Annotated in this window: 50 protein-coding genes, 1 tRNA gene and 1 pseudogene (1 of these 52 only partly in view); 21 read left to right on the forward strand and 31 right to left on the reverse strand. The window is 72.0% G+C overall.

The genetic code is table 11. The features are described from left to right. Positions 1–130: 130 nt before the first annotated feature. The 4 genes from ACFW01_RS29075 to ACFW01_RS29090 form a co-directional block, all read right to left on the reverse strand. Positions 131–203: transfer RNA gene (locus ACFW01_RS29075), tRNA-His, on the reverse strand. A 122-nt stretch (positions 204–325) separates the two neighbouring features. Then, a complete protein-coding gene (orn, locus tag ACFW01_RS29080; RefSeq protein ID WP_234959765.1) occupies positions 326–928 on the reverse strand; it encodes an oligoribonuclease in 603 nt (200 codons plus the stop codon). Between the two features lie 182 nt (positions 929–1,110). After that, the gene (locus ACFW01_RS29085; protein ID WP_234959766.1) at positions 1,111–2,301 is read right to left on the reverse strand and encodes a helix-turn-helix domain-containing protein; all 1,191 of its coding nucleotides are present in this window, start codon (positions 2,299–2,301) and stop codon (positions 1,111–1,113) included. 386 nt (positions 2,302–2,687) lie between these two features. Next, entirely contained in the window at positions 2,688–3,020 is a 333-nt protein-coding gene (locus tag ACFW01_RS29090; RefSeq protein ID WP_384508439.1) for a hypothetical protein, read from the reverse strand. A 294-nt stretch (positions 3,021–3,314) separates the two neighbouring features. On the opposite strand from ACFW01_RS29090, the gene ACFW01_RS29095 reads away from it, so the two are divergent. Beyond that, positions 3,315–3,842, forward strand: coding sequence for a universal stress protein (locus tag ACFW01_RS29095; protein WP_064728013.1), 528 nt, complete (start codon positions 3,315–3,317; stop codon positions 3,840–3,842). A 159-nt stretch (positions 3,843–4,001) separates the two neighbouring features. Continuing rightward, positions 4,002–4,559: a GPR1/FUN34/YaaH family transporter gene (locus tag ACFW01_RS29100; RefSeq protein WP_234961353.1), complete on the forward strand. Its 558-nt coding sequence runs from the start codon at positions 4,002–4,004 to the stop codon at positions 4,557–4,559. 149 nt (positions 4,560–4,708) lie between these two features. On the opposite strand, the gene glmS is transcribed toward ACFW01_RS29100, so the two are convergent. The 3 genes from glmS to ACFW01_RS29115 form a co-directional block, all read right to left on the reverse strand. Continuing rightward, a complete protein-coding gene (gene glmS, locus ACFW01_RS29105) occupies positions 4,709–6,526 on the reverse strand; it encodes a glutamine--fructose-6-phosphate transaminase (isomerizing) (protein ID WP_161325910.1) in 1,818 nt (605 codons plus the stop codon). Between the two features lie 33 nt (positions 6,527–6,559). Further along, the gene (locus ACFW01_RS29110) at positions 6,560–6,817 is read right to left on the reverse strand and encodes a hypothetical protein (RefSeq protein ID WP_122619966.1); all 258 of its coding nucleotides are present in this window, start codon (positions 6,815–6,817) and stop codon (positions 6,560–6,562) included. Between the two features lie 76 nt (positions 6,818–6,893). Then, positions 6,894–7,775 carry a DUF4429 domain-containing protein gene (locus tag ACFW01_RS29115; protein WP_234961352.1) on the reverse strand — a complete coding sequence of 294 codons (882 nt, stop codon included), beginning with the start codon at positions 7,773–7,775 and terminating at the stop codon, positions 6,894–6,896. A 102-nt stretch (positions 7,776–7,877) separates the two neighbouring features. On the opposite strand from ACFW01_RS29115, the gene ACFW01_RS29120 reads away from it, so the two are divergent. Beyond that, positions 7,878–9,479, forward strand: a complete 1,602-nt coding sequence (locus ACFW01_RS29120; RefSeq protein ID WP_234961351.1) for a beta-N-acetylhexosaminidase — start codon at positions 7,878–7,880, stop codon at positions 9,477–9,479. Between the two features lie 88 nt (positions 9,480–9,567). Here the strand turns inward: ACFW01_RS29120 and ACFW01_RS29125 are convergent, their stop codons facing one another. The 10 genes from ACFW01_RS29125 to ACFW01_RS29170 form a co-directional block, all read right to left on the reverse strand. Then, positions 9,568–11,337 (reverse strand): IucA/IucC family protein, encoded by a 1,770-nt coding sequence (locus tag ACFW01_RS29125; protein WP_384508444.1) that lies wholly within the window; start codon positions 11,335–11,337, stop codon positions 9,568–9,570. After that, positions 11,334–11,894 (reverse strand): GNAT family N-acetyltransferase, encoded by a 561-nt coding sequence (locus ACFW01_RS29130; protein ID WP_234961349.1) that lies wholly within the window; start codon positions 11,892–11,894, stop codon positions 11,334–11,336. Before ACFW01_RS29130 ends, ACFW01_RS29125 begins: the two co-directional genes overlap by 4 nt. Beyond that, a complete protein-coding gene (locus ACFW01_RS29135; protein ID WP_234961348.1) occupies positions 11,891–13,171 on the reverse strand; it encodes a lysine N(6)-hydroxylase/L-ornithine N(5)-oxygenase family protein in 1,281 nt (426 codons plus the stop codon). The genes ACFW01_RS29130 and ACFW01_RS29135 overlap by 4 nt, the downstream gene beginning before the upstream one ends. Then, entirely contained in the window at positions 13,155–14,597 is a 1,443-nt protein-coding gene (gene desA / locus ACFW01_RS29140; RefSeq protein WP_384508449.1) for a lysine decarboxylase DesA, read from the reverse strand. Before desA ends, ACFW01_RS29135 begins: the two co-directional genes overlap by 17 nt. A gap of 183 nt (positions 14,598–14,780) precedes the next feature. Next, complete coding sequence (locus tag ACFW01_RS29145) at positions 14,781–15,641, reverse strand: siderophore-interacting protein (RefSeq protein WP_384508452.1); 861 nt, start codon at positions 15,639–15,641, stop codon at positions 14,781–14,783. Positions 15,642–15,666: 25 nt separating this feature from the next. Next, positions 15,667–16,713: a siderophore-binding protein DesE gene (desE, locus tag ACFW01_RS29150; protein WP_234961345.1), complete on the reverse strand. Its 1,047-nt coding sequence runs from the start codon at positions 16,711–16,713 to the stop codon at positions 15,667–15,669. 121 nt (positions 16,714–16,834) lie between these two features. Beyond that, a complete protein-coding gene (locus tag ACFW01_RS29155) occupies positions 16,835–17,995 on the reverse strand; it encodes an acyl-CoA dehydrogenase family protein (RefSeq protein WP_234961344.1) in 1,161 nt (386 codons plus the stop codon). A 6-nt stretch (positions 17,996–18,001) separates the two neighbouring features. Continuing rightward, complete coding sequence (locus ACFW01_RS29160; protein ID WP_384508456.1) at positions 18,002–18,967, reverse strand: hydroxymethylglutaryl-CoA lyase; 966 nt, start codon at positions 18,965–18,967, stop codon at positions 18,002–18,004. Then, complete coding sequence (locus ACFW01_RS29165) at positions 18,964–20,919, reverse strand: acetyl-CoA carboxylase biotin carboxylase subunit (RefSeq protein ID WP_384508543.1); 1,956 nt, start codon at positions 20,917–20,919, stop codon at positions 18,964–18,966. The genes ACFW01_RS29160 and ACFW01_RS29165 overlap by 4 nt, the downstream gene beginning before the upstream one ends. Before the next feature lie 36 nt (positions 20,920–20,955). After that, complete coding sequence (locus ACFW01_RS29170; RefSeq protein WP_384508459.1) at positions 20,956–22,572, reverse strand: carboxyl transferase domain-containing protein; 1,617 nt, start codon at positions 22,570–22,572, stop codon at positions 20,956–20,958. 97 nt (positions 22,573–22,669) lie between these two features. Here ACFW01_RS29170 and ACFW01_RS29175 point away from each other — a divergent pair, with 97 nt between their 5' ends. The 3 genes from ACFW01_RS29175 (at position 22,670) to ACFW01_RS29185 (ending at position 25,448) form a co-directional block, all read left to right on the forward strand. Continuing rightward, positions 22,670–23,290 carry a TetR/AcrR family transcriptional regulator gene (locus ACFW01_RS29175; protein ID WP_234961341.1) on the forward strand — a complete coding sequence of 207 codons (621 nt, stop codon included), beginning with the start codon at positions 22,670–22,672 and terminating at the stop codon, positions 23,288–23,290. 97 nt (positions 23,291–23,387) lie between these two features. Next, on the forward strand, positions 23,388–24,545 hold the full coding sequence (locus ACFW01_RS29180; RefSeq protein ID WP_234961340.1) for an acyl-CoA dehydrogenase family protein: 1,158 nt from the start codon (positions 23,388–23,390) through the stop codon (positions 24,543–24,545). A 30-nt stretch (positions 24,546–24,575) separates the two neighbouring features. Beyond that, positions 24,576–25,448: an acyl-CoA thioesterase gene (locus ACFW01_RS29185; RefSeq protein ID WP_384508463.1), complete on the forward strand. Its 873-nt coding sequence runs from the start codon at positions 24,576–24,578 to the stop codon at positions 25,446–25,448. Between the two features lie 16 nt (positions 25,449–25,464). Here ACFW01_RS29185 and ACFW01_RS29190 read toward each other — a convergent pair whose 3' ends face one another. Both ACFW01_RS29190 and ACFW01_RS29195 read right to left on the reverse strand, forming a co-directional pair. Then, complete coding sequence (locus ACFW01_RS29190) at positions 25,465–26,253, reverse strand: phosphatase (protein ID WP_384508466.1); 789 nt, start codon at positions 26,251–26,253, stop codon at positions 25,465–25,467. A 62-nt stretch (positions 26,254–26,315) separates the two neighbouring features. Then, positions 26,316–28,169 (reverse strand): PucR family transcriptional regulator ligand-binding domain-containing protein, encoded by a 1,854-nt coding sequence (locus ACFW01_RS29195; RefSeq protein ID WP_234961337.1) that lies wholly within the window; start codon positions 28,167–28,169, stop codon positions 26,316–26,318. A 193-nt stretch (positions 28,170–28,362) separates the two neighbouring features. Between ACFW01_RS29195 and ACFW01_RS29200 the strand changes: the two genes are divergently transcribed. Genes ACFW01_RS29200 through ACFW01_RS29210 form a run of 3 tightly spaced genes read left to right on the forward strand, consistent with a single transcriptional unit; the run spans position 28,363 to position 32,550 of the window. Further along, on the forward strand, positions 28,363–29,826 hold the full coding sequence (locus tag ACFW01_RS29200) for a sodium:solute symporter (RefSeq protein ID WP_234961336.1): 1,464 nt from the start codon (positions 28,363–28,365) through the stop codon (positions 29,824–29,826). A 52-nt stretch (positions 29,827–29,878) separates the two neighbouring features. After that, positions 29,879–30,868: an agmatinase gene (speB, locus tag ACFW01_RS29205; RefSeq protein WP_234961335.1), complete on the forward strand. Its 990-nt coding sequence runs from the start codon at positions 29,879–29,881 to the stop codon at positions 30,866–30,868. Then, a complete protein-coding gene (locus ACFW01_RS29210) occupies positions 30,865–32,550 on the forward strand; it encodes a thiamine pyrophosphate-binding protein (protein WP_234961334.1) in 1,686 nt (561 codons plus the stop codon). The genes speB and ACFW01_RS29210 overlap by 4 nt, the downstream gene beginning before the upstream one ends. 13 nt (positions 32,551–32,563) lie before the next feature. Here the strand turns inward: ACFW01_RS29210 and ACFW01_RS29215 are convergent, their stop codons facing one another. The 4 genes and pseudogenes from ACFW01_RS29215 to ACFW01_RS29230 form a co-directional block, all read right to left on the reverse strand. Further along, positions 32,564–33,385: an endonuclease I family protein gene (locus tag ACFW01_RS29215; protein WP_384508471.1), complete on the reverse strand. Its 822-nt coding sequence runs from the start codon at positions 33,383–33,385 to the stop codon at positions 32,564–32,566. A 237-nt stretch (positions 33,386–33,622) separates the two neighbouring features. Continuing rightward, positions 33,623–34,231 carry a TetR/AcrR family transcriptional regulator gene (locus tag ACFW01_RS29220; RefSeq protein ID WP_384508474.1) on the reverse strand — a complete coding sequence of 203 codons (609 nt, stop codon included), beginning with the start codon at positions 34,229–34,231 and terminating at the stop codon, positions 33,623–33,625. 93 nt (positions 34,232–34,324) lie between these two features. Then, positions 34,325–34,453: a DUF397 domain-containing protein gene (locus tag ACFW01_RS29225; RefSeq protein ID WP_384508477.1), complete on the reverse strand. Its 129-nt coding sequence runs from the start codon at positions 34,451–34,453 to the stop codon at positions 34,325–34,327. A gap of 26 nt (positions 34,454–34,479) precedes the next feature. Next, positions 34,480–34,703: pseudogene (locus tag ACFW01_RS29230) on the reverse strand (transcriptional regulator); the annotation flags it as partial. Positions 34,704–35,131: 428 nt separating this feature from the next. Here ACFW01_RS29230 and ACFW01_RS29235 point away from each other — a divergent pair. Next, positions 35,132–35,281 (forward strand): hypothetical protein, encoded by a 150-nt coding sequence (locus ACFW01_RS29235; protein ID WP_384508480.1) that lies wholly within the window; start codon positions 35,132–35,134, stop codon positions 35,279–35,281. 10 nt (positions 35,282–35,291) lie between these two features. Here the strand turns inward: ACFW01_RS29235 and ACFW01_RS29240 are convergent, their stop codons facing one another. After that, entirely contained in the window at positions 35,292–35,663 is a 372-nt protein-coding gene (locus tag ACFW01_RS29240; protein WP_384508483.1) for a hypothetical protein, read from the reverse strand. A 90-nt stretch (positions 35,664–35,753) separates the two neighbouring features. Between ACFW01_RS29240 and ACFW01_RS29245 the strand changes: the two genes are divergently transcribed. The 4 genes from ACFW01_RS29245 (at position 35,754) to ACFW01_RS29260 (ending at position 42,569) form a co-directional block, all read left to right on the forward strand. Next, the gene (locus ACFW01_RS29245) at positions 35,754–36,749 is read left to right on the forward strand and encodes an esterase-like activity of phytase family protein (RefSeq protein ID WP_384508485.1); all 996 of its coding nucleotides are present in this window, start codon (positions 35,754–35,756) and stop codon (positions 36,747–36,749) included. Between the two features lie 88 nt (positions 36,750–36,837). After that, positions 36,838–40,566 carry an ABC transporter ATP-binding protein gene (locus ACFW01_RS29250; RefSeq protein WP_384508488.1) on the forward strand — a complete coding sequence of 1,243 codons (3,729 nt, stop codon included), beginning with the start codon at positions 36,838–36,840 and terminating at the stop codon, positions 40,564–40,566. Between the two features lie 122 nt (positions 40,567–40,688). Further along, positions 40,689–41,036 carry a hypothetical protein gene (locus tag ACFW01_RS29255; protein WP_384508491.1) on the forward strand — a complete coding sequence of 116 codons (348 nt, stop codon included), beginning with the start codon at positions 40,689–40,691 and terminating at the stop codon, positions 41,034–41,036. 108 nt (positions 41,037–41,144) lie between these two features. Next, positions 41,145–42,569 (forward strand): S28 family serine protease, encoded by a 1,425-nt coding sequence (locus ACFW01_RS29260; protein ID WP_384508494.1) that lies wholly within the window; start codon positions 41,145–41,147, stop codon positions 42,567–42,569. Positions 42,570–42,609: 40 nt separating this feature from the next. Here the strand turns inward: ACFW01_RS29260 and ACFW01_RS29265 are convergent, their stop codons facing one another. Together ACFW01_RS29265 and ACFW01_RS29270 are read right to left on the reverse strand one after the other, a co-directional pair. Next, on the reverse strand, positions 42,610–43,281 hold the full coding sequence (locus ACFW01_RS29265; protein ID WP_234961325.1) for a hypothetical protein: 672 nt from the start codon (positions 43,279–43,281) through the stop codon (positions 42,610–42,612). Positions 43,282–43,405: 124 nt separating this feature from the next. After that, complete coding sequence (locus tag ACFW01_RS29270; RefSeq protein WP_384508498.1) at positions 43,406–45,253, reverse strand: glycoside hydrolase family 3 protein; 1,848 nt, start codon at positions 45,251–45,253, stop codon at positions 43,406–43,408. Between the two features lie 434 nt (positions 45,254–45,687). Here ACFW01_RS29270 and ACFW01_RS29275 point away from each other — a divergent pair, with 434 nt between their 5' ends. Next, positions 45,688–46,206 carry a toxin-antitoxin system HicB family antitoxin gene (locus ACFW01_RS29275; protein ID WP_234961323.1) on the forward strand — a complete coding sequence of 173 codons (519 nt, stop codon included), beginning with the start codon at positions 45,688–45,690 and terminating at the stop codon, positions 46,204–46,206. Between the two features lie 92 nt (positions 46,207–46,298). Beyond that, the gene (locus ACFW01_RS29280; RefSeq protein WP_234961322.1) at positions 46,299–47,141 is read left to right on the forward strand and encodes a DUF4097 family beta strand repeat-containing protein; all 843 of its coding nucleotides are present in this window, start codon (positions 46,299–46,301) and stop codon (positions 47,139–47,141) included. A 10-nt stretch (positions 47,142–47,151) separates the two neighbouring features. Here the strand turns inward: ACFW01_RS29280 and ACFW01_RS29285 are convergent, their stop codons facing one another. Continuing rightward, entirely contained in the window at positions 47,152–48,069 is a 918-nt protein-coding gene (locus ACFW01_RS29285; RefSeq protein ID WP_384508503.1) for a LysR family transcriptional regulator, read from the reverse strand. Positions 48,070–48,197: 128 nt separating this feature from the next. Here ACFW01_RS29285 and ACFW01_RS29290 point away from each other — a divergent pair, with 128 nt between their 5' ends. Both ACFW01_RS29290 and ACFW01_RS29295 read left to right on the forward strand, forming a co-directional pair. Further along, positions 48,198–49,142 (forward strand): EamA family transporter, encoded by a 945-nt coding sequence (locus ACFW01_RS29290; protein ID WP_234961320.1) that lies wholly within the window; start codon positions 48,198–48,200, stop codon positions 49,140–49,142. After that, the gene (locus ACFW01_RS29295; RefSeq protein ID WP_384508507.1) at positions 49,139–49,780 is read left to right on the forward strand and encodes a GNAT family N-acetyltransferase; all 642 of its coding nucleotides are present in this window, start codon (positions 49,139–49,141) and stop codon (positions 49,778–49,780) included. Before ACFW01_RS29290 ends, ACFW01_RS29295 begins: the two co-directional genes overlap by 4 nt. Here ACFW01_RS29295 and ACFW01_RS29300 read toward each other — a convergent pair. Next, positions 49,764–50,564 (reverse strand): sugar phosphate isomerase/epimerase family protein, encoded by an 801-nt coding sequence (locus ACFW01_RS29300; protein ID WP_384508510.1) that lies wholly within the window; start codon positions 50,562–50,564, stop codon positions 49,764–49,766. The genes ACFW01_RS29295 and ACFW01_RS29300 overlap by 17 nt on opposite strands. A gap of 297 nt (positions 50,565–50,861) precedes the next feature. After that, positions 50,862–51,908: a LacI family DNA-binding transcriptional regulator gene (locus tag ACFW01_RS29305; RefSeq protein WP_234961317.1), complete on the reverse strand. Its 1,047-nt coding sequence runs from the start codon at positions 51,906–51,908 to the stop codon at positions 50,862–50,864. 191 nt (positions 51,909–52,099) lie between these two features. On the opposite strand from ACFW01_RS29305, the gene ACFW01_RS29310 reads away from it, so the two are divergent. Genes ACFW01_RS29310 through ACFW01_RS29320 form a run of 3 tightly spaced genes read left to right on the forward strand, consistent with a single transcriptional unit; the run spans position 52,100 to position 55,277 of the window. Further along, positions 52,100–53,251 carry a Gfo/Idh/MocA family protein gene (locus ACFW01_RS29310; protein ID WP_234961316.1) on the forward strand — a complete coding sequence of 384 codons (1,152 nt, stop codon included), beginning with the start codon at positions 52,100–52,102 and terminating at the stop codon, positions 53,249–53,251. Continuing rightward, positions 53,248–54,414: a dihydrodipicolinate synthase family protein gene (locus tag ACFW01_RS29315; RefSeq protein ID WP_384508515.1), complete on the forward strand. Its 1,167-nt coding sequence runs from the start codon at positions 53,248–53,250 to the stop codon at positions 54,412–54,414. The genes ACFW01_RS29310 and ACFW01_RS29315 overlap by 4 nt, the downstream gene beginning before the upstream one ends. Positions 54,415–54,461: 47 nt before the next feature. Then, on the forward strand, positions 54,462–55,277 hold the full coding sequence (locus ACFW01_RS29320) for a sugar phosphate isomerase/epimerase family protein (protein WP_384508546.1): 816 nt from the start codon (positions 54,462–54,464) through the stop codon (positions 55,275–55,277). 194 nt (positions 55,278–55,471) lie between these two features. Here the strand turns inward: ACFW01_RS29320 and rbsD are convergent, their stop codons facing one another. Continuing rightward, positions 55,472–55,861, reverse strand: coding sequence for a D-ribose pyranase (rbsD, locus tag ACFW01_RS29325; protein WP_125492416.1), 390 nt, complete (start codon positions 55,859–55,861; stop codon positions 55,472–55,474). After that, a protein-coding gene (locus ACFW01_RS29330; protein WP_234961314.1) for a ribokinase crosses the window boundary here: on the reverse strand, positions 55,858–56,112 show its 3' portion. It continues 648 nt past the right edge of the window; 255 of the gene's 903 nt are visible here — the last part of the coding sequence; the start codon falls outside the window, past its right edge; the stop codon is at positions 55,858–55,860. Before ACFW01_RS29330 ends, rbsD begins: the two co-directional genes overlap by 4 nt.

Raw genomic sequence — 56,112 nt, forward strand, 5'->3', positions numbered from 1 at the left:
GGGTGCATTTTGTGTTGTTTTGGTTGGTTGGGTTTGGCGGGGTGTTTTTTTGGGTTGTGGGTGTGGGGGGGGTTCACCGGCACCCCGGCGGGGGGTTCACATCCCTTTTGTACACGGGCCGACGGATCAGGGTGAGTGACGGGACTTGAACCCGCGGCCACCTGGACCACAACCAGGTGCTCTACCAACTGAGCTACACCCACCAAGGCCGGTGCTCGAATCCCGCATGGCGGGGTTTCCCGACCGGCTGAGAAAAAGTGTACAGGGTCCGAAGGGGTGCTCGCGCCCGGCTTTCCGGGCGCCGCTCCCCGGCGTACCGGGGGCCCTACCCGGCCGGTACGACGTGCTTCGCGGCGATCGCCTTGGCGGTGTCGGAGTCCGGTCCGGGCTGCGGGACGAAGACCGCCTCCCGGTAGTAGCGCAGTTCGGCGATGGACTCGCGGATGTCGGCGAGCGCGCGGTGGTTGCCGTTCTTCTCGGGGCTGTTGAAGTACGCCCGCGGGTACCAGCGGCGGGCCAGCTCCTTGATCGACGAGACGTCGACGATCCGGTAGTGGAGGTAGTCCTCGAGCGTGGGCATGTCCCGCAGCAGGAAGCCGCGGTCGGTGCCGACCGAGTTGCCGCACAGGGGGGCCTTGCCGGGCTCCTTCACGTGCTCCCGTACATACGCGAGGACCTGCGCCTCGGCGTCCGCGAGCGTCGTGCCGCCGTCCAGCTCCGCGAGCAGGCCGGACGCGGTGTGCATCTCGCGCACCACGTCGGGCATCGTCTCCAGGGCCCGCTCCGGCGGGCGGACGACGATGTCGACGCCCTCGCCGAGGATGTTCAGCTCGGAGTCGGTGACGAGGGCGGCAACCTCGATGAGCGCGTCGTCGGACAGCGAGAGGCCGGTCATCTCGCAGTCGATCCACACCATGCGATCGTTCATGCGGCCACTGTACGGCGGGCGCCTGTTTCCCGGGCCCCCGGCGTCGGTGTGGGCCTCGCTGGGGGCTGCCGCCCCCAGACCCCCGCTTTCGGCCTGGACGGCCTCGTCCTCAAACGCCGGACGGGCTGGATCGGCGAACGCCGGACGGGCCGAGAGGCCCGTCCGGCGTTCCGCGCGTCAGGTCACGGTGCGCTGCGCTGGCCCGGGACGCCGGCCGCCGCCGGGACCGGTGCCGCCGTGCGGCGGGTCTGGAACGGGACCGAACCCTCCGGTGTCAGGGCGGCCGGTTCGGCCGGGGCGGGTGGCCGTGGGGCTCCCGCGCCGCCCGGATCCGGGTCCACCGGGCGCTCGCCCTGGGGGCGCCGTGCCCGGTAGGCGGCCCGGTAGGCGGCAGGCGAGGATCCCAGCTGGCGGCGGAAGTGACCGCGCAGGGCCACCGGCGAGCGGAAGCCGCAGCGGCCCGCGACCTCGTCCACCGAGTAGTCCGACGTCTCCAGCAGGCGCTGGGCCTGCAGCACCCGCTGGGTGATCAGCCACTGGAGCGGCGCACTGCCGGTCAGCGACCGGAAACGGCGGTCGAAGGTGCGGCGGCTCATGTAGGCGCGCGCGGCCAGCGTCTCCACGTCGAACTGCTCGTGGAGGTGTTCCAGCGCCCAGGCGACGACCTCGGCGAGCGGGTCGGCGCCGATCTCCTCCGGTAAAGACCTGTCCAGGTAGCGCTCCTGGCCTCCGCTCCGGCGCGGCGGCACCACGAGGCGGCGGGCCAGCGCGCCGGCCGCCTCGTTGCCGTGGTCGGTGCGCACGATGTGCAGGCACAGGTCGATCCCGGCGGCGGTGCCCGCGGACGTCAGCACGTCGCCGTCGTCCACGAACAGCTCGCGCGGGTCCACGTGCACCGACGGATAGCGCTTGGCCAGCGTCGGCGCGTACATCCAGTGCGTGGTCGCGGGGCGGCTGTCCAGCAGGCCGGCCGCCGCCAGCACGAAGGCGCCGGTGCACAGGCCGACGATGCGGGCGCCCTCCTCGTGCGCCCGGCGCAGTGCGTCGAGCGCCTCCTCCGGTGGCGGTGAGGTGATCGACCGCCAGGCCGGCACGACGACGGTGCCCGCGCGTGAGATCGCCTCCAGGCCCTGCGGCGCGGTCAGTTCGAGGCCCCCTGTGGTCCGCAGCGGGCCGTCCTCACCGGCGCACACCAGAAGTCGGTAGCGCGGCACGCCGGCGTCCTGGCGGTCGATCCCGAACACCGACAGCGGTATGGAACTCTCGAAGATGGGACCACCGCTGAACAGCAGCACCGCGACGATCTCCTTGCGGCGTCGCCCGGAGAGCTTCCGCGCGGCGCTTTCCGGCGCGGCGGTGGAGTCGTGGCTCATACTGCTAAGCCCCCCTCGGTGGTCGCGGCACCCTCTACCCTTCGGGTCTGTCGCTCCAACACGTTTCCCCTCGGTCCTGCACGAGTCCCCCGCCGTAGACAGTCAAGATCGAATCTACTGTGTCCCGTCGCGCCGGGATGGCCGGTTCGGCACTTGGGACATTGTCGACATGGCAACTTGGCGTGAACCAGTCGATCACGAAGCGTTGCACTCTGGGGCGCCCCAGGGAAGTGCGCCTTGTGTCAGTGGCCAATCCCCATAGGGTGCGCGGGGTCCCCGAGACCCTTTCCGTGCAGGTGGAACGGGGGTTTGGGGGTGGTGAGGGGGGCAGATGAGCCACCCCTGGAAGTTGGCTGAAAAGAAGCGGAACTGTGCGCGGAAACCGGTCAGTCGACCGGTGTGTTTTCCCCAGCGTGCCGTCCGCCCCCGCGCGCCCGCGCCGCGGGCCTGCGCCGGCGGCCGCGGCCGCCCCGCCCCGCGCGCTCCCCGCCGCACGGGTGCGCGGCGAGGCGCTCGGACCGCCGCAGCAGCAGACGGCACACGCCGGTGACGGCGGCCAGGCCGAGGGCCGTGCCGGCCGTGCCGGCGAAGGACGCGCCGTACCAGAGGAGCGCGACCGGGACCAGGAAGCAGCTGAACGCCGCCCAGCGGACGAGGTCGGTCACGCCGTCCCGGGAGGGCGCGGACGTCGGCTCGGCGGTGCGGTGCGGTCCGGACACGGGTGCTCCCTGAGGCTGATGGCATGGAGATCAACGCCCGCGTGGCGCGTCGGTCACGACCGATCACCGAACGTTGAATCCTGTGCAAACCGCCTGTACAGGGCAGCAACCATTGCGTTGCGGGCGCCCCTCGGGCATGCTCCGGTGAACCCTGCGGCGGACCTTCCGCGGGATCTGGGCGAAGGAGGCGTGCCGCCGTACCCTTGGGGGTATGGGGTTGGGAAGACCATTCCCGGACACAGCTCAGCCGCCCACTGTTGGCCCCCCATAGAGGATAAAAACGCCGAGACAGCCATGGCCGGTCACGAATTCTTCGAACCCGCGGACCGCAAGCGGCCCGTCGCCGAACCTACGGCGGCCGAGCCCCTGGCGGCCGAAGAGCCACGCCAGTCGTGCGACCCCGCCTTCAAGCACGGGGTCGTGGTCGGCTTCGACGGCTCCACATCCAGTGAGCGTGCCCTCGCGTACGCCATCGGCATGGCATCCCGACTGAGCTCCGGCCTGGTCATCGTGCATGTCGCCAACCGACTGCCCACCACGGTGTGGGCCGGCTGCGAGCCTCCCGTCTTCGTGGACGTGCCGGACCACCGCACCGAGGTGCTGGGTCTGGAGCTGGCGTGCGCCGACTATCTCGCCGACGTCCCCTGGATCCTGGTCGAGCGCGGCGGCGACATCTGCCACGAACTCGAAGAGGTGGGCCGGGAGTACGAGGCGGACGCCATCGTCGTCGGCTCCAGTCACGGCCTCGTGGGCCGGCTCTTCGGCTCCGTCGCCGGGCGGCTCGCCAAGCGGGCGAAGCGGCCCGTGGTGATCATCCCGTAGCGTTCCGCGGGTGACTCGGCCGTCCCCGCCGTCCCTGCCGTCCCAGGCGGCTCCCCTGGTCATGCAGCGTGAAGCTACCGACGCGTAGAGGTGTTTGTGCCTTTGTGAAGGGCATATACGTGTCACCGCACCACCGCACATGCATGAAGGGAGCCCGCCGTGGACAACGACGTCTCCGCGGGAAGCACCACCACCATCGCCGGCCGACTCGCGCTCGGCATCACCCTGCTGGCCTTCGGCCTCGGTCACACCGCCGTGATCGACCAGGTGACGGCGGCGGACGCCGTGACCGTCGCCCAGTACGTCGGCGGCGTCGCGCTCTTCGTCGCCGGTCTGCTCGCACTGCGTGAGAGCGACACCGCCTCCGGCACGGCCTTCACCGTCCTCGGCGCGCTCTGGTTCACCTGGGCCGTCTCCGCCGGCAACCAGGTCTCCGCCAACGCCGCGGGACTCTTCCTGCTCCTGTTCGCCCTCGTCGCCCTCACCCTCACGTTCGCCGGCGGCGACGCACTCGGGCAGGGGATGTACGGGCTGCTCTGCGTGTCCCTGCTGCTGCTCGCCGTCGGCTCGTTCGCGGACAGTACGGCGCTGGGCAAGGCGGGCGGGTGGTTCGCCGTCGGGGCGGGGGTGGTCGCCTGGTACGCGGCGACCGCGGTCCTGGCCCACTGGCCCACGGGTGTCTCGCGACGCGCTGCGGGCCGGGGAGTGACGGTGTAGCTGCCGCCGGCCGGGGGGTGTGGCGGCTCCCCGGCGACGGAACGGCCCCCCGCGTGTGGGGGGCCCCCGGGGGGGGGCTTTGGGGTGGGGGCGCGGGGGGGGGTGTGGGGGGGTTGCGCGCCCTGGCCCCCGCGCCCGTGGGGGGCCCGCTACTCCACCGTGACCGACTTCGCCAGGTTCCGCGGCTTGTCGATGTCCCTGCCCAGGGCCAGGGCCGTGTGGTAGGCGAGGAGTTGGAGGGGGATGCCCATCAGGATGGGGTCCAGCTCGTCCTCGTTCTTCGGGACCACGATGGTGTGGTCGGCCTTCTCCTGCTCCTGGTGGGCGACGGCGAGGATCTGGCCGCTGCGGGCCTTGATCTCCTCCATGGCCGCGCGGTTCTTCTCCAGCAGGTCGTCGTCCGGCACGATCGCGACCGTCGGCAGGGCGGGCTCGATCAGGGCGAGCGGGCCGTGCTTCAGCTCGGAGGCCGGGTAGGCCTCGGCGTGGATGTACGAGACCTCCTTGAGCTTCAGGGAGGCCTCACGGGCGACCGGGTAGCCGCGGACGCGGCCGATGAAGAGCATCGAGCGGGCGTCGGCGTACTGCGCGGCCAGCTTCTTGACGTCCTCCTCCTGCTTCAGCATCTCCTCGATCTGCGCGGGCAGCTTGCGCAGCCCCTCGATGATCCGCTTGCCGTCGCGGACCGAGAGGTCGCGGGTGCGGCCCAGGTGCAGGGCGAGCAGCGCGAAGGCGACGCAGGTGTTGGTGAAGCACTTGGTGGAGACGACGCAGACCTCGGGCCCGGCGTGCACGTACATGCCGCCGTCGGCCTCGCGGGCGATCGCCGAGCCGACCACGTTGACGATGCCGAGGACGCGGGCGCCCTTGCGCTTCAGCTCCTGCACGGCGGCCAGCACGTCGTACGTCTCACCGGACTGGGAGACGGCGATGTACAGGGTGTCGGGGTCGACGACCGCGTTGCGGTACCGGAACTCGGAGGCGGGCTCGGCGTCCGCGGGGATGCGGGCCAGCTCCTCGATCATCTGGGCGCCGATCTGGCCCGCGTGGTACGAGGTGCCGCAGCCGAGGATCTTCACGCGGCGCACGGCGCGCGCGTCGCGGGCGTCCAGGTTGAGGCCGCCGAGGTGCACGGTGGAGAAGCGGTCGTCGATCCGGCCGCGCAGCACGCGGTCCACGGCCTCGGCCTGCTCGTGGATCTCCTTGTGCATGTAGGTGTCGTGGCCGCCCATGTCGTAGGAGGCGGCCTCCCACTCCACGGTGGTCGGCTCGGCGGTGGTGCGGGTGCCCTCGGTGGTGTACGTGCGGAAGTCGTCCGCCTTGAGGGTGGCCATCTCGCCGTCGTCGAGCGTGACTATCTGGCGGGTGTGGGCGACCAGCGCGGCGATGTCCGAGGCGACGAACATCTCCTTCTCGCCGATGCCGAGGACGACCGGCGAGCCGTTGCGGGCGACGACGATGCGCTCGGGGAAGTCGGCGTGCATCACGGCGATGCCGTACGTGCCCTCGATGACCCGCAGGGTCTCGCGGACCTTGTCCTCCAGCTTCTCGGCCTCGGAGCGCGCGATGAGGTGGACGAGGACCTCGGTGTCGGTCTCGGAGAGGAACTCGACGCCGTCCGCCTCCAGCTTGCGGCGCAGGTCGGCGGCGTTGTCGATGATGCCGTTGTGGACGACGGCGACCTTCTGGTCGGCCGACATGTGCGGGTGGGCGTTCGCGTCGGACGGGGCGCCGTGGGTGGCCCAGCGGGTGTGGGCGATGCCGGTGGTGCCCTTGAAGCGCGCCGGGACCTTGGCCTCCAGGTCGCGGACCCGGCCCTTGGCCTTGACCATCTTCAGGCCGGCCGCCTTCGGGGACGTGACGACGATGCCCGCCGAGTCGTAGCCGCGGTACTCCAGGCGCTGGAGGCCCTCCAGGAGCAGGGGCGCGACGTCACGCTTGCCGATGTATCCGACGATTCCGCACATGTATACGTCAACCTCGTGTTCCTCTTCGGCTTCTCAGCCGTAGACGATGCGGCGCAGCTGACGGAGCGAAAGCTCCGCCGGTGCCACCGCCCGGTATTTCAGCTCCGCCCCGATCCGTTCGAAGATCGTCGCGTTCACCAGGCCCTGGGTCTGGAGTTCGCGGTGGCGGCGACGGACGAACTCCTCGGTCGTCTCGTCGAAGTAGGCGAGCACGTCCTGGATCACGCGCAGCGCCTCGCCCCGGTTCAGAGGGGTGGACCGCGTCAGATGATCAACGAGTTCGTCGTGCACCCGGTAGATCCTGGAGTACGGGACACGGTTATGCAAGAATCCTGCCCGATTTCGGGCAGGGGTCGGCGGGGGCCGGTCAGAATCGCCTCAGTACCGCCTGCTTGGCCAGGTTGAACTCCTCCTCCGTCAGGACCCCGGAGCGGTGCAGCTCACCCAGCTCCCGCAGCCGGCGCAGCAGCGCGTCGTGGTCGTCCTCGGCCGCGGGGGCCGGCGCGGGCGCGTCCCCGGGCGGGAGGGTCTTCTCCGGGGCGGCGGGGGCGGCCGGGTGCGGGAGGCGGGCCTGCACGGCCGCGGCGACCAGGGCCATCAGCGGGTCCTTCTTGAAGCCCCACAGCTCCACCGCGTTCGGGTCGTACTTGGGCGGCACCTTGCTCGGCGCGCCCCGCACGGTGAACCGGAGGTGGCCGTTCTCCATGCCCACCTCCGGCTGCCACTCCACCGAGAGGATGTCGCCGAGGGGGAGGGTGCGCGGACCCCCGGCCGACTTGGCGTCCTCCGCCTGCCACTTCCACTCCAGGCGCACCCGCTCGCCGTCGAAGCTCGCGATGCCGTCCCCGGCCGACACGGACAGCGGGACGGCGGGGCCCGGCAGCAGGTACGCGTCCACCGGGCCGGACGGAACCTGGTCCAGGAGCAGCGCGTTGCGCACCTCGTCCACGAAGTACTCGGCCACGCCGTACCGGTCGGACTCCACGAGGAGCTGGTACGGGTCGTGCGGCTCGGTCAGCCGGCCGCCCGTCGCGTGCAGCAGCGGGTCGGCGCCGTCCCGCAGGCGCAGCCGCAGCCGGCCGGACTTGCGGCCCTGCTCGAACGATATGCCCGCCAACGCGGAGAGCGGGACGAGCAGTTCACCCAACTCCCGGCGCAGCAGGGCGACACTCTTGTCGCGTCCAGGAGTCAGCCGCAGCGAGTCGCCGTCGAAGACCCACGTTCCGTCCTTCTGGATGATTTCCGCCATGCGCGGATTGTTTCACCGCTTCTGCGGGCGGCGATGGTGCGGGAGAGTGGTCTACACCCGTCCCCAACCCCCGTACCGCACAACCGTGAAGGGAGCGCGCACGTGAGAGCTCGTCGACGGCACCACCGAACGACTCCCCGCACCAGCCGGCTGCTGGGATCGCTGCTTCTGGTGGTGACGGCCTGCGCCATCACCACGGGCGCGGCACCCGCGCACAAGACGGCCGCGACCCCCCTGGACCAGGTGATCCCGGCCCCCGCCTCGGTCGACCCGGGCGGCGCCCCGTACCGCATCACCCGCTCCACCCACATCCGCGTCGGCGACTCGCGCGAGGCCCGCCGCGTCGGCGACTACCTGGCCGGCGTCCTGCGGCCGTCCACCGGCTACCGGCTGCCCGTGACCTCCCACGGCCACGGCGGCATCCAGCTGCGCCTGGCCAAGGGCTCCTACGGCGACGAGGGCTACCGCCTCGACAGCGGCCGCTCCGGCGTCACCATCACCGCCCGCGCGGCGTCCGGCCTCTTCCACGGCGTCCAGACCCTCCGTCAGCTCCTGCCCGCCGCCGTCGAGAAGGACTCCGTGCAGCCCGGCCCCTGGCTGGTGGCCGGCGGCACCGTCGAGGACACCCCCCGCTACGGCTGGCGGGCCGCCATGCTGGACGTCTCCCGGCACTTCTTCACCGTCGACGAGGTGAAGCAGTACATCGACCGCGTCGCCCTCTACAAGTACAACAAGCTCCACCTGCACCTCAGCGACGACCAGGGCTGGCGCATCGCCATCGACTCCTGGCCGCGGCTGGCGACGTACGGCGGCTCCACCGAGGTCGGCGGCGGCCCCGGCGGCTACTACACCAAGGACGACTACAAGGAGATCCTGCGCTACGCCGCCTCCCGCCACCTGGAGGTCGTCCCCGAGATCGACATGCCGGGCCACACCAACGCGGCCCTCGCCTCCTACGCCGAGCTGAACTGCGACGGTGTCGCGCCGCCGCTGTACACCGGCACCGAGGTCGGCTTCAGCTCCCTGTGCGTCGGCAAGGAGGTCACGTACGACTTCGTGGACGACGTCGTGCGCGAGCTGGCCGCCCTCACCCCGGGCCGTTATTTCCACATCGGGGGCGACGAGGCGCACTCCACGCCGCACGAGGACTTCGTGACGTTCATGAAGCGGGTGCAGCCGATCGTCGCTAAGTACGGCAAGACGGTCGTCGGCTGGCACCAGCTGGCGAGCGCCGAACCGGCCGAGGGCGCGCTGGTCCAGTACTGGGGCCTGGACCGTACCAGTGACGCGGAGAAGGCCCAGGTCGCCGAGGCCGCGCGGAACGGGACCGGGCTGATCCTGTCCCCGGCCGACCGGACATACCTGGACATGAAGTACACCAAGGACACCCCGCTGGGTCTGTCCTGGGCGGGCTATGTCGAGGTGCAGCGGTCCTACGACTGGGACCCGGCCGCCTATCTGCCGGGCGCCCCGGCCTCCGCGGTGCGCGGTGTCGAGGCGCCGCTGTGGACGGAGACCCTCTCCGACCCGGAGCAGCTGGAGTTCATGGCCTTCCCGAGGCTGCCCGGCGTCGCCGAACTGGGCTGGTCCCCGGCGTCGACGCACGACTGGGACACCTACAAGGTGCGGCTGGCCGCCCAGGCGCCGCGCTGGGAGGCGATGGGGATCGACTACTACCGCTCGCCGCAGGTTCCCTGGTCGTGAAACGGACGTGAACCCGGCCTGACCGGAACGCGGTGACGGGCGCCCCGGAGGACCGTCTCCGGGGCGCCCGCCTGTCCGCCTGGCCGGTCTACCGGCCCGCGAGCGGGTTCTCCAGCCGGCCGATCAGCTGGAGCGCGCCGGACGGGTCGGCGAGGTCCACCATCTGCCGGTTGTCGCGCAGCTGGAGCCGGTTGAGGCAGGACAGCGCGAAGTCGGGCGCGAACATGTCGTACCGGTCGAACTTCTCGGCCAGTTCCGGCACCGACTCCTGGTACTCGCGGGTGACCTCCGCGACCGTCCGCCAGAAGTCGTCCTCCTCCACGATGCCCTCGCCCGCCAGGTTCGCGGCGAGGAAGCGGAAGAAGCAGTCGAAGACGTCCGTGAAGATGGACAGGAGCTTCTTGTCCTCGGGCACGTCCACGGCGATCCGGGCGACCTCCGGCGGCAGCACCGCGTCCGGGTCCATCACCGCGATCTCCTCGGCGATGTCCTTGTAGATCGCGCGCCGCACCACCCCGTCCTCCAGGACCAGGATCACGTTCTCGCCGTGCGGCATGTACACCAGGTCGTAGGCGTAGAAGCTGTGCAGCAGCGGGACGTAGTAGGCGCGCAGGTACTGCCGCAGCCACTCGGCGGGCGCGAGGCCGGACCGCTCGATCAGCGCGCCCGCGAAGGAGACGCCCTCGTGGTCGACGTGGACGAGGGAGGCCATGGTGGCGAGCGTCTCGCCCTCCTGGAGGGACGGAACCGGGCTCTCCCGCCAGAGCGCGGCCAGCATCTTGCGGTACGGCGAGTAGCGGTCGGTGGCCTGCTCGTACTCCAGGTGCCGGTAGCCGACGGCGGCCCGCTCCCGGATGATGCTCAGGCCCGTCGACCTGAGCACCGGGTCGCCCTCGATGAGCTGGGCGAGCCAGTCGTTGATGGCCGGGGTGGCCTCCATGTAGGCCGCCGACAGGCCCCGCATGAAGCCCATGTTGAGGACGGACAGGGCCGTCTTCACGTAGTGCTTCCCGGGGTGCGAGGCGTTGAAGAAGGTGCGGATGGACTGCTGGGCCAGGTACTCGTCGTCGCCCTCGCCGAGGCAGACCAGGTGCCCGCGGGCGACCTCGGCGGCGAAGGTGACGGTGAGCTTGTTCCACCACTGCCAGGGGTGGACCGGGATGAACAGGTAGTCGGCCGGGTCCAGGCCCCGCTCGCGCAGGACGCCGTGGAAGCGGTCGACGGTCCCCTCGCCCAGCTCGTCGCGGACGAAGGACTCGTACTCGATCCCGACGCCGGCCGTGAACGCGGCGCGCGAGCGGTGCGCGGCCAGCCACACCAGCCGGACCGGGCTCGCGGTCTCGGGGGCGTACGCCAGGTACTCGTGGATGCCGAAGCCGAGCCGCCCGTTGTTGGCGACGAAGCACGGGTGGCCCTCGGTCATGCCGGTCTCGACGGCCTGGAAGTCGCCGCGGGCCAGCTCGGCGGAGGTGACCTTCGGCTTGGTGAGCTTGTAGCAGGTGCCGGAGAGAGTGGAGGAGATCTCCTCCAGGTAGACCGGCAGGATCTCCTCGCTCAGGCCCAGCGTTTTCTGCAGCTCGATGAAGAAGTCGAGCGCGGCGAGCGGGAGTTCGGTCCCGTCGCGGTGGCGGGTGATGGAGGCGGCGTCCACCTGCCAGTGGTCCAGGGCGCGGACGGTCGCCGTGAAGCGGTAGCGGGTCTGGCCGTCGTCGCTGAGGACGACGTACTCCTCACCGTCCCGTTCGGGGGAGAGCAGCCGCTCGTGCGTGAACTCGGCCAGAGCCTTGCGGATCAGGAGGCCGTTGGCCTGCTCCCAGCGCTCGGGGGAGAGGTGGGCGACGGCGTCGGCGAGGCTCATCGGGACACCGCCTTCTCGAACTGGTCGCGGGTGCAGAAGCTCAGCAACGCCTTCTTCTCCGGCTTCTGGATCTCGCGCTCGGGCACGAATCCGACGGCTTCGTTCAGGGCGTGGACGGCCTTGTTGTCGACGTCCGGCTCGACCACGACGCGGGCGGTGGCCGGGTCGGCGAACAGCTCGGTCATGACGGCGGTGATCACGGCGCGGGTGAAGCCGTGCACCGGCCGGTCGGTGGGGGCGACCAGGAAGTGCATGCCGACGTCGCCGGGCTCCGGCTCGTACAGGCCGGTCAGCTCGCGGTGGACCGGGTCGTACCGCTCCATCAGGAAGGCGGGGACGCCGTCGTGCAGGCCGATGAAGGCGTCCTGGTACGGGTCGGCGGCCAGGTCCATGTACGCCCGCTCGACGTCGACCAGCTTCGCCTCCTGCATCATCCAGTACGCGGACTTGGGGTGGGTGAGCCAGCCGTGCAGCAGCTCGGCGTCCCTGAGCGGGTCGAGGGGGCGCAGGGTGAGGGCACCGATCCTCGTGGTGGCGGATTTCGTGGGGGTGGTCATGCGCTGAACTCCTGGAACGCGATCGACTTCTCGACCGGGTAGTACTCGGTGCCGAGCAGCTCTCGGACGATGTAGCTGTTGCGGTAGGCGCCCATGCCCAGGTCGGGGCTGGTCACGCTGTGCGTGTGGACGCCCGCGTTCTGCAGGAACACGCCGCTGCCCGTGACGTCCACGGCGTAGTTGCGGGCCACGTCGAAGTTGCCGCGGGAGTCGTAGCACAGCCGGTCGCGGACGGGCTTGAGGAACTCCGGCTCGGTGTACCGGTACCCGGTGGCCAGGATCAGACCCTGGGTGTCGATCTCGAAGTCCGTGCCCTGCTCCTCCTGGCGGAAGCCCAGGGTGTACGTGCCGTCCGCGTACCGGGCGCTGGTCAGGGCCGAGTTGGTGAGCAGGCGGGTGGGGACCGGTCCGCCCAGTCTCTTCTGGTAGAGCAGGTCGAAGATGTCGTTGATCAGGTCGCCGTCGATGCCCTTGAACAGGCCCTTCTGCTCCGCCGTGAGGCGGTAGCGGGTGGGCTCCGGCAGCGCGTGGTAGTAGTCCACGTACTCCGGGGAGGTCATCTCCAGCGTGAGCTTGGTGTACTCCAGCGGGAAGAAGCGCGGGGAGCGCGTGACCCAGTTCAGCCGGTAGCCGTGGACGTCGATCTCGCCGAGCAGGTCCTGGTAGATCTCGGCGGCGGACTGGCCGCTGCCGACCAGCGTGATCGACTCCTTCTTCACCAGCTCCGCCCGGTGCCGGACGTACTGGGAGTTGTGGAGGAAGTCGCCGGCCAGGCCCCGGCAGGCGTCGGGGATGTGCGGCGGGGTGCCGGTGCCGAGGACGAGGCGGCGGGCGCGGTAGGTGTCGCCGCCCGTGGTGGCGACGGCGTACAGCTCCTCGCGCTCGTCGTACGTCACCTCGGTGACCGTCGTGGAGAAGCGGACGCTGCTCAGTTGGTTCGCGGCCCAGCGGCAGTAGTCGTCGTACTCGACACGCAGCGGGTAGAAGTTCTCCCGGATGTAGAACGAGTACAGTCGGCCCTTCTCCTTCAGGTAGTTGAGGAAGGAGTACGGGGAGGTCGGGTCGGCGAGCGTGACCAGGTCCGACATGAACGGGGTCTGGAGGTGGGCGCCGTCCAGGAACATGCCGGCGTGCCACTCGAAGTCCGGCTTGGACTCCAGGAAGACGCCGTTCAGCGCCTCGATGGGCTCGGTGAGGCAGGCGAGGCCGAGGTTGAAGGGGCCGAGGCCGATCCCCACGAAGTCGTACGTGGCACTGGCTTCAGGAAGCGCGGTCAAGGGACTCTCCCAGGTACTGCTCGGCGTGGCCGGCGATCAGGTCGAGGACGGCGGCGATGTCGGCCGTGGTCGTCTCGGGGTTGAGCAGGGTGAACTTCAGGTAGTGGCGTCCGGCCACCTTGGTGCCCGCGACCACGGCGTCCCCGGAGGCGAACAGGGCGCGGCGGGCGTACAGGTTGGCGCGGTCGATCTCGGCGGGGTCGGTGACGGCCGCCGGGATGTAGCGGAAGACCAGGGTGGACAGGCTCGGCTCCACCACGACGTGGAAGCGCGGGTCCGCGGCGAGCAGCCGCCAGCCGTCGGCGGCCAGGTCGCACACCTCGTCGAAGAGCTGCCCGATGCCGTCGGCGCCCATCACGCGCAGCGTCATCCACAGCTTGAGCGCGTCGAAGCGGCGGGTGGTCTGGAGCGACTTGTCCACCTGGTTGGGGATACGTTCCTGCACCATGCGGCGCGGGTTGAGGTACTCCGCGTGGTAGGTGGCGTGGCGCAGGGTGGCGGCGTCCCGCACCAGCACGGCGGAGGAACTCACCGGCTGGAAGAAGGACTTGTGGTAGTCGACGGTGACCGAGTCGGCCCGCTCGATGCCGGCCAGCCGGTCCCGGTACTTCAGCGAGGTGAGCAGCCCGCAGCCGTAGGCCGCGTCCACGTGCATCCACACGCCGTACTGCTCGCAGAGCGCGGCGATCTCCGGCAGCGGGTCGATGGAGCCAAAGTCGGTGGTGCCGCTCGTGGCGACGACGGCCATGGGGACGAGACCGTCCCGCGCGCAGCGCTCCAGCTCACGGGCGAGGACGACGGTGTGCAGGCGCTTGTCGTGGTCGACGGGGATCGGGACGACGGCGTCGGGGCCGAGGCCGAGCAGCTTCGCCGACTTCTGCACGCTGAAGTGGCTGACCTCGGAGGCGAAGATCCGCAGCTTGGCCGAGGAGTCGGTCTTGGCCTCCTCCCGCGCCAGCAGCAGCGCCTGGAGGTTGGACTGGGTGCCTCCGGAGGTGAACACGCCGTCGGCGGCGGGGCCGAGGCCGATCCGGGCGGTGGTCCAGTCGATCAGCTTCCGCTCGATGAGCGTGCCGCCGGCCGACTGGTCCCAGGTGTCCAGGGAGGAGTTGACGGCGGACAGCACCGCCTCGCCGAGCACCGCCGGTATGACGACCGGGCAGTTGAGGTGGGCGAGGTAGCGGGGGTGGTGGAAGTAGACGGCGTCGCGGAGGTAGACGTCCTCCAGCTCGTCGAGGACCGCGGCCGTGTCGTGCAGCGGCCGGTCGAGGTCGATCTCGTCGATGCGGGGGGAGAGGGCGTCGGCCGTGACACCCGTGAACGGGCGGTCGGTGGTGGCGATTCTGGCGGCCACCCGCTCGACTCCTTCGGTCACGGAGCGGCGGTACTGCTCCGCGGTGGTGTCGTTGAGCAGGTGCGAGCGCATGGGGAGGTCCTCCGGTGGGGACGGTCCGAGAGGGAGGGGAAGGACGGGGAAGGGCGGGGCAGGTCTGCAAGGCGGAACCCTTGCTTCAACTTAGGTCAGCCTAACCTAACTCGATTGGATCACACGCATGCCTGTGCGTGACTGCCGTCACTCAGGTGTGCGGCGGTCCAGGAGCCCCCGCTCTCAGCCCTGTTCGCGGAGCTGTTCCTCCGTCAGCCCCTGGCGCCAGTAGCCGACGAAGGTGACGCGCCGCCGGTCGATGCCGCGCTCGCCCACGAAGTGCCGCCGCAGCGACTTGACGCAGCCGGACTCGCCCGCGATCCAGACGTAGGGGTGCTCGGCGTCCGGCAGTTCCGCTTCCCGCAGGGTGGTCAGGGTCGCCTCGGGGCCGCCGGTGACGTCCCGGACCAGCCAGGTGATCTCGGCGTCCGCCGCTGTGTGGAGGTCCTGCACGTCCTCGGCGTGCGGCACTTCCAGCCAGACCCGGGCGCGGGTGCCGGCCGGCAGCGACTCGACGATCGCGCAGGCGGCCGGTACGGCGGTCTCGTCGCCCCAGATCACCACCAGGTCGGTGTCCTCGGGCGGCCGGAAGCGGATCGCCCGGTTGTCGGCGATCGCCGGGCCGAGCAGCAGGACGCGGTCCCCGGCGGTGGCGGCGGCGGCCCAGCGGGCGGCGGGACCGGCCTCGAAGGCGGCGCCGGGTTCGACGCCGTGCAGCACGAAGTCGATGTCGATCTCGACGGTGTCGCCGGCGCCGTCGCGCCGGAGCGCGCGCAGCGTGTACGAGCGCATCACCGCCCGTACGTCGTCCGGAAGTTCACGCCAGGCCTGCCACCACCCGTCGCCCCGCTCCACCGGCACCGCGGGCTCGGACTGGCCCGGGTGCGGCAGGAACAGCGACAGGGACTGGTCGAGGCCGTCCGAGTGGAAGGCGCGCAGGTCGTCCCCGGCGAAGGTGACACGGGCCAGAGACGGACCGAGCCGCCTCGTCCGTACGACCTGGAGGGCGAAAAAACGGAACGGGGCGGCTACGGCCGTCGTCATGGCGTGCTCCGGGAGACGGAGAAGGTCAGCCGACCTTCTTGGCGTTCTCGATGGCCTCGGCGAGGTTGTTCAGCAGCGGCGTGCACTTGTCGTAGGACAGGATCGGCTCGGGGGAACGGGCGATGACCTGGCCGGCCTTGACCGCGGGGAGCTGCTTCCAGGTGCCCTCGGTGATGTCCGCGGGCTGGATGGTGGAGGCGCGGTCGTCCATGATGATCACGTCGGCCGGGTACTTGTCGACGTTCTCCCAGCTCAGGCTCTCGAACCAGCCGCCGGTCGCCTTCTTCGCCTCCTCCGAGGGCTCGACGAAGTTCACGCCGAGGGCCTTGAAGTACTCCAGGTCCACGGACAGGTTGGTGCCGGAGACGTAGAAGAGGTCGGGGCTCGCCGAGCCGGCCAGGACCCTGATCTCGGGCTTGGCCTTGGCGGCGGCGCGCAGCCGGGCGGCGGCCTTCTCGAAGGCGGCCTTGGCGTCGGTGACCTTCTTGGCCTTCATGTCGGCGCCCAGCGACTCGGCCAGCTCCCACATGCGCTGGAGCGGCTGGGTGAGCTGACGGTCGAAGACCGAGACGGCCACGCTCGGCGCGAGCTTGGCGACCTTGTCCTTGGACTCCTCCGGGACCGACCAGAGGGTGCCCGCGGTGTCGAACGTCGTGGTGATGAGCACCTCGGGGGCGAGGGCCGCGTACTTCTCGACGTTGAGCTTGCCCCACTCGTTGCCGAGGACGGTGACCTTGTCGACGTCGAGGTCGCCGGCCTGGACGTCGGGCTTGCCGTCCTTGGTCGTGGTGGGGCCGAAGACGCCCTTGACCTGGACGCCGTAGTCGAAGAGGGCGGCGGCGACACCGGTGAAGGCGACGATGTTCGTCGGGACCTTGTCCAGCTTCACGGTCGTGCCGCGGTCGTCCTTGAAGGACCAGGGGCCGGACTTGCCGGCGCTGCCCGCTCCCTCGTCCGAGCCACTCTTGCCGTCGTCGTCACCGCAGGCCGTGAGCGCGGCACCGAGGCCGAGGGCGCCGCCCGCGGCGAGGATTCCGCGGCGGGTGAGGTGGGTAGCGCTGGCGTTGGGCATGGTGTGGCTGCTTTCGAACGGTGCGGAGGGTCCGCGGGACAAGTTCTGGGTAGGTTAGCCTAACCTCAGATCTTGTCCAGGGGCGGGGCCGCCCGGCCCCGCCCCGCGACGGCGTCCGGTCTCAGCTCACCAGCCCCAACTCCCGTGCGATCAGCATCCGCTGGACCTCGCTGGTGCCCTCGCCGATCTCCAGGATCTTCGCGTCCCGCCACATGCGGGCGACGGGGTACTCGTTCATGAACCCGTAGCCGCCGTGGATCTGGGTGGCGTCCCGGGCGTTGTCCACGGCCACCGTCGACGAGTACAGCTTCGCCAGCGCCGCCTCCTTCTTGAACGGCTCGCCCGTCACCAGGCGTGAGGCCGCGTCCCGCCAGGCGAGGCGGGAGGTGTGCGCCTTCATCTCCATGTCGGCGATCTTGAACTGGATGGCCTGATTGGCGCCGATGGGCTTGCCGAAGGCGTGACGTTCCTTCGCGTACCTGACCGACTCGTCCACACAGCCCTGTGCGAGTCCCGTGCCCAGTGCGGCGATGGCGATGCGTCCCTCGTCCAGGATGCGCAGGAACTGGGCGTAGCCGCGTCCCTGCTCGCCCAGCAGGTTCGCCGCCGGGACCCGCACGTCGGAGAAGGACAGCTCACGGGTGTCCGACGCGTTCCAGCCGACCTTCGAGTACGGGGCGGCCACCGTGAAGCCCGGGGTGCCGGACGGGACGATGATCGCCGAGATCAGGGGCCGCCCGTCCGGCTTGCGGCCGGTGACCGCCGTGACCGTGACCAGGCCGGTGATGTCCGTGCCCGAGTTGGTGATGAAGCACTTGCTGCCGTTGATCACCCACTCGCCGGTCGCCTCGTCCAGCCGCGCCGTCGTCCGCGTCGCGCCCGCGTCCGAGCCGCCGTCCGGCTCGGTCAGGCCGAAGGCGCCCAGGATCTCGCCGGAGCACAGCCGGGGCAGCCACTCGCGCTTCTGCTCCTCGGTGCCGAACAGGTGGACCGGCATCGCGCCCAGCGAGACCCCCGCTTCCAGCGTGATCGCCACCGACGAGTCGACCCGCGCCAGCTCCTCCAGGGCGATGCCGAGCGCCAGGTAGTCGCCGCCCATGCCGCCGTACTCCTCCGGGAACGGCAGCCCGAACAGGCCCATGCGGCCCATCTCCCGGACGATCTCGTACGGGAACTCGTGCCGCTCGTAGAAGTCACCGATCTTGGGCGCCACGACGTCGTGGGCGAACTCCTCGACCGTGCGGCGGAGTTCTTCCAGTTCGGGGGAGAGCTTGTGGTCCATGGGTGATCAGTGCTCCTGGTGGGAGTCGGCGCCCGAGCCCGCGAGGGCTCGTACGGTGCGGGACGGGCTGGGTCGGCCCAGGTGGGCGGCCATCCAGACGCTGGTGGCGACGAGACGGCCGAGGTCGACGCCGGTGTCGATGCCGAGGCCGCGCAGCATCCACACGAGGTCTTCGGTGGCGAGGTTGCCGGTGGCGGACTTGGCGTACGGGCAGCCGCCCAGGCCGCCGGCGGAGGCGTCGACCGTCGTCACGCCGTGCCGCAGCGCGGTCAGCGTGTTGGACAGGGCCTGGCCGTAGGTGTCGTGGAAGTGGACGCCGAGCGTGTCCACGGGGACGCCCGCCTCGGTGAGCGCGGTGAGCAGGGCGCCGACATGGCCCGGGGTCGCCACCCCGATGGTGTCGCCGAGGCTCAGCTCGTCGCAGCCCAGGTCCAGCAGGGCCCGGCAGACCCGCACCACCTGCGGGACGGGGACGGCGCCCTCCCACGGGTCGCCGAAGCACATCGACAGGTAGCCCCGCACGTGCACGTCCGCCGCCTTCGCGCGCGCCACCACCGGCGCGAACATGGCCAGGGCCTCGTCCACCGTGCGGTTCAGGTTGGCCTTGGCGAAGGACTCGGTGGCGCTGGCGAAGACCGCGACCCGCCGGGCGCCCAGCGTCAGCGCGCGGTCCAGGCCGCGTTCGTTCGGCACCAGGACGGGGAGGTCGACCGGCAGCTCCGCGACCGCCGGGAACAGTTCCTCCGCGTCCGCCAGCTGCGGCACCCACTTGGGGTGCACGAAGCTCGTCGCCTCGATGGTGGTCAGGCCGGTCCCGGCGAGGCGGCGGACGAACTCCGCCTTCACCGCCGCCGGGACGATCGCCTTCTCGTTCTGCAGGCCGTCGCGGGCGCCGACCTCGTGGATGCGGACGCGGGCGGGCAGGCCCTCGGCCGGCACCGTCATGGGCAGGACCGGGTCGGGGGTGTTCATGCCGTCTCCTCCGTCCCGTCGCCGGGGCTCTGTGCCGGGGTGATGACCGCCAGCACCTGGTCCATGGCGACCGTGGTGCCGGGCGCGACGTCCAGTTCGGCGACGGTGCCGGCGTGCGGGGCGGAGATGACGTGCTCCATCTTCATCGCCTCCACGACCAGCAGGCTCTGCCCGGCGGCCACCTCGTCGCCGACGGCGACCTTCACCACCGTCACCGTGCCCGGCATCGGCGCGGTGAGCGAGTCGGCGCCCGCGTGGGCGGAGCGGGTGAGGGAGGCGGCGACCGGGTCGTGGTCGCGCACGTGCCAGGCGTCTCCGTCGCGGCCCAGCCAGTCGGCGACGCGGTCGAAGGTGTGCCGGACGCCGTCGAGGGTGACGGCCACCCGGTCGTCGGTGACGGTGTGGGTGCCGCGCGGGGCGTGCGTGACGGGGTCGAGCCCCGGCGCCCGCATCGAGAAGGCCACCGGCTTCGGCTCGCCGCCCGTGCGCCAGCCGTCCGGCACCGAGAACGGGTCCGTCCAGCCGTCCCCGCGCGGACGCAGCGCGTCCAGCCGCACGGCCGCCGCCGCCTCGTACACCTCCTCCGGCACGTCGGTGGAGACCAGGCCGTCGGCCTCGCGCTCCACCAGACCGGTGTCCAGGTCGCCCGCCACCACCGCCGGGTGCGCGAGCAGCCGCCGCAGGAACCCGGCGTTGGTCTGCACGCCCAGCGTCACCGTCCGGGCCAGGGCCGCCCGCAGCTTGCGCAGCGCGGTCTCCCGGTCGGGGCCGTACGCGATCACCTTGGACAGCATCGGGTCGTAGAGGCTGCCGACCTCGCTGCCCTCGCTGAGCCCGGAGTCGGTGCGCACCCCGTCGCCCTCGGGCTCGCGCAGCCGCAGCACGGTGCCGCCGGAGGGGAGGAAGCCGCGCGCGGGGTCCTCGGCGCACAGCCGGGCCTCGACCGCGTGCCCGGTCAGCCGGACGTCCTCCTGCGCGAAGCCGAGCGGTTCGCCCGCCGCCACCCGCAGCTGCCACTCCACCAGGTCCAGGCCGGTGACCAGCTCGGTCACCGGGTGCTCCACCTGGAGGCGGGTGTTCATCTCCATGAAGTAGTACGACGACGGGTCGCTGCCCGGCACGATGAACTCCACCGTGCCCGCGCCCCGGTACCCGCAGGAGCGTGCCGCCTGCACGGCGGCCTCGCCCATCGCGGCGCGGGTCGCCTCGTCGAGGAGCACGCTGGGCGCCTCCTCGATGATCTTCTGGTGCCGGCGCTGGAGGGAGCACTCGCGCTCGCCCAGGTGCACCACGTTCCCGTGGCCGTCGGCCAGGACCTGGATCTCGATGTGCCGGGGCCGGTCGATCCAGCGCTCCACGAGGAGCGTGTCGTCGCCGAAGGAGGCGCGGGCCTCGCGGCGGGCGGCGGCGATCTCGTCGGCGAGCACGGCGGAGTCCCGCACCAGCCGCATCCCCTTGCCGCCCCCGCCGGCCGACGGCTTGAGCAGCACCGGGGTGCCGATCTCGCGGGCGGCGTCGGCGAGCTGGTCGTCGGTCAGCCCGCTGCCGCTGGAGCCCGGGACGACCGGGACTCCTGCCGCCCTCACCGTCTCCTTGGCCCGGATCTTGTCGCCCATCAGGGCGATGGCGTCGGCGGGCGGCCCGATGAAGACCAGCCCCGCCTCCTCGCAGGCCCGCGCGAACCCCGCGTTCTCGGCGAGGAAGCCGTACCCCGGGTGGACGGCCTGCGCGCCGGTCCTGGCGGCGGCCTCCAGCAGCCGCTCGACGGACAGATAGCTCTCCGCCGCCGGCGCCGGACCGATCCGTACCGCCTCGTCGGCCTCGCGCACGTGCCGCGCGTCCGCGTCGGCGTCGGAGAAGACCGCCACCGAGCGCACGCCCATCGAGCGCAGGGTCCGGACGACTCGCACGGCGATCTCACCGCGGTTGGCCACCAGCACCGTGTCGAACATCGGGCTCCCCATCGTGCTTCCCATCGAGTCCCCTCCTCACATCCGGAAGACGCCGAACTGGGGGTCGCCCAGCGGCGCGTTGGCACAGGCGGTCAGGGCCAGCCCCAGCACCCGCCGGGTGTCGGCGGGCTCGATCACCCCGTCGTCCCACAGGCGGGCGGTCGCGTAGTAGGCGTTCCCCTGGTGCTCGTACTGGGCGCGGACCGGTGCCTTGAAGGTCTCCTCGTCCTCGGCGGACCACTCCTCGCCGCGCGCCTCCAGCTGGTCCCGCTTGACCGTGGCGAGCACGGACGCGGCCTGCTCGCCGCCCATCACGGAGATCTTGGCGTTGGGCCACATCCACAGGAAGCGCGGCGAGTACGCCCGGCCGCACATCGAGTAGTTCCCCGCGCCGTAGGACCCGCCGACGACGACCGTCAGCTTCGGCACGCGCGTGCACGCCACCGCCGTCACCATCTTGGCGCCGTGCTTGGCGATGCCGCCGGCCTCGTAGTCCCGGCCGACCATGAAGCCGGAGATGTTCTGGAGGAAGACCAGCGGGATGCCACGCTGGTCGCACAGCTCGATGAAGTGGGCGCCCTTCTGCGCCGACTCGGAGAACAGGATGCCGTTGTTGGCGACGATGCCGACCGGGTGGCCGTGGATGCGGGCGAAGCCGGTGACCAGGGTCTGCCCGTACTCCGACTTGAACTCGGCGAAGCGGGAGCCGTCCACCACGCGCGCGATGACCTCGCGGACGTCGTAGGGGGTGCGGGAGTCGACCGGCACCGCGCCGTACAGCCCCTGCGGGTCGGCCTTCGGCTCGACGGCGGGCTCCACGCCCCAGGGGAGCGGGCCGCGCTCCGGCAGCGTGGAGACGATCTGGCGGACGATCCTGAGCGCGTGCGCGTCGTCCTCGGCCAGGTGGTCGGTCACGCCGGACACGCGCGAGTGGACCTCGCCGCCGCCCAGCTCCTCCGCCGTGACCACCTCGCCGGTGGCCGCCTTCACCAGCGGTGGCCCGCCCAGGAAGATCGTGCCCTGATTGCGGACGATCACGGCCTCGTCGCTCATCGCCGGGACGTACGCGCCGCCCGCCGTGCACGAGCCCAGGACGGCGGCGATCTGCGGGATGCCGGCGCCGGACATCCGGGCCTGGTTGTAGAAGATCCGCCCGAAGTGCTCGCGGTCGGGGAAGACCTCGTCCTGCATCGGCAGGAAGGCGCCCCCCGAGTCGACCAGGTACAGGCACGGCAGCCGGTTCTCCAGCGCCACCTCCTGCGCCCGCAGGTGCTTCTTCACGGTCATCGGGTAGTACGTGCCGCCCTTGACGGTGGCGTCGTTGGCGACGACCACGCACTCCCGGCCGCTCACCCGCCCGATCCCGGCGATCACGCCGGCCGCCGGGGCCTGTCCGTCGTAGAGCCCGTCGGCCGCGAGCGGCGCCAGCTCCAGGAACGGCGAGCCCGGGTCGAGCAGCGTGTCCACGCGGTCGCGCGGCAGCAGCTTGCCGCGCGCGGTGTGCCGGGCCCGGGCCCGCTCCCCGCCGCCGAGCCGGGCCGCGGCGAGCTTGGCGCGCAGCTCCTGAACGAGGACGCGGTGCGCCTCCTCGTTGGCCCGAAAGGCCTCGGACGCGGGATCTGCCGCCGTCGTCAGCTCCGGTGCCTCGTGCATCCTGCGGTCCCCTCACCCAGTGATCGACCAGTTAATGAGCGTTAACGCGTTTCCCTCAGGTTAACGACCGCTAACCTCCCTGTCTAGAATTGCTCCCATGGCCACCAGAACCGACGCCCCCACCCGCCGCGAGCAGATCCTCAAGGAGGCCGCCCGGCTCTTCGCCGAGCGCGGTTTCCACGGTGTCGGCGTCGACGAGATAGGGGCGGCGGTCGGCATCAGCGGCCCCGGTCTGTACCGGCACTTCGCCGGCAAGGACGCGATGCTCGCGGAGCTGCTGGTCGGGATCAGCGGACAGCTGCTGACGGGGGCGAAGCGGCGGCTGGCGGAGGCCGAGGGGGTGACCGGCTCCGGGTCGGGCCGTGCGGAGGCGGTCCTCGACTCGCTCATCGAGGGGCACATCGACTTCGCGCTCGACGACCGCCCGCTCATCACCCTGCACGACCGCGAGCTGGACCGCCTCCGGGACGCCGACCGCAAGATGGTGCGGCAGCTCCAGCGGCAGTACGTCGAGCTGTGGGTCGGGGTGGTCCGGGAGGTCTATCCGGCGGTCACGGAACCGAGCGCCCGCTCGGCCGTCCACTCGGTCTTCGGCCTCCTGAACTCCACCCCCCACCTGGGCCGCCCCGGCGCCCTCCCCGGCCGCACGGTGACGTCGGAACTGCTGCACCGGATGGCCCGGGGGGCGTTCGCGGCGGTGGGTGCCGCGGGGGAGTGACGAGGGTTACCCACGGCCCACTCTGGACGCCCCTCCCTACCCGCCGGTACGGTGAAGTCTGAGCAAGCGCTTAGATACGTACCCTGGAGGTGGCGCGGTGCGCCGTACGGTGTTCAACGAGGACCACGAGGCGTTCCGGGAGACCCTGCGCGCCTTCATCGAGGCCGAGGTCGTCCCCGTCTACGACGAGTGGTTCGCCGCGGGCCAGGCGCCGCGCGAGTTCTACTACAAGCTCGGCGAGCTGGGCATCTTCGGTATCAACGTGCCCGAGGAGTACGGCGGCGCGGGCATGGACAGCCACAAGTTCGAGGCCGTCCACTACGAGGAGACCGCCCGCGCGGGCGTCACCTTCGGCGGCTCCGGCGTGCACGTGCTGCTCGCCCTGCCGTACATCAAGATGCTGGCCACCGACGAGCAGAAGAAGCGCTTCCTGCCGAAGTTCGTCAGCGGCGAGGAGATGTGGGCCATCGCGATGACGGAGCCGGGCACCGGTTCCGACCTCGCGGGCATGAAGTCCACAGCCCGGCTCAGCGAGGACGGCACCCACTACGTCCTCAACGGCGCCAAGACCTTCATCACCGGCGGCGTGCACGCCGACAAGGTGATCGTCTGCGCCCGCACCGCCCCTCCCACGGCCGAGGACCGCCGCTTCGGCATCTCCCTGTTCGCCGTGGACACCAAGTCCGAGGGCTACTCGGTCGGCCGCAAGCTGGACAAGCTGGGCCTGAAGACCTCCGACACCGCCGAGCTGGCCTTCGTCGACGTCAAGGTGCCCGTCGAGGACCTGCTCGGCGAGGAGAACAAGGGCTTCTCCTACCTCGGCCACAACCTGGCCTCCGAGCGCTGGGGCATCGCCTTCGGCGCCTACGCCCAGGCAGCCGCCGCCGTCCGGTTCGCCAAGCAGTACGTGCAGGACCGCACCGTCTTCGGCAAGCCGGTCGCCCACTTCCAGAACACCAAGTTCGAGCTGGCCGCCTGCCAGGCCGAGGTCGACGCCGCCCAGGCCGTCGCCGACCGCGCCACCGAGGCGCTGGACGCCGGCGAGCTGACCCCCGCCGAGGCCGCCAGCGCCAAGCTGTTCACCACTGAGGTCGCCCACCGCGTCATCGACCGCTGCCTCCAGCTGCACGGCGGCTACGGCTACATGAACGAGTACCCGATCGCCCGCCTGTACGCGGACAACCGCGTCAACCGCATCTACGGCGGCACCAGCGAGATCATGAAGTCGATCATCGCGAAGAACATGGGCCTGTAGACCGGTCTGCAGACCACAGAAGCACAGGACATGAGCGAAGCACTCCAGTCCCTCCTCGACCTGCTCGACCTCGAGCGGATCGAGGAGGACATCTACCGCGGCCACTCCCGCTCCGCCGTCGTCCCCCGGGTCTTCGGCGGGCAGGTGGCCGCCCAGGCGCTGGTCGCCGCCGGACGCACGGTCCCCGAGGACCGGCACGCGCACTCCCTGCACGCGTACTTCCTGCGCCCCGGCGATCCGGACGCCCCCATCGTCTACAACGTCGACCGGCTGCGCGACGGCCGCTCCTTCACCACCCGCCGGGTGGTCGCCGTCCAGCACGGCAAGCCGATCTTCGGCCTGTCGGCGTCCTTCCAGACGTACGAGGAGGGCCTGGACCACCAGGCCCCCATGCCGTCCGCCCCGGACCCGGCGACGCTGCCCACCGGCGAGGAGCGGCTGCGGAGCTACCCGCACCTGCCCGCCGACACCGTCGAACGGTTCCTGGAGGCCCGCGCCGCCGTCGACCTGCGCTACGTCGACGACCCGCCGTTCGGCGACTTCGGCACCCCGCGCGACCCGCACTCCCAGGTGTGGTTCCGCACCAACGGCAAGCTCGCGGACGACCCCCTCCTGCACGTCGTCCTCGCCACCTACGTCTCCGACATGACGCTCCTCGACTCGGTGCTGCTCGCGCACGGGCGCGGCGGCTGGGCCGTCGGGGACGTCGTCGGTGCCTCCCTGGACCACGCCATGTGGTTCCACCGCCCGTTCCGCGCCGACGAGTGGCTGCTGTACGACCAGCAGTCCCCGTCCGCGTCCGGCGGCCGGGGACTGGGGCAGGCCCGGATCCACACCCAGGACGGGCGGCTCGCCATCTCGGTCATCCAGGAAGGCGTGGTGCGCGTCCCCCGGGAAATCTGAGGGCCAGTGGGCCGGGCTACTTCAGCCCCGCCTCCGTCAGCAGGTAGGCCGTCATCGGGTCGTAGTAGCGCGGGCTGACCACGTGGTCGTCCAGCGGCACCGCGACCTGGAGGGTGCCCTCGGACTCGGCGAGGAAGAGGGCCGGGTCGTTGCAGTCCGCGTAGCCGACGGCGTCGACGCCGTGCTGGGCGGCACAGCCGGCCCAGCCGTGGTCGGCGACGACCAGGTCGGGCAGCGGGCGGCCGGCGCGCTCCAGGCCGGTGAGGATCGCCTTCATCGGCTCGCCGGAGTGGGTGTGCCACAGCGAGGCACCGTGCTCCAGCACGGCCACGTCCGCGAACTGCTGGACGTATCCCTCCTCCGTCGTCAGCCCCTCCGGGATCACGACGATCTCGCAGCCGGCGGTGCGCAGCGCGTCCGCCGTGGCGCGGTGCACGTCGAGCAGCCCGCCCGGGTGGCCGGTGGCGAACAGCACCCGCTGCTCGCCGTCGGCGGCCTTGCGCAGCCGCCCCGCCATCCGCTCCAGCGCGGCCACGGTCAGCTCGGGGTCGATGGTGTCCTGGCCGTACCGGTATTCCGGGTCGTCGTTGACACCGACCCGCTCCGCCATCACCGCGAGCACGTCCTGCTCGTCGGTCCAGCGGTCGCCCAGCTCCAGACCGAGCCAGAAGTTGCGGTCGCCGTTCGCCAGCTTCCGGTAGTGGGAGAGGTTGTTCTCGCGGGGCGTGGCGACGTCGCCCGCGATACGGGTTCTGACGAGGTGCTCGGCGAGTTCGGCGCGGCTGGGTGTCCCGGGTATCGGCATGGCTCCCATTGTGAGGCAGCCGTCAGTCGGCGTCCCGGGCATGTCGCGTGCTGGGACGCGGGTCACCTCCGCAGCGCGAACCAGAGTTCCATCCGTACGTCCGGGTCGTCGAGGTCGGTGTCCAGCAGGGCCGCGCAGCGGGCGACGCGCTGCCGGACGGTGTTGCGGTGCACGGACAGGGCGACGGCGGTGCGGTCCCAGCTGCCGTGCAGGGAGAGCCAGGTGCGCAGCGTCTCGGTGAGCGCCGGGACGTCCGCGACCGGCGCGAGCAGCGCACGCGCGTGCGCCTCGGCGTCGCCGTCCGGCACCAGGTCGGCCAGTGCGGGCCGCGCACCGTGCCGGACCAGCGGCACCCGCGTGGCCCGCGCCCGGGCCAGCGCACGGGCCGCCTGCGCGTCGGCGGCCGGCCATTCGGCGGGGGCGACGGCGGCACTCACCCCCAGCACCCACTCCGGCTGCGCTTCGGGCCCGTCGCCGCCGGTCCCCCCGCCGTCGGGACGGCTCTGCGAGCCGGGCCCCTCCCCGCCCACCGCGCCCGGGCGGCCGGGTGGGGAGGCGGGCGCGTTCGCCCTCGTCGCCGGTGCGGCGGTGCGGGGAGCGGTGTGCCGCCCCGTCTCGGGGGCGGGGCGGACGGGTGCGGGGGTGGTGGGGGCTGTTTCGGGGTTCCCTTCGGGGGCGTGGTGGCGGGTCGCCGGTTTCCGGGTCGGGCGGCCGGGGGCGGGCGTGGGCGCGGTGGGGGCCGTTCCGGGGTCTCTCTCGGGGGCGGGGCGGTCGGCCGCCGGCTCCCGGGCCGGCTGCCCGGTGCCGGGCAGCGACGCGGTGGGGACCGTCCCCGGGCCGGCGGGCCCGGTGGCCGGTACCAGGACCCGCACCACGTCTCCCGCGGGATCGACGAGGGGTGAGCCCAGGGCCGCGCCCAGGGCCGAGGCGGCGACCGGGTCGGCGGTGCCGGAGACGGGGCGGGCGTGGACGACGTGCCAGTGGGTGACGCCGCCGCCACCGAGGAGCGGCGCGGCCTCCTCGGGGCGGGCGCCCAGCAGCAGCCGTACCAGTGCCGAGGAGCGGGCCGCGCCCGTGCCGCTCTGGTGCTCGCCGGTGAGCAGCGAGAGCAGGACGGCGGCGACCGACGCGATGGTGTGGTCCCCGGACTCCCGGTGCGGTGCGGCGACCCCGAGGACGAAACCCTGCCCGGTGCCGAGCGCGTACGCGGCGAGATGCGTGCCGGCCACCGTGTCCGTGGCGGTGGTGGAGGTGTGGCCGGTGACGAACCGGGACAGCCCTGCCAGCGCCCGCCGCACCTCGCCCCCGGGCTCCCGCCCCGCCGCCGCGATCTCCGTGCCCTCCGGCCCGTACAGCACCGCCCGCCCGTCGAGCCGCCCCGCCAGCCGGCGCAGGACCGACGGCACCGGGTCCGGACGGGAGGCCGCCGCGGCCAGACCCTGCTGGGCCTCGGAGACCCGCCGCAGCTCCGCCAGCCGTGCCCGCGCCATCAGCTGCCACACCGCGCGGGCCACGCCCGAGAACGTCGTCCGCGGCGGCACCTCCACCAGTGGCAGCCCGTGCGCGTCGCAGGCCGCGACCAGTGCCCGCGGCACCGTGTCGTGCACCGGCGCCACGCCGAAGCCGAGCGCCGCGCCGCCCGCCGCGACGATCCGCGACACGTAGCCGTCGAAGTAGCCCTCCGAGCCCTCCGAGCCCTCCGCCTCCGGGACGTGCACCCCCGCCGTGAGCAGCAGCTCGCCGCCCAGCAGGTACGGATAGGGGTCCGACATCTCCGAGGTGTGCGCCCAGTGGACCCGCACGTCCGCCGCCGTGGGCCCGGCGATCTGGCGCAGCCCCAGGTCGTCCCGCGACAGCAGTGCCGCCAGTGACACCGGGGGAGTGGGAGGCGTGGGCGGGCCGGCCGGCTCCTGCATGATGGACGTTTCCTCCATTCCGGCGATCCCGAATAGATGAAACGTACACTTCGCAGTCGCTTTCCAGCCACCTAGTGTCAACCCGGACCGGAATCCAGACCGGCGACCGCGGGTACGGGCGGATGTCCCCGCGACCAGCCACCGGACCACCCCCAGCACGACCCGCCACCGACAGTGCGCGAAGGAGGCCCCCATGGCCGTCGACTACATCGTGATCGTCGTCTATCTCGCCGGCATGCTCGCCATGGGCTGGTGGGGCATGCGCCGCGCCAAGTCCAAGAGCGAGTTCCTCGTCGCGGGGCGCCGGCTCGGCCCCGCGATGTACTCCGGGACCCTGGCGGCGATCGTCCTCGGCGGCGCCTCCACCATCGGCGGCGTCGGCCTCGGCTACCAGTACGGCTTCTCCGGCGCCTGGATGGTCGTCACCATCGGCCTCGGCCTGCTCGCCCTGTCCGTGTTCTTCTCCGCCCGCATCTCCCGGCTGAAGGTCTACACCGTCTCCGAGATGCTCGACCTGCGCTACGGCGGCAAGGCCGGCGTCATCTCCGGCGTCGTCATGTGGGCGTACACCCTGATGCTCGCGGTCACCTCGACCATCGCCTACGCCACGATCTTCGACGTCCTCTTCGACGTGAACCGCACCCTCGCGATCATCCTCGGCGGCTCCATCGTCGTCGCCTACTCCACGCTCGGCGGCATGTGGTCCATCACGCTCACCGACATGGTGCAGTTCGTCGTGAAGACCATCGGCGTACTGCTCCTGCTGCTGCCCATCGCGGTGGTCAAGGCCGGCGGCTTCAGCGAGATGAAGGACCAGCTGCCGACCGAGTACTTCGACCCGCTGGGCATCGGCGGCGAGACGATCTTCACCTACGTCCTGATCTACACCTTCGGCATGCTCATCGGCCAGGACATCTGGCAGCGCGTCTTCACCGCCGGCAGCGACCGCACCGCGAAGTGGGGCGGCACCATCGCCGGCACCTACTGCCTCGTCTACGCCGTCGCCGGCGCCGTCATCGGCACCGCGGCCAAGGTGCTCTACCCGAACCTCGCCAGCCCCGACGACGCCTTCGCCACCATCGTCAAGGACGAACTCCCCATGGGCGTGCGCGGACTGGTACTGGCCGCCGCCCTGGCCGCGGTGATGTCCACCTCCTCCGGCGCCCTCATCGCCTGCGCCACCGTCGCCAACAACGACATCTGGTCCCGGCTGCGCGGCGCCCTGCGCAAGACGGACGGCGAACACGACGAGGTCAAGGGCAACCGCGCCTTCATCCTCGCGATGGGCGCCCTGGTCGTCGTCATCTCGATCGCCCTCAACAACGTCGTCGAGGCCCTCACCGTCGCCTACAACCTGCTCGTCGGCGGCCTCCTCGTCCCCATCCTCGGCGGACTGCTGTGGAAGCGCGGCACCGCGCAGGGCGCCCTCGCCGCCGTGGCGGTCGGCGGCCTCACCGTCGTCGGCCTGATGGCCGGCTACGGCGTCCTCGCCAACGAGCCGATCTACTACGGCCTGCTGGCCTCCCTCGTCGTGTACGTCGCCGTCTCCCTGGCCACCCGCCCCACCGACGAGGCGATCCTGGCCGCGTGGCGCGAACGTCTCGCCGGACGGTCCCCCGAATCCCCGTCTGAACCGCCGGTCCCGGCACACCAGTAGAGTCGGACGGCAGTAGTACATACGCGACGAAGCGTAAGAAGGAAGGCAGTACATGAGCAGCAACGAGACGCCCCGCGGCCCCGTCGACTCCTCCCGGATCCCGCGCTACGCCGGACCCGCGACCTTCGCCCGGCTGCCCCGCCTGGACGAGGTCGGCAGCGCCGACGTCGCCGTGGTCGGCGTGCCGTTCGACTCGGGCGTCTCGTACCGGCCCGGCGCGCGGTTCGGCGGCAACGCCATCCGCGAGGCCTCCCGCCTGCTGCGCCCGTACAACCCGGCGCAGGACGCCTCCCCCTTCGCCCTCGCCCAGGTCGCCGACGGCGGCGACATAGCGGTCAACCCCTTCAACATCAACGAGGCCGTCGAGACCGTGGAGGCCGCCGCAGACGACCTCCTCGGCACCGGCGCCCGCCTGATGACGCTGGGCGGCGACCACACCATCGCCCTGCCGCTGCTGCGCTCGGTGGCGAAGAAGCACGGCCCGGTCGCCCTGCTCCACTTCGACGCCCACCTGGACACCTGGGACACCTACTTCGGCGCCGAGTACACGCACGGCACCCCGTTCCGGCGCGCGGTGGAGGAGGGCGTCCTCGACACGTCCGCGCTCTCCCACGTGGGCACCCGCGGCCCGCTGTACGGCAAGCAGGACCTCACCGACGACGAGAAGATGGGCTTCGGCATCGTCACCTCCGCCGACGTCTACCGGCGCGGCGCCGACGAGGTCGCCGACCAGCTCCGCCAGCGCATCGGCGACCGTCCCCTCTACATCTCCATCGACATCGACTGCCTGGACCCCGCCCACGCGCCCGGCACCGGCACCCCCGAGGCCGGCGGCATGACCTCCCGCGAACTGCTGGAGATCCTGCGCGGGCTGGCATCCTGCAACCTGGTCTCGGCCGACGTCGTCGAGGTGGCCCCCGCCTACGACCACGCCGAGATCACCTCCGTCGCGGCCTCCCACACCGCGTACGAACTCACCACGATCATGTCCCGCCAGATTGCGCAGGCCCGCGCGACGGACCAGGAGGCCGAGAGCAAGTGACCCACGACCACGACCTGGTACTCCGTCCGACAGCCGCCCAGACGGAGGCCGCGCTGAACCCTCCCCCCGGCCGCAACGGCGGAGACCTCGTCGTGGAGACCCTGGCCGGGCTCGGCGCGACCACCGTCTTCGGCCTGCCCGGCCAGCACGCCCTCGGCATGTTCGACGCGCTGCGCCGCTCCGACCTGCGCTACATCGGCCTGCGGGTGGAGAACAACGCCGGTTTCGCGGCCGACGCGTACGGCCGGATCACCGGCGAGGCGGCCCCGCTGCTCCTGTCCACCGGCCCGGGAGCCCTCACCTCCCTCGCCGCGCTCCAGGAGGCACGCGCGGCCTCCGCCCCCGTCCTCGCGATCAGCAGCCAGATCCCCACGGCGGGGCTCGGCGGCGGCCGCCACGGCTACCTCCACGAACTCCCGGACCAGGCGGCCTCGTTCCGGGGCGTGGTGAAGTCCGTCCACACGGTCCGCACCCAGTCCCAGATCCCGTCCGCGATCGCGGAGGCGTGGACGTCCGCGCTGACCGTCCCGCACGGACCGGTGTGGGTGGAGATCCCGCAGGACGTCCTCCTGTCCGAGACCCCGATCCCGGTGGTGACCGGCGGCGACACCTTCCCCGAGGAACTGCCCCCGCGCCCCGAACTGACGGCGGTGGCGGCCGACCTGCTGTCCCGCGCGGAACGCCCCGCGATCATCGCGGGCGGCGGCGTCGTGCGCGCGGACGCCTCGGGCAAGCTGAGGCAGCTCGCGGAGCGGCTCGCGGCCCCCGTCGTCACGACCTTCGGCGGCAAGGGCGCGTTCCCGTGGACGCACCCCCTGTCCCTGCAGTCCTGGCTGGAGGACCGCCACACGACGGACTTCCTGGAGGACGCCGACGTCCTCCTGGTGGTCGGCTCGGGCCTCGGCGAACTCTCTTCGAACTACCACACGTTCAAGCCGCGCGGCCGGGTCGTCCAGATCGAGGCCGACCTCGGCAAACTCGAGTCCAACCACCCGGCCCTCGGCATCCACGCCGACGCCCGCCTCGCCCTCCAGGCCCTGCTGGAGACGGTGGAGGAGCGCACGGACCCCGCCGCCCCCGCACGCGTACGGGAGGTACTGGACAAGGTCCGCGACCGCATCGCGTCCCAGGAACTCACCCTGGAACAGGACGTCCTGGCCGCCGTCCGGGGAGCCCTCCCGCCCGGCGCCCCGTCCTTCTGGGACATGACCATCCTGGCCTACTGGGCGTGGTCGGCCTTCGACGCCAAGGCCCCCAACACCATGCACTCGGGCCAGGGCGCGGGCGGCCTCGGCTACGGCTTCCCGGCGGCCCTCGGCGCCGCCGCCGCCGACCCCACCCGCCCGGTGCTGGCGGTCTCCGGCGACGGCGGCGCCCTGTACTCCATCGCGGAGCTGGCCACCGCCCGCCAGTACGACCTGAACGTCACCTGGCTGATCGTCGACGACGGCGGCTACGGCATCCTGCGCGAGTACATGACCGACGCCTTCGGCCAGCCGACGGCGACGGAACTGACCCGCCCGGACTACGTGGCCCTCGCGGAGTCCTTCGGCGTACCGGGCACGCGCACGTCACCGGAGACGCTGGAGGCCGACCTGGCGAAGGCCCTGGCCGCACCGGGACCGTCCGTGGTCGTCCTCCCGGCCGTCCTGCGGATGTTCGCGCCGACGCACCTCGACTGAGGCTGAGGAACGCCTACCAGATCGCCTCGACCCACTCCGGGTGGTCGACGAACGGGTTGCGGTTGTGCTGGTAGGTGTCGTAGATGACCTGGTTGCGGCGCTCCTCGAAGGCGTCGGGCGGATCCTCGTCGTTCCACGCCTTCAGCACCGGGAGCTTGCCGATGTACGGGTTGCTGCCGTTGCCGACGCTGCCGTTGACCTCCAGGTCGGCGAAGCCCTCGCCGCCCTCGTAGCGGACCGCCATGTAGAAGATCATGCGGGCCACGTCGCCCTTGACCGCGTCGCGGGGCTCGAAGGAGTCGGAGTCGGTGAGGCTGCCGCCGCTGTCGGTGAAGGCGCTGCCGCCGTCGTCGAAGTCCTTGTTGCCCCGGACGCCGTTGACCCGGACGTCCTCGGGGCGCAGGTGGTGGATGTCCGTGCCCGGCCCGGTCGCGGTGCCGAAGTCGCCGTGGGACTTGGCCCACACGTGCTCGCGGTTCCAGTCGCCGGTGTCGCCGCCGTTCAGGGACTTGCTGCGGGAGATGCCCGAGTAGAGGAGGATCACGTTGCCGCTGTCGGCCGGGTCCTGGTCGGTGTTCTTCAGCGCGTCCCAGACCGCCGAGTACGAGAGCTTGGTCTGGTCGCTGATGATCGTGTGGAGGGACGACTTGAGGCTTGTACCGGTCTTGCCGATCGCGTCCTCGTAGTACGTCGAGTCGTAGTCGGTTGCCGTTGCCGTTGCCGTTGCCGTGGCGGTGGCCGGGGTGGCGGCCAGGGAGGGGGCGGCGAGGCCGGCGAGTGCGGCGGCTGTGGCGAGGACCGCGGTTTTCCGGCGCCGTATGCGTATCGCGAGCATGGGGGGTGTCCGATCTACGCGAGTAGTGGAACGGTGAAACCGAGAGTGACATGGACATGTTGTAGGTCGGGTGTATGGAGCGTGGCGATTGCGTGACGACGGGCCCCCGACCGTGGCGGTCGGGGGCCCGTCGTGGCGAATGTGGCTGGGTCAGTCCTTGAGGATGAACGGTGCGGGGGTCGGCGCGAGCGGGGGCCGTGCTTCCGCTTGGGGCGAGCTGTGAATCCCGGGCCGTGCTCAGTCCGCCGGGGCCCAAGGAGCGAGCAGATCGCGCAGCAACTCGGCGAAGGCCCCGTCCAAGGTGTCCTCCCACTCCTGGTCACCGACGGCCTCGGGACAGAGGGCGGCGGGACGGGCGATCCACAGGACCTTCCAAGGCATGGAGAACAGGGCGGCATCGCTCCACACGCCGCCGTGCGGGGCCAAGGGGTGCAGCAGATCGCTGACGTGTCCGGTGACCACCTGCACCAGGGGGCCGTCGGTCGCGGCATGCGCCCGGGGCAGCGCCGTGTGCGAGGTTCGGGCAATGGCCGCCGTCGTCGGATGGCGCCGGACGATGCGTACGACCTGTGTCAGGTGCCGCACGATTCCGTCAACGGTGCCGTCGCTCGGGTGAGTACGGTCCGCCTCGTCGAAGGCTCGGGCGAGTTCCGACTGAAGCGCGCGCAGGTGAAGCCTGGAGGCGGTCTTCCAGTTCTCGTAGAGGTAGTTGCGCGAGGACCCAGAGGCGCGGGCGATGGCGGTCATGGACACGTTCAGGCCGTCAGTGCGCATGAGGGTGCGCACCGCGCTGATCACGTTCACGGTGCCGAGGGGGTTGCGGTACGGCCAAGAGGCGGGGCTCATGGCCCCATGGTCGGGAAAGGCGTGAGCAGTTGAGGGGTGAATGTCATCTGGGCACTCGGATGAGCGACTGGAGGACAGTCGGGGGTGGAGTGTTCACACTTTGGAGGGAGGGGGGTCTTGCTTGAGGGACGTGATGAACGACGTCCAGCCGGAAGTCGAGAGGAACAGCGCCGGCCCGGTGGGAATCTTCGAATCCCGCACCGGTATCCCATCAGCCCACAAGCTCGGCCGCGTTCGGATTGAAGGGCTCAGGCATCGTCTTCGTAATCCTTCGCTGTCGACTTGAGCAAGGCAACCGTTTCGCGGAGCGACAGAGCGTCGCTCAACGCGTGATAGCAGGCGCCCTGCAATGCGGCTCAGCCCCGGAGGGCAGCAGCGCCTCGTCCAGCAACGCCCAGAAGACGGGCGTGACCGGGACGTCAAGGAGCCTCGCCCGTTCGAGGCGTGTGACAAGGCGCCTGTCACATTCCTCGGCGGTCAAGTGAGACCTCCGCGACTGTCGCACCGGTCCGGGGGCATGGTCACCGATCTCCACGGAGCCGACGACATGCGTCGTCGTATCGCCCGCCTCGCCGGGCTGCCCCTGCTTTCACTGCTCGCCCTCCTGTCTACCCGGCTCAGGGCGCCGCCGCCGACGTCCTCCCGCGACGGAACCCGCCGAATCCCCGTACATCCCGGCCGTGACCGTCCGCCGCGCCGGCATGCCGGCCCTGCGCGGAGAGGACAACGTGCTGGTACGCCCCTACCTGCTCGCCCACGAACGGCAGGAGGAGGCACGGCGCGCGCCCGGCCCGGCTGCTGCCCTGGACCGGCTCCGAGGGCAAACCCTGCTACCTGCTGCCCGACGGCGACGGTCCGCTGTCCCGGATCGCCGACGTCGTCGAGACCACCCACCTCGACATGGCGGAGGATCTGTTGGACCACGCCGCCGCCCTGCTCGCGGACGGTCGGGCGACGCCCGAACAGCTCCGCTTCATGCTGCACCGCATGCGCGAGGCACTCACCGAGGTCCACCGCGTCGCGGAGAGCCGGGGCATGCGGTTGCACTGAAGGCGAGCCGTCACTCGACCAGTTCGGGAAAGGCCTCCTTGAAGTCGGCGAGCTGAGCGCGATAACCGGCGTTGAATTCGGCCAGTCCGTGCAGGCCGAGGTTCTTCTCGAAGGCGACGCTCTGCCTGGGCACCAGGGCGGGTATCGCGCGGAACACTTCGCCCGCCGCCTTCGCGTGCCGGCCCTTCTGGACGGTGACCACCAGGTCCTTGAAGAGGTCCAGCTCCAGGGCCCGGATGCGTTCGCTCGGACTGTCCTGGCCTTTGAGTTCCTCATCGGCGACCGGTTTGACCCCGGAGGGCTTGGTGAGGAACCTCAGTACCCGCATCGCCGCGTACAGCCGACCGGCCAGTCTGTGGCCGCTCTCGTTCTGGTCTGGCATGGCTCATTACTTGCCACCGGTACCGCGCCGAACCCTGTCCTTCGGAAAGCGGTCAACTCTTGGCCATTCCTCCGGCCCAGGGTTTCGGCCATGCGCCCGAGAACGCTCCGCACCTCCCTGGCCACCCTCACCACGAGCCTCGCGGCGGCCGGCTGTCTCATCGCCGCCGGCCCGGCCGTCGCAGAGGAACGTCCGCAGAGGAACGCCTGCTCGCCCGCCGTCTCCCTCACCGGCTACTCCGACGCCCTCGACAAGACCACCCACGACGGAACCTACGTCGGCAACCTCTCCGCACTCGCCCGCGGTGGGCGGGGCACGGTCGCCGCCCTCTCCGACCGGTCCGCCCTCTTCTGGCTGGACGCCCGCTCCCTCCAGCCACGGGACGTGATCCCGCTCGCCGACGAGAACGGCGCCGCCCTCGACACCGAGGGACTGGTCGCCGACAGGGATGGCACCTACCTCGTCTCCTCCGAGACCGAGCCGTCCGTTCGCCGCTACTCCCGTACCGGCGAGATCCTCGGCCGCCTCCCCGTGCCGGACGCCCTCCGCACCGCCCCCGCCGGCCGCGCCCAGGCGAACGGCAGCTTCGAGGGGCTGACCCTCCTGCCCGGCGGCCGGACCTTGATCGCGTCCATGGAGTACCCGCTCGCCGGTGACCCCGCCGACCTCGTGCGCTTCCAGAGCCGGCGGCGGACCGGGCACGGCGACTTCGGGCTCGGCACCCAGTACACGTACCGGACGGACGGCGGCCTCGGAGTCTCCGAGGTCACCGCGGCCCCCTCCGGCCGCCTGCTCGTCCTGGAACGCGGCTTCACCTCCGGTGTCGGCAACACGGTCCGCCTGTACCTGACCGACCGGCCCCGCGGCGGCACCGCACTCGGCAAGACCCTCCTCGCCGGTCTGGCCGACTGCCCCTCCCTCGGTGCCACCGCCAAGCAGCCCCAGCCCAACCCGCTCCTCGACAGCTTCGAGGGCATGGCCGTCAGCGGGCGGAGCAAGGGCCGCCTGGACGTCCTCCTCGTCAGCGACGACAACCAGAACGCCGTACAGACGACCCGCTTCCTCCGGCTCCGGGTCCGCGCCTGAATCGTCGCGGCGGGATGAAATCCCCGCTCGCGGGCGTTGGTGCCTTCCGGTAGATCAGGTGAGCAGGACGACCGACCGGAGGACACGCGTGGACGCGCAACGGGGATGGACACGACGACTGGCGGGATACGCCTGGCGCTACCCCAAGGACGTCGTCCTCGCCCTCGGTGCCTCGCTGGGCGGCATGGCCGTCATGGCCCTCGTCCCGCTGATCACCAAAGTGATCATCGACGACGTGATCGGTGACAAGACCAGGGACATGGCCGTCTGGGCCGGTCTCCTCGTCGCCGCCGCGGCCGTCGTCTACGTCCTGACGTACATCCGGCGCTACTACGGCGGCCGGCTCGCCCTCGACGTCCAGCACGACCTGCGCACCGACATGTACGGGTCGATCACCCGGCTCGACGGCAGGAGGCAGGACGAGCTGTCCACGGGGCAGGTGGTCGGCAGGGCGACCAGCGACCTCCAGCTGATCCAGGGCCTGCTCTTCATGCTCCCGATGACCATCGGGAACGTCCTGCTCTTCCTGATCTCCCTGGTCATCATGGCGTGGCTGTCCCTGCCGCTGACGCTGGTCGCCATCGCCGTCGTCCCCGCGCTGTGGTTCATCGCCCGCCGCAGCCGCAGCCGACTGCACCCCGCCACCTGGTACGCGCAGGCGCAGGCCGCCGCCGTGGCGGGCGTGGTCGACGGCTCGGTGAGCGGCGTCCGCGTGGTCAAGGGCTTCGGGCAGGAGGACCAGGAGACCGGGAAGCTCCGGGAGGTAGGGCGCAAGCTCTTCGCGGGGCGGCTGCGGACGATCAGGCTGAACGCCGCGTACACCCCGGCCCTGCAGGCGGTCCCCGCGCTCGGCCAGGTCGCCATGCTGGCCCTCGGCGGCTGGCTCGCGGTGGGCGGGCACATCACGCTCGGCACCTTCGTGGCCTTCTCCACCTACCTCGCCCAGCTCGTCGGCCCGGTCCGGATGCTCGCCGTGGTCCTCACCGTCGGCCAGCAGGCCCGCGCCGGTACCGAACGCGTCCTGGAGCTGATCGACACCGAGCCCTCCATCGAGGACGGCACCAAGACGCTGCCGGCCGACGCGCCCGCGACCGTCGAGTTCGACGACGTGTCCTTCGGCTACGACGCCGAACGGCCCGTCCTCGACGGCCTCTCCTTCGAGATCCGGGCCGGCGAGACCCTCGCCGTCGTCGGCTCCTCCGGCTCCGGCAAGTCCACGGTGTCGCTGCTCCTGCCGCGCTTCTACGACGTGACGCGCGGCGCCGTCCTCGTCGGCGGCCACGACGTGCGCGAGCTGACGACCGACTCGCTGCGGGCCGCCGTCGGACTGGTGCCCGAGGACTCCTTCCTCTTCTCGGACACCGTCCGCGCCAACATCGCGTACGGCCGCCCCGACGCCACCGACGAGGAGGTCGAGGCCGCCGCGCGGGCCGCGCAGGCGCACGGGTTCGTCAGCGAGCTGCCCGACGGCTACGACACGACCGTCGGCGAGCACGGCCTGACCCTCTCCGGCGGCCAGCGCCAGCGCGTCGCCCTCGCCCGCGCCATCCTCACCGACCCCCGGCTGCTGGTCCTCGACGACGCCACCTCCGCCGTCGACGCCCGCGTGGAGCACGAGATCCACGAGGCGCTGAAGCAGGTCATGCGGGGCCGCACCACGCTGCTCATCGCGCACCGCCGCTCCACCCTGGGCCTCGCCGACCGCATCGCCGTCCTCGACCACGGCCGCCTCGCCGACCTCGGCACCCACGAGGAACTCCAGGAGCGCTCCGCCCTCTACCGCCGCCTGCTCACCGACCCCGACGAGCTGGGCGGCGTCTCACCGGGGCACACCCCCGCCGCCGTGCCGCGGGAGGACACCTCCGTCCGCGAGGAACTGGACGCCGAGTTCGACGCCGAGCGCGGCGTCACCCCACGGCTGTGGACCGGCGACCGCACCCCGAAGGACACCGCCCTGGCCGGCACCCCGGCCACCCCCGAACTGCTCGCCCAGGTCGACGCGCTGCCCCCGGCGGACGGCACCCCCGACGTCGACGAGACTCGGGCGGTCCAGCCGGAGGAGTCGTACGGTCTGCGCCGCCTGCTGCGCGGCTTCCGCACCCCCCTGCTGATCAGCCTCGCCCTCGTGGCCGTGGACGCCGGGATGGGCCTGCTGCTGCCGGTGCTGATCCGGCACGGCATCGACGAGGGCGTCACCCAGCTCGCGCTCGGCGCGGTCTGGGCGGTCTCGCTGCTCGGCCTGCTCGCGGTGCTCGCCCAGTGGACGGCGCAGACCGGCGAGATCCGCATGACCGGCCGGACGGGGGAGCGGATCCTGTACTCGCTCCGCCTGAAGATCTTCGCCCAGCTCCAGCGGCTCGGCCTCGACTACTACGAGCGCGAGCTGACCGGCCGGATCATGACCCGGATGACCACCGACGTGGACGCGCTGTCGACGTTCCTCCAGACCGGGCTGGTCACCGCCTTCGTCTCCATCGTCACCTTCTTCGGCATCCTGGTCGCCCTGCTGGTCATCGACGTACAGCTCGCCTTCGTCGTCTTCGCGACGCTGCCGCCGCTGATCATCGCCACGTACTTCTTCCGCAAGGCCAGCGTGAAGGCGTACGAACTGGCCCGGGAGCGGGTCTCCACGGTCAACGCCGACCTCCAGGAGTCGGTCGCGGGGCTGCGGATCGTGCAGGCCTTCCGGCGCGAGGGCGACGGCGGGCGGCGGTTCGCCGAACGCAGCGACAGCTACCGCCAGGCCCGCATCCGGGGACAGTGGCTGATCTCCATCTACTTCCCCTTCGTCCAGTTGCTCTCCTCGGGCGCCGCCGCGGCCGTGCTCATCGTGGGCGGCGGGCGGATCGACGACGCGACGCTGACCACCGGCGCGCTGGTGGCGTACCTGCTCTACATCGACCTGTTCTTCGCGCCCGTTCAGCAGCTCTCCCAGGTCTTCGACGGCTACCAGCAGGCGTCCGTCTCGCTGGGCCGCATCCAGGAGCTGCTGCGCGAGCCGACCTCCACCCGGGCCGCCCAGAAGCCCGCCGAGGTCACGTCCCTGCGCGGTGAGATCGCCTTCGAGGACGTGCACTTCCGGTACGGGGGCGCCGACGAGGCGGAGGCGGCCCTCACCGGCATCGACCTGCGCATCCCCGCCGGGCAGACCGTCGCCTTCGTCGGCGAGACCGGCGCGGGCAAGTCGACCCTGGTGAAGCTGGTGGCCCGGTTCTACGACCCGACCGGCGGCCGGGTCACCGTCGACGGGCAGGACCTGCGCGCCCTCGACCTCACCTCCTACCGGCACCGGCTGGGCGTCGTCCCACAGGAGGCGTACCTCTTCCCGGGCACCGTGCGGGACGCCATCGCCTACGGGCGCCCGGACGCCACCGACGCCGACGTGGAGGCGGCGGCGCGGGCGGTCGGCGCTCACGAGATGATCGCCACCCTCACCGGCGGGTACCTGCACGAGGTCGCCGAACGGGGCCGCAACCTCTCCGCCGGGCAGCGGCAGCTGATCGCGCTGGCCCGCGCCGAGCTGGTCGACCCGGACGTGCTGCTCCTCGACGAGGCGACGGCCGCGCTGGACCTGGCCACCGAGGCGCAGGTCAACCAGGCCACCGACCGGATAGCGGGCCGGCGGACGACGCTGGTCGTCGCCCACCGGCTGACCACGGCCGCCCGCGCGGACCGCGTCGTCGTGATGGACGGCGGGCGGGTCGCCGAGGACGGCACGCACGACGAGCTGCTGGCCCTCGACGGGCGGTACGCGCGGCTGTGGCGGACCTTCGTCGGCGCGGCGGAGCCCGAGGAACCGGTCGGCGCGGCACACTGACGCTCGCGCAACCATTCGACACCCGGCACGCGTCCGTACATCCGTACGCCAGTGACCGCCGTACGGAGGGGACGACAGTGGGCCGAGCCGGTGCTGGGACACGACGCGGGCCGGCGCTCGTCATGGCCCTGCTGGTGGCCGCCGGGCTGCTCACCGTGGTGACGCCGCATCAGGCCCACGCCGCCACGGCGTGCCCGGGCCGCAAGGTGCGCACGCTCCCGTTCGCGACGGGGTCGGTCCTCGTCCACCGGCGCGGCGGCTACGTCTGTGCCGTCACCGTCCCCAAGAGGCCCGGCACCAAGCGGCAGATGTCCGTGAGCGTGCGGGCGCGCGGGGGGCGTGCGGTGGTGGACTCGGGGCGGTTCGCCTACCGGGCGGGGCCCGTGACGGTGCACGCCGGGAAGCGCTGCGTATGGGTGACCGGCAAGGTCTCCGGCCGCTCGGTCAGCTCCGGCTGGATCCTGTGCTGAGGCGGCCCGTCCACCGGGAACCGGACGGGCCTTTTCCCCATCTCCCCTGGTGCGCGCGCGACTTGCTCCGATAGCTTCCGGCGGACATCCGTTTCACAGGGAGGGTGCATGCGCAAGGCGCTCAGATGGCTGCTGGCGCTCGTGGTGCTCATAGGCACCGTCAGCACGGCGGGGGCGGCCACCGCCGCCGAGCCGAAGGCCGTCGACATCAAGGACCGGCTGCTGTCCATACCGGGCATGAGTCTGATCGAGGAGAAGCCGTACACCGGCTACCGCTTCTTCGTCCTCAACTACACGCAGCCGGTCGACCACCGGCGTCCGTCCAAGGGCACGTTCCAGCAGCGGATCACCGTCCTGCACAAGGACGTGAACCGCCCGACGGTCTTCTACACCGGCGGCTACAACGTCTCCACGAACCCCAGCCGGCGCGAGCCGACCCAGATCGTGGACGGCAACCAGGTCTCCATGGAGTACCGCTACTTCACCCCGTCCCGGCCGGCCCCGGCCGACTGGTCCAAGCTGGACATCTGGCAGGCCGCCAGCGACCAGCACCGCATCTTCGAGGCTCTCAAGCCGCTCTACAGGAAGAACTGGATCTCCACCGGCGGCTCCAAGGGCGGCATGACCGCCACCTACTACGAGCGCTTCTACCCGCGCGACATGGACGGCGTCGTCGCCTACGTCGCTCCCAACGACGTGGTCAACCGCGAGGACTCGGCCTACGACCGCTTCTTCGCCCGCGTCGGCACCGAGGAGTGCCGCGACAAGCTGAACGGGGTGCAGCGCGAGGCGCTGGTGCGCCGTGCGCCGCTCGAGAAGAAGTACGAGGCGTACGCGGCCGAGAACGGCTACACCTTCGACACCATCGGCAGCCTGGACCGCGCCTACGAGGCCGTCGTCCTCGACTACGTCTGGGGCTTCTGGCAGTACAGCACCCTCGCCGACTGCGCCGACATCCCGGCCGACGCCAAGAACGCCACCGACGAGGCGATCTGGGACTCCGTCGACTCGATCTCCGGCTTCTCCGCCTACACGGACCAGGGCCTGGAGACCTACACGCCGTACTACTACCAGGCGGGCACCCAGCTGGGCGCCCCGACGATCCACTTCCCGCACATCGAGAAGAAGTACATCCGCTACGGCTACCAGCCGCCGCGCAACTTCGTGCCCCGGTCGATCCCGATGCGGTTCCAGCCGCTGGCCATGTGGGACGTCGACCGCTGGGTCCGGCACAACGCCCGGCAGATGCTGTTCGTCTACGGCGAGAACGACCCGTGGGGCGCCGAGCCCTTCCGCCTCGGCCACGGCGCGCGCGACTCCTACGTGCTCACCGCGCCCGGCATGAACCACGGGGCCAACGTCGCCGGTCTGGTCCCGGACCAGAAGGCGAAGGCCACCGCCCGCATCCTCGACTGGGCGGGCGTCGCCTCCGACAAGGTGCAGGAGAACCCGTCGGCGGCCAAGCCGCTGGCGACGTTCGACGCCAAGCTGGACCAGCGGGACGTCGAGCGCGAGCCGGTGCTGCGCCCGTAGCAAGGTCAGCAGTCTCGGCAAGGTGACTGTGCCCGGCCGCTCACAGGGGCCGGGCACAGCCCACCGGCCGGGCACCGCCGAGGCGGACGTACAGGCCGGTCGAGGCGGGGCAGTCGGCCCGGTCGGCGACCGCCTCGACCACCTTGAACTGGGGCTCGCGTTCCCCCGTGCCGTCGCACGCGGTCTCGCGGACCTTGCCGTCGCCGGTGTCGTGGACGCAGTCGCCGACGATGGTGCGCGGTCCGCCACCGCCGCCCGGGTCGCCGGGGTGCGGTGGCTGGAGGTTGCGCATGCAGGCGTAGCCCTGGGGCACGGTCCCGTCGCCGTCCTCGTCGGCGGAGGGGCGCTGCTCGCTGATGTGCAGGACGAAGTCGGTGGTGGCGGGGCACGGGGGCCCGTCGCTCGCGCGGCCGTCCTCCCGGGCCACGACCCGGGCCGCCGCCCGTTCGCTGTCGCACGGCACCTCGGTGGAGCTGACCGTGCCGAACGAGCCGCACTCGTCGACCGCCAGGAACACCGCCCCGTACCCGGACGCCGGGCTCGCGGCCGATGCCGACCCCGACGCCGGGGCCCCGCCGGACCGCCCGTCACCGGAGGCCGGGCCGCCGGTGTCCCCACCAGCCGGGCCCGCCGGGCTCTGGCAGCCCGTCAGGAGCAGGGCGCACAGCACCGGCAGCGCCCACCGCACTGCCGCGGCCCGTCTCTCACGCATCGCCGTCCCCCTGGATCCCCGGTCCAGCGTGACCCGCCGCAGCGGGCGCACGCCAGACGCGCGGGGTGCTTCGGGCACGGTCGCCGGGGGCGCCCCCGGCGCGTGACGTAGGCCGCGCTACGCCCTACGACCGGTAGGACAGCCCGTGCCCGAGGGGGTAGAGCACCGTGTCCGGATCGTCCGCCCGGACCACCGGCACCGGCAGCTGCCCGCGCGGCCGGACCCGCCCGGCGATCACCCGGGCCGCCGCGCGCACCTCCACGTCGGTCCAGGAGTAGGCGGCCAGGTGGGCGCGGACGCCGGGGAGGTGGGCCACGTCGTACGGGTTGCGGATCGCGACCGCGACGACGGGTTTCCCGGTCTCCAGCAGCCGCGTGACCAGGGTGCGCTGGCTGCTCGCCGCCGTGACGTTGTACGTCGCGACCACCACCGCGTCCGCGTCCCCGGCGGCCGCGACCGCGCCGTCGATCACGGCGGCGGAGGGGGCGGTGCCGGTGGACAGGGCGGTGGCCGTGAAGCCCAGCTCCGTCAGTTCGCCCGCGAGCACCCCGGTGGGCGGCCCGGTCGTGCCCGACGGCGAGGCGGGGTCGGCGCCCACGACGAGCACCCTGCGATGCTCGCGCCGCGACAGCGGCAGCAGCCGGTCCTCGTTGACCAGCAGGGTGGTGGTCCGCTCGGCGATCCGGTCGGCCGCCGCCAGGTGGGCCCGGGTGCCCACCGTCCGGTCGACGTCCCGCCGGCTGGTGTAGGCGTCCCGGAACAGCCCCAGCTTCGCCTTCAGCCGCAGCACCCGCAGGATCGATTCGTCGAGCCGCGCCTCGGTCAGTTCGCCTTCCCGTACGGCCGTCAGGACCGCGTTCCAGGCGAGGTCCAGGTCGGGCGGGTTGAGCAGCTGGTCGACGCCGGCCTTCAGCGCGAGCACCGGCACGCGCTCGTCGCCGTACTTGGTCCGCACGCCCTCCATGCCGAGCGAGTCGGTGACCACGACCCCGTCGTAGCCCAGTTCCTCGCGCAGGATGCCGGTGAGGATGGGGCGGGAGAGGGTGGCCGGGTCGCCGGAGTCGTCGAGCGCCGGGACCACCAGGTGGGCGGTCATGATCGCGTCGATGCCGGCGTCGATCGCCGCGCGGAAGGGCGGCGCGTCCAGCGTCTCCCACTCCTCGCGGGTGTGTGTGATCTCCGGCAGGCCGGTGTGGCTGTCGGTGGCGGTGTCGCCGTGCCCGGGGAAGTGCTTGGCGCACGCGGCGACCCCGGATCGCTGGTACCCCGTCACCTCGGCGGCCACCATCTCCGCCACCGCCTCCGGATCGGCGCCGAAGGACCGCACGCCGATCACGGGGTTGGCCGGGTTGACGTTCACGTCGGCGACGGGGGAGTAGTCCTGCCGGACGCCCATCGCGTGCAGTTCGGCGCCCGCGATGCGGCCGAGGGCGCGGGCGTCGGACCGCGATCCGCCGGCGCCGACGGCCATCGCGCCCGGGAAGAGGGTCGCCGGTTCGCCCACGCGGGCCACTATGCCGTGTTCCTGGTCGGTGGAGATCAGCACCGGCAGGCCGCGCGGCAGCTCCAGGGACGCCTTCTGGATGCCGTTGGAGAGGTCGGCGATCTGGTGCGGGTCGCGGGTGTTGTGCGCCCAGGCGAAGTAGATGACGCCGCCGACCCGGTACTTGGCGACCAGCTCGGCCGCGGTGCGGACGCCGATCTCCTTGAGGTTGGCGTCGATGTCGGCCTGGTCGGGGGCGGTGGCGGAGTGGCCGTAGACCCGCATGACGAAGAGCTGGCCGACCTTCTCCTCCAGCGTCATGCGGGAGATCAGGCCGCGGAGCTTGGCGTCGTCGGGCCGGTGCGGGTCGGCATGGGCCGTGCCGCCGCCGGCCGCCAGGGCCGCGGTGACGACCGCGGTGGCGGCGAGGACGGTACGTCTGGAGGGGTGTGCGGTGCTTCCCGTGCCGGCCGTGCTGCTGTGGTGCACGTGCGCTCCTTCCGGAGTGATCCGCTGGGGATCGCTGGAGAGCTGCTGAAGGAAACTGCCAAGGAGCCACCAATATCCAGGAAGTTTCTGCCAGTCAAGGGACCGCACAGGAGTAGCCCGAAGGCGCACGGGGGCGGGGGAGCCGGTGTGGGAGGGGCCGCCGTCGGCGTCAGGGTAGCCGTCGCCGCGCCACGGAGACTCGTCCGGCAGCGTGCGGGTGGCGGCGTGTGGCACTGAGTGGTGCCACATGGCGTCATGTGGCACCGGATGATGCCATTCCGTGCCTCTGCGGTCGGTCGAAGAGGTGTGGTGCCTAGTTTGAAAAGGTTGGCACCACTCCATCTCCGCAGGTCAGAGGTCGAAATGCTCGCTATGTAATCACGATGGCGCCGCGCGGCTTGCATATGGGGCCATCATGGTGCCATGATGACGTCATGGACCTCACGCCGTATGTCGACACCCTCCGCCGCGAACTCGCGGTGGCCGCCGAAGCCGGCGGAGAAGAAGCCCGCGAACTGGCCGAACGGCTCACCGCCCCCCTGGAGTCGGCGACCAGGCTGACCATGCTCAACGTGCTCTCCGCGGCCATGGACGAGATCACCCGCGAACTTGCCCCGGGCTCGGTCGACCTGAGGCTGCGGGGACTGGACCCCGACTTCGTGGTGACCGTGCCGCCCACCGAAGGCGGCGGCCTCGGGGACGCGGCCGCACCCGTCGAACCGCTCAGGCCGCAGGCGCCCGCCGAAGGTGACGAGGGCGGCACCGCCCGGGTCAACCTGCGCCTGCCCGCCCATCTCAAGTCCCGCGCCGAGGAGGCCGCGAGCCGCGAGGGCCTGTCGGTCAACGCCTGGCTGGTGCGGGCCGTGTCGGCCGCCGTCGAGGGCGGCGGCCGCCCGCGCCCGACGGAACGCACCCAGAACGTCGGACAGAGCTTCACGGGCTGGGTGCGCTGAGCAGCCGTAGCGCGCCGCACGCCCGCTCCACCTCACCCACACCACGTCCCACCAGCGGGGACGCCCCAACGACTCATGAGGACGGGACAGCCATGCCTTCTTTCGACACTCCCGAACCGATCTCGGTCACCGCGCACGTCGAGGCCGGTTCCATCCAGTTCACGGCGGGCGACCGCACCGACACCGTCGTCGAGGTCCGGCCCCGCAACGCGAAGAAGGACGTCGACAACCGCACCGCGGAGCAGACCGAGGTCACCTGCGCGGGCGGCGCACTGACCGTCAGGACCCCCAAGGCCGGCCTGTTCGGCCGCTCCGGCACCGTCGACGTGACCGTCGAACTGCCCGAGGGCTCGCGCGTCGACCTGACCGGTGCCTGGACCCAGGTGCTCGGCGAGGGACGGCTCGGCGAGGTCCGCGTGAAGGTCTCGTCCGGCGACGTCCGCTTCGACGCGACCGGCCCGCTCAACCTGACGGCGTCCCACGGCTCCATCACCGTGGACCGTGTCGAGGGCGCCGCGGAGATCGCCACCAGCTCCGGCAGCCTGCGCGTCGGCCTGCTCGACGGCTCCGCCGTCCTGAAGAACTCGCACGGCACCACGACCGTCGGCACCGCCGTCGGGGAGGTGCGGGTCAACGGCGCCAACGGAGACATCGACGTCGCCCGCGCCGAGAACTCCGTCACCGCCACCACGGCCCACGGCACCCTGCGGGTGGGGCGCGTGACCCGCGGCTCCGTCCAGTTGCAGACCAGCTACGGCGCCATCGAGGTCGGCGTCGCCGAGGGCACGGCCGCCTGGCTCGACGTCAACTCGCGTTCGGGACAGGTCCGCAACACCCTCACCGCGTCCGGGAGCCCGGAGAAGACCGAGGAGGCCGTCGAGGTCCGCGCCCGCACCCGGCACGGCAACATCGACATCCGCCGCGCCCGGGACTGACCACGCCCGGCTACGGGACGGTGTGCGCCGAGGCCGCCGGCCAGTGGGCCCGCAGCGTGCGCACCGTCTCCGCGATCGCCGGACGGCGCGCCGCGCCCGCCCGCCACAGCGCGTACAGCCGCCGTACCGGCATCGGGTCGAGTTCCACCTCCACCACCCCGGACGGCAGCGGGCCGCGCCCCAGCCGGGGGATCAGGGCGATGCCAAGACCGGCCGCGACCAGGGCGACGAGCGTCGGATTCTCATCCGCCTGGTGGACGATGTCCGGCTCGTGCCCGGCGCCCCGCAGGGTCCGCATCAGCCAGTCGTGGCAGACCCGGCCGGGCGGCTGGCAGATCCACCGCTCCCCGCCCAGCTCCGCACGCCGGACGGCGGACCGGCCGGCGAAGCGGTGCCCCTCGGGCACGAGCAGATCGCACAGGTCCTCGCCGATCGGCGCCTGCTCCACCCCGGCCGGGGCCGGCAGCGGGGCGATGTCCCAGTCGTGCGCCACCACCAGGTCGACGGCGCCCTTCGCCACCAGGTCCACGGACAGATGCGGGTCGACCTCGGTGAGCCGGGTGTCGAGCGCGGGATGACGGGCGGCCAGGTCGGCCAGCACCGAGGGCAGCAGACCGCGCGCCGCCGACGCGAACGCGGCCACCGCCAGCCGCCCCGACGGCACCCCGCGCCGCTCCTCCAGCCGGGTCTCCGCCCGCTCCACCAGGGCCAGCAGCTCGACGGCGGTGGCGACCAGCTGCCACGCCTCGTCGGTGAGCCGGACCCCGCGCCCCTCCCGCTCCAGGAGTACCGTCCTGGTCTCCCGCTCCAACTTGGCGATCTGCTGCGACACCGCGGACGGCGTGAACCCGAGCGCGGCGGCGGCCGCGCCCACCGTGCCGTGCACGGACACGGCGTGCAGGGCACGCAGACGCTGAAGATCGAGCACGACGCCTCCCGACGACAAAACAGTCAGCAGTCCAGACAGCCAGCAGTCCAAACGGTTAGCAGCTCTTCATCCAACCATGCAGCAATCATCGCTGGTGCTACACCGTCCGGTGCCGCGATCCTCGACGCATGCGACCTTCCCACCTCCTCCTCGCCGTGCTCGTCGCCGCCGTCTGGGGCGTGAACTTCACGGTCATCGAGGTCGGCCTCGACCACTTCCCGCCGCTGCTCTTCTCCGCCCTGCGCTTCCTGGCGGCCGCCCTGCCCGCCGTCTTCCTGGTGGGCCGGCCCAAGGTCGCGTGGAAGTGGATCGTGGCGGTGGGGCTGGTGCTGGGCGTGGCCAAGTTCGGCCTGGTCTTCGTGGGCATGGACGCGGGCATGCCGGCCGGCCTGTCCTCCCTGGTCCTGCAGATCCAGGCGGTGTTCACCGCGGTGATCGCCGCCGCGGTCCTGGGCGAGCGCCCCTCCCGCGTCCAGGCGGCGGGCATGCTCGTCGCGCTGGCCGGCATCGGTGTGGCGGCGGTCGACGAGGGCGCGTCCGGTCCACTGGGCGCCTTCCTGATGGTCGTCGGGGCGGCCGCCGCGTGGGGACTGTCCAACGTCCTCACCCGCAAGGCGTCCCCGCCCGACGCCCTGAACTTCATGGTGTGGGTGTGCACCGTCCCGGTGCTGCCGCTGCTGGCCCTCTCCCTGCTGACGGAGGGCCCGGAAGCGGACCTCGCGGCACTGCGCGGCCTGGACTGGCAGGGCGGCGGCACGATCCTCTACGTGGCCTGGGTCTCGACCGTCTTCGGCTTCGGCGCCTGGGGCTGGCTGCTGCGCCGTCACCCCGCGTCGACGGTCGCGCCCTTCTCGCTCCTGGTCCCGGTCTTCGGGATGTCCTCGGCGGCCCTCTTCCTCGGCGAGGCGGTGACACCCCTGCGCTGGTGCGCGGCGGCGCTGCTGGTGGGCGGGGTGGCGCTGACGACGCTCACGGGCCGGCGCGCCCGCGACCGGACGCCGTACGTGATCGCGTCGGCCCGCCCGGAATTCGTTGGACGGCCCTCCGCACCGGCGCAAGAATCCGTTCGGTGACATTCACACTGAAGGGCCCGTCCCTCGAAGGCACGCTGGTACGACTGGAGCCGCTGGGTCACCGGCACGCGGCCGACCTCGCGGTGGCGGCGGAGGAGGACCGCGGCGGCTACGCGTACACGTGGGTGCCGAGGGCCGGCGAGGTCGGCGCCTACATCGACGCCCAACTCTCCCGCGCGGCCTCGGGGCGGCTGGCGCCCTACGCGCAGATCTCCCTCGCCACCGGGCGGGCGGTCGGCGCCACCGCCTACTGGGAACCCCGTTCCTGGCTCACCGACGACGCCCTCGACGCGATCGAGGTCGGCTTCACCTGGCTGGCCGGCTCCGCCCAGGGCACCGGCCTGAACGCCGAGGCCAAGCTGCTCCTGTTCCGTCACGCCTTCGAGGTCTGGCAGGTGTCCCGGGTCGACCTCAAGACCGACGCCCGCAACACCCGTTCCCGGGCGGCGATCGAGAAGACCGGCGCCCGTCTCGAGGGCGTCCTGCGCAACTGGTCCCGCTCCTGGGCGCCGGGCGAGGAGGGCCGGCTGCGCGACTCCGCGATCTACTCGATCACGGCGGCGGAGTGGCCCGAGCGGCGAGAGCGGATGGAGCGCCGGGTCAGGTCGGCGGCGGACGCCCTCACGCCGCGTCGGTGAGCAGCCGGTTCAGGTGCTCGCGGCCGGCGGTCAGCAGCCCGGGCAACGGAGCGGCCGACTCGTACCACCGCTTCTCGTACTCCCAGCACAGCCAGCCGTCCCAGCCGTGCCGGGAGAGGACGTCCACCACCTCGGTGAGCGGCAGCACGCCCGCGCCCAGCGGCAGCGGTGTGGTGTCCTCGGCGGAGGCGATGTCCTTGACCTGCACGTAGCCGAGGTGCGGGGCGAGGGCCGCGTACGACTCGAAGGGCTGCTCGCCGCCCCGCCAGGTGTGCATCACGTCCCACAGTGCGCCGACCCGGAGGTGCCCGACCAGGCCGAGGACGCGCATCGCGTCGGCGCCCGTGCGGTGCGAGTCGTGGGTCTCCAGGAGGATGCGGACGCCGAGGTCGGCGGCATACTCGGCGGCCGTGCCCAGCCGCCGGGCGGCCGTCGCGTCGGCCTCCTCGGCGCTCTGCTCCGTGCCGCCGCCGGGGAAGACGCGGATGTACGGAGCGCCCAGGTCGCGGGCGAGTTCGAGCAGGGCGCGGATCTCGGCGAGGACCGGCTCGTCGTCCCCGGGCGCGGCCACCCGCGCGTACCCGGCCACACTGAGCAGTTCCACGCCGGACGCCTTGAACTCGGCCGCCACGGCCGCCCGTTCGTCCGGGGACAGGCCCGGGTTCACCGGTTCCTCCGGATGGGCGCGCAACTCGACACCGTGGTAGCCGTGTGCGGTCGCGAGGCCCAGCACATCGGTCAGGGGCAGCCCGGGGACACCAAGGGTGGAGAACGCCAGCTTCATGACCCCGGAGCGTACCCGGCTCCGCCGCCCGCATTCCTGCCCGCCACTTGGTGTCGCCGAGCGGCATCACCAGCCTGTCCGGGGTCTGATGACGTCGCCGTCCTCTGTCAGTCTCTCCGGGGTCTGATGACGTCGCCGTCCTCTGTCAGTCTCTCCGGGGTCTGATGACGAGTCGCCGTCCACTGTCAGCCCGTCCGGCGCTTGAGGACGAGGCCGTCCAGGCCGAAGCGGGGGTGTGGGGGCGGCAGCCCCCACCAAGGCCCCCACCAACGCGGGGCATCAAAGAACCGACGGTACCTACCCCCGAGGCCCTCCGGAGGACCCCCGCACCATCAGCTCCCCCCGCACCGTCGCGATCCCCCCGGCCGGCGCCTCCTCCCGCCCCATCGCCACCCGCCCCGCACGCGCCCCGGCCTCCGCCAGCGGCAGCCGGACCGTCGTCAGCGCGGGCACCGCGTCGATGCTGAACGGCAGATCGTCGAAGCCGGCCACGGACACGTCGTCCGGGATCCGCAGCCCCGAGTCCCGCAGCGCCGCGCATGCGCCCAGCGCGACCGAGTCGTTCGCCGCCACGACCGCCGTCAGGGAGGGGTCCCGGCGCAGCAGCTCCAGCGTCGCCTCGTACCCGGACTGCCGGTCGTAGCGGCCGTGGACCGTCCAGCGGGGGTCCTCCTCGACGCCGTGCGCGGCGAGCGCGGCGCGGTGGCCCTCCAGCCGGTGCCGGGTGGTGGTCCGCTCCTGAGGGCCGGCGATATAGCCGAGCCGGCGGTGGCCGAGCCCGAGCAGGTGCTCGGTCAGCTCCCGGCCGCCCCCGCGGTTGTCGAAGGTCAGCGCGATGGCCCCGGTCTCCGGCGCCGGCGGCCGCCCGCACAGCACCACCCGCGTCCCGGCCTCCGTCAGCTTCCGCAGCTTCGCCGCCACCGCCGCCTGGTGCGCCGCGTCCTCCATCGCCCCGCCGGTCAGCACGACGGCCGCCGCGCGCTGGCGCTGCAGCAGGGTGAGGTAGGTCAGCTCGCGCTCCGGGGAGCCGCCGGTGTTGCAGACCACCGCGAGCCGCTCGCCGCCCGCTCTGCCGCCCGGCCCACCGATCTCGGACTGGATGGCGCCGGCCATGATGCCGAAGAAGGGGTCGGCGATGTCGTTGACCAGGATGCCGACCAGGTCGGACGTGGCCGCGGCCAGGGCGCTCGCCGGGCCGTTGAGCACGTAGTCCAGCTCGTCGACCGCCTTCAGCACCCGCTCCCGGGTGGTGGCGGCCACCGGGTAGTTCCCGTTCAGCACGCGCGACACCGTCGCGGGGGAGACCTGGGCGCGGGCCGCCACGTCCGCAAGTGTCACCGTCATGTCCTCGTCCTCCGCATCGCGCGTGAGCCGAACGCCGTCGCGGTGACCCTACGGCCCCCATGCGTCGTCGTTCGCCCCCTCGAACAACTCACCCGAATCGCGGTCTTGTCCAGACCACCGTTCACAGGCTAGCTTCGTTCCGTATAGAAAGCGCTTGCTACAGGGCGTGCGGCTCGTACGAAGGGAATGACGTGACACGCAAGACGGTGCGTATCGCCATGAACGGCGTGACCGGGCGCATGGGCTACCGCCAGCACCTCGTCCGCTCCATCCTGGCCCTCCGCGAACAGGGCGGCCTCGACCTCGGCGACGGCACCGTGCTGTGGCCGGAGCCGGTCCTGGTCGGCCGCCGCGAACACGCGCTGAAGGCGCTCGCCGAACGGCACGGGCTCGACCACGTCTCCACCGACCTGGACGCGGTCCTGGCCGACGACAGCATCGACATCTACTTCGACGCCCAGGTCACCTCGGCCCGCGAGGAGGCGATCAAGAAGGCGATCGCCGCGGGCAAGCACATCTACACCGAGAAGCCCACCGCCACCGGCCTGGACGGAGCCCTCGACCTCGCCCGCCTCGCCGGCGCCAAGGGCGTCCGGCACGGCGTCGTCCAGGACAAGCTCTTCCTCCCCGGCCTGCTCAAGCTCAAGCGCCTGATCGACGGCGGCTTCTTCGGCCGGATCCTGTCCGTGCGGGGCGAGTTCGGCTACTGGGTCTTCGAGGGCGACTGGCAGGAGGCCCAGCGCCCCTCGTGGAACTACCGCACCGAGGACGGCGGCGGCATCGTCGTCGACATGTTCCCGCACTGGGAGTACGTCCTGCACGAGCTGTTCGGCCGCGTGAAGTCCGTACAGGCCCTCACCGCCACCCACGTCCCGCAGCGCTGGGACGAGAACGGCAAGCCCTACGACGCCACCGCCGACGACGCCGCCTACGGAATCTTCGAGCTGGACGGCGGCGCCGTCGCGCAGATCAACTCCTCCTGGGCGGTGCGGGTCAACCGCGACGAGCTGGTCGAGTTCCAGGTCGACGGCACCGAGGGCTCGGCCGTGGCCGGCCTGCGCGACTGCCGCGTCCAGCACCGCTCCGCCACCCCCAAGCCGGTCTGGAACCCGGACATCCCCGCCACCGAGGCCTTCCGCGACCAGTGGCAGGAGGTCCCGGACAACGGCGACTTCGACAACGGCTTCAAGGCCCAGTGGGAGCTGTTCCTCAAGCACGTCTACGCCGACGCCCCCTACCACTGGGACCTGCTGGCCGGCGCCCGCGGCGTCCAGCTCGCCGAACTGGGCCTGAGGTCCTCGGCCCAGGGCCGCCGTCTCGACGTACCGGAGATCTCGCTGTGACCCTCCACCTGCCGGGCCCGGACGGCACCCTGCGCGCCCACGAGCCGCGCACCGAGCCGCTCGCCGTCACCCGGGCAGCCCCGGGAAGCGCTTTCACCTCCCGTACGGTCTTCTCGGCGGCGCACGTGGTCGCCGACCCGTTCGCCGACACCACCCCCGACTCGCCCGCCGCCGTCGACTGGGACGCCACCCTCGCCTTCCGCCGCCACCTGTGGTCCCACGGACTCGGCGTCGCCGAGGCGATGGACACCGCCCAGCGCGGCATGGGCCTGGACTGGGCCACGGCGGCCGAGCTGATCCGCCGCTCCTCCGCCGAGGCGCGGGCGACCGGCGGCCGCATCGCCTGCGGCGTCGGCACGGACCAGCTGACCACCATGACCGCGCCCCTCGCCGAGGTCCGGGCGGCCTACGAGGAACAGCTCGCCCTCGTCGAGGAGTCGGGCGCCCAGGCCATCCTCATGGCCTCCCGCGCCCTCGCCGCGACCGCGCAGGGCCCGGAGGACTACCTGGAGGTCTACGGCCACCTCCTGCGCCAGTCCGCCGAACCGGTCGTCCTGCACTGGCTGGGCCCGATGTTCGACCCGGCGCTGGAGGGCTACTGGGGCTCGTCCGACCTCGACACGGCGACGGACACCTTCCTGGAGGTCATCGCCGCCCACCCCGACAAGGTCGACGGCATCAAGGTCTCCCTCCTGGACGCCCGGCGCGAGGTCGACCTGCGCCGCCGCCTCCCGCGGGGCGTGCGCTGCTACACCGGGGACGACTTCCACTACCCGGAGCTGATCGCGGGCGACGAGCACGGCTTCAGCCACGCCCTGCTCGGCATCTTCGACCCCCTGGGCCCGCTGGCCGCCGAGGCGGTCCGCCACCTGGACACCGGCGACACGGACGGCCTCCGCGCCCTCCTCGACCCCACCGTCGAACTCTCCCGCCACCTCTTCCGGGCCCCCACCCGCTACTACAAGACGGGCGTGGTGTTCCTGGCCTGGCTGGCCGGCCACCAGAGCCACTTCACGATGGTCGGCGGCCTCCAGTCGGCCCGCTCCCTGCCGCACCTCGCCCGCGCCTACGAACTCGCGGACGGCCTCGGCCTGTTCCCGGACCCGAAACTCGCCGAGGAGCGCATGCGGACCCTGCTCGACCTGTACGGAGTCACCCAGTGAGCGACACCCGTCCCGCCCCCGCACCGACCCGCTTCAGCATCAACCAGATGACGGTCAAGCAGCTGACGCTGCCCGAACTGACCACCGCCTGCCGCGACCTGGGCATCGGCAACGTCGGCCTGTGGCGCGAACCGGTCCAGGCGTACGGCGTCGAGGCGGCGGCCAAGCTGGTCCGCGACGCGGGCCTGACCGTCACCACCCTGTGCCGCGGCGGATTCCTCACGGCCGTCGACCCGGAAGAGCGCGCCGCCGCCCTGGCCGACAACCGCCGCGCCGTCGACGAGGCCGCCGCCCTCGGCACCGACACCCTCGTCCTGGTCTCCGGCGGCCTCCCGGCCGGCCACAAGGACCTGCGCGCCGCCCGCGAACGCATCGCGGACGCCCTCACCGAACTCGCCCCCTACGCCGAGCGGCACGGCGTACGCCTGGCCATCGAGCCGCTGCACCCGATGTACGCCTCGGACCGCTGCGTGGTCTCCACCCTCGCCCAGGCCCTGGACCTGGCCGAACGCTTCCCCGCCCACCAGGTCGGCGTCACCGTCGACACGTACCACATCTGGTGGGACGACCGGGCGCCCGAGCAGATCGCCCGGGCCGGGGCGGGCGGCCGCATCCACACCTTCCAGCTCGCCGACTGGACCACCCCCCTGCCCGAGGGCGTCCTCAACGGCCGCGGGCAGATCGGCGACGGCGCGATCGACATGCGGGAGTGGAAGGGCTACGTGGAGGCGGCCGGATACACCGGCGCCATCGAGGTCGAACTGTTCAACGACGCACTGTGGGCGCGCGACGGCCGCGAGGTACTCGCCGAGACGGCGGAGCGGTTCGCCGCGCACGCGGGGGACGCCGGCCCGGAAAAATAGATCCGGGAAAAAAATCCCGCTGACGCGTGCAACCCTTTCGGCGCCCCGCGGGTCGTACGTGGCATCAGAACCCCTGTGGGGGGACCCGGGGGGGATCCGTGGGGTTCTGAAGGGGAGGGGAACCCGAGAGGGCCCGGTCGCGACCGGGCCCTCTCAAAGTCTTCGGCGATATCGGCGTCCTCGGCCGGCCCCCGTCAGAAGAAGACCCCGCACCGCAGCAGCACGTTCGCGTAAGGCCGGGCCTCGCCGGTGCGGACGATCAGACGCGCACCCGCCGACAGCTCCTTGAGCCGCTCGTGCGGGACCAGGGTCAGGCCGGGGAAGTGGCCGTCGAGCAGCGCCGCGGCGCCGGTGTTGGCCTCCCGCACCTCCGTCGCCGCCACCGCGCCCTCCACGACCAGCTCGGCGAGCAAACCGTCCAGCACCTCCGCGAAGGACGGCACCCCGGCGCGGAAGGCCAGGTCGACGACGCGCGGGCCGTTCGGGACGGGCATGCCCGCGTCGCACACCAGGACCCCGTCACCGTGGCCGAGTTCGGCGAGCGCGCCCGCGAGGTGGCGGTTGAGTATGCCTGCCCTCTTCACAGCGCCTCGGCCTCCGCCGCGGTGGGGTACGACTCCTGCGCTCCCGCCTTCGTGACCGCCGCCGCGCCCACCCGGGCCGCGTACGCCGCCGCTTCGGCGAGCGAGTCGCCGGTGCCGAGCCGCCAGGCCAGCGCCGCGGTGAACGCGTCGCCCGCGCCCGTCGTGTCCACGGCGTCCACCTTCACCGACGGCACCCGCGAGACGCCCTCGCCCGACGCCACCAGCGCGCCCTCGGCGCCCAGGGTCACCAC

The sequence above is a fragment of the Streptomyces sp. NPDC058985 genome, assembly GCF_042740985.1.
Classification (GTDB): domain Bacteria; phylum Actinomycetota; class Actinomycetes; order Streptomycetales; family Streptomycetaceae; genus Streptomyces.

What these genes read in the sequence shown, in the direction of transcription:
- glmS (WP_161325910.1), bottom strand. Translation starts at nt 6,526, where the DNA reads ATGTGCGGAATCGTCGGATACATCGGCAAGCGTGACGTCGCGCCCCTG.
- ACFW01_RS29220 (WP_384508474.1), bottom strand. Translation starts at nt 34,231, where the DNA reads ATGAGCCCCGCCTCTTGGCCGTACCGCAACCCCCTCGGCACCGTGAAC.
- ACFW01_RS29260 (WP_384508494.1), top strand. Translation starts at nt 41,145, where the DNA reads ATGCGCAAGGCGCTCAGATGGCTGCTGGCGCTCGTGGTGCTCATAGGC.
- ACFW01_RS29130 (WP_234961349.1), bottom strand. Translation starts at nt 11,894, where the DNA reads ATGACCACCCCCACGAAATCCGCCACCACGAGGATCGGTGCCCTCACC.
- ACFW01_RS29275 (WP_234961323.1), top strand. Translation starts at nt 45,688, where the DNA reads ATGGACCTCACGCCGTATGTCGACACCCTCCGCCGCGAACTCGCGGTG.
- ACFW01_RS29215 (WP_384508471.1), bottom strand. Translation starts at nt 33,385, where the DNA reads ATGCTCGCGATACGCATACGGCGCCGGAAAACCGCGGTCCTCGCCACA.
- ACFW01_RS29190 (WP_384508466.1), bottom strand. Translation starts at nt 26,253, where the DNA reads ATGCCGATACCCGGGACACCCAGCCGCGCCGAACTCGCCGAGCACCTC.
- ACFW01_RS29255 (WP_384508491.1), top strand. Translation starts at nt 40,689, where the DNA reads ATGGCCCTGCTGGTGGCCGCCGGGCTGCTCACCGTGGTGACGCCGCAT.
- ACFW01_RS29300 (WP_384508510.1), bottom strand. Translation starts at nt 50,564, where the DNA reads ATGAAGCTGGCGTTCTCCACCCTTGGTGTCCCCGGGCTGCCCCTGACC.
- speB (WP_234961335.1), top strand. Translation starts at nt 29,879, where the DNA reads ATGAGCAGCAACGAGACGCCCCGCGGCCCCGTCGACTCCTCCCGGATC.
- ACFW01_RS29265 (WP_234961325.1), bottom strand. Translation starts at nt 43,281, where the DNA reads ATGCGTGAGAGACGGGCCGCGGCAGTGCGGTGGGCGCTGCCGGTGCTG.
- ACFW01_RS29200 (WP_234961336.1), top strand. Translation starts at nt 28,363, where the DNA reads ATGGCCGTCGACTACATCGTGATCGTCGTCTATCTCGCCGGCATGCTC.
- ACFW01_RS29115 (WP_234961352.1), bottom strand. Translation starts at nt 7,775, where the DNA reads ATGGCGGAAATCATCCAGAAGGACGGAACGTGGGTCTTCGACGGCGAC.
- ACFW01_RS29235 (WP_384508480.1), top strand. Translation starts at nt 35,132, where the DNA reads ATGGCGGAGGATCTGTTGGACCACGCCGCCGCCCTGCTCGCGGACGGT.
- ACFW01_RS29165 (WP_384508543.1), bottom strand. Translation starts at nt 20,919, where the DNA reads ATGTTCGACACGGTGCTGGTGGCCAACCGCGGTGAGATCGCCGTGCGA.
- ACFW01_RS29245 (WP_384508485.1), top strand. Translation starts at nt 35,754, where the DNA reads ATGCGCCCGAGAACGCTCCGCACCTCCCTGGCCACCCTCACCACGAGC.
- ACFW01_RS29170 (WP_384508459.1), bottom strand. Translation starts at nt 22,572, where the DNA reads ATGCACGAGGCACCGGAGCTGACGACGGCGGCAGATCCCGCGTCCGAG.
- ACFW01_RS29305 (WP_234961317.1), bottom strand. Translation starts at nt 51,908, where the DNA reads ATGACGGTGACACTTGCGGACGTGGCGGCCCGCGCCCAGGTCTCCCCC.
- ACFW01_RS29145 (WP_384508452.1), bottom strand. Translation starts at nt 15,641, where the DNA reads ATGACGACGGCCGTAGCCGCCCCGTTCCGTTTTTTCGCCCTCCAGGTC.
- desA (WP_384508449.1), bottom strand. Translation starts at nt 14,597, where the DNA reads ATGCGCTCGCACCTGCTCAACGACACCACCGCGGAGCAGTACCGCCGC.
- ACFW01_RS29155 (WP_234961344.1), bottom strand. Translation starts at nt 17,995, where the DNA reads ATGGACCACAAGCTCTCCCCCGAACTGGAAGAACTCCGCCGCACGGTC.
- ACFW01_RS29195 (WP_234961337.1), bottom strand. Translation starts at nt 28,169, where the DNA reads ATGCAGGAGCCGGCCGGCCCGCCCACGCCTCCCACTCCCCCGGTGTCA.
- ACFW01_RS29085 (WP_234959766.1), bottom strand. Translation starts at nt 2,301, where the DNA reads ATGAGCCACGACTCCACCGCCGCGCCGGAAAGCGCCGCGCGGAAGCTC.
- ACFW01_RS29125 (WP_384508444.1), bottom strand. Translation starts at nt 11,337, where the DNA reads ATGAGCCTCGCCGACGCCGTCGCCCACCTCTCCCCCGAGCGCTGGGAG.
- ACFW01_RS29320 (WP_384508546.1), top strand. Translation starts at nt 54,462, where the DNA reads ATGACGGTCAAGCAGCTGACGCTGCCCGAACTGACCACCGCCTGCCGC.
- ACFW01_RS29290 (WP_234961320.1), top strand. Translation starts at nt 48,198, where the DNA reads ATGCGACCTTCCCACCTCCTCCTCGCCGTGCTCGTCGCCGCCGTCTGG.
- ACFW01_RS29280 (WP_234961322.1), top strand. Translation starts at nt 46,299, where the DNA reads ATGCCTTCTTTCGACACTCCCGAACCGATCTCGGTCACCGCGCACGTC.
- ACFW01_RS29095 (WP_064728013.1), top strand. Translation starts at nt 3,315, where the DNA reads ATGGCCGGTCACGAATTCTTCGAACCCGCGGACCGCAAGCGGCCCGTC.
- desE (WP_234961345.1), bottom strand. Translation starts at nt 16,713, where the DNA reads ATGCCCAACGCCAGCGCTACCCACCTCACCCGCCGCGGAATCCTCGCC.
- ACFW01_RS29175 (WP_234961341.1), top strand. Translation starts at nt 22,670, where the DNA reads ATGGCCACCAGAACCGACGCCCCCACCCGCCGCGAGCAGATCCTCAAG.
- ACFW01_RS29185 (WP_384508463.1), top strand. Translation starts at nt 24,576, where the DNA reads ATGAGCGAAGCACTCCAGTCCCTCCTCGACCTGCTCGACCTCGAGCGG.
- ACFW01_RS29240 (WP_384508483.1), bottom strand. Translation starts at nt 35,663, where the DNA reads ATGCCAGACCAGAACGAGAGCGGCCACAGACTGGCCGGTCGGCTGTAC.
- orn (WP_234959765.1), bottom strand. Translation starts at nt 928, where the DNA reads ATGAACGATCGCATGGTGTGGATCGACTGCGAGATGACCGGCCTCTCG.
- ACFW01_RS29160 (WP_384508456.1), bottom strand. Translation starts at nt 18,967, where the DNA reads ATGAACACCCCCGACCCGGTCCTGCCCATGACGGTGCCGGCCGAGGGC.